This is a genomic window from Saccharothrix algeriensis, assembly GCF_016907655.1.
Taxonomy (GTDB): Bacteria; Actinomycetota; Actinomycetes; order Mycobacteriales; family Pseudonocardiaceae; genus Actinosynnema; species Actinosynnema algeriense.
The window spans coordinates 2,842,720-2,899,081 of sequence record NZ_JAFBCL010000001.1; the positions used below are offsets into that span (position 1 = coordinate 2,842,720).

Consider the following 56,362-nt stretch of genomic DNA (forward strand, 5'->3'; position numbering starts at 1 on the left):
CGTACTTGAGGTATTCCTCGCCGGCGCGCAGGAACCAGTCCCGGTGCTTCTTCCAGGCGAACCAGTACCCCACACCGGCAGGCAGGTGCTTGTGATCCACCTCCCCGTTGCTCGCTTTCTTGCGCGTGGAGGAGAGGTCCTTGTAGACGAAGAACAAGGCTTTCGGGTTGGCTTCCCTCAGATCCTTCACCAGTTTGTGCTCCATGGCGTTCAGCACGATGTACCGGTGCCGCTTGGCCTCTTTCTTGAGGTCTTCCACGTTCTTGCCGTGCGGTTGCAGGCAGAGCCAGAACGAGTGCGCTTTGCCAACACCTGCCGCTTTGTTCCCAGCATCGGTCATGCACCTTGTCCTACCGCACCCGCGCGCGCCCGGCGCGTGGTCGGTGCGGCCGTCACCCCAACGGGACCGTCACGGGCCGTCGAGACCTTCGACGCCGAGGCTGCGGACCACGCCGGTGGTCCGGTTCAGCGCCTCGGTGCGGCGCGGGGTGGCCGGGGAGCGGGTCAGGTCGACCACCCGGATCGGCGGGCCGAACTCGATCATCGTCGGGACGTGCTCGGCGTGCTCCACCGCCCAGCCGCCGGGCCCCTTGACGAACCTGAAGCGCGTCACGACGCCCTCCTCGGTGATGCCGCGCGGCTCGGAGTGGCGGGCCACCTCGTTGCCCATGCCGTACACGACCCACTTGCCGCCGACCCGGTCGATCGGCTGCACGGCGTGCACGTGCGTCCCGATGATCAGGTCCACCGCCGGGTCGGCCAGGACCGCCGCCGCCACCTCGCGCTGCTCCGGGGTCGGCTCGTGCTGGTACTCCGCGCCCCAGTGCAGGCTGGCCACGACGACCTCCGCCCCGGCCGCCCGCGCCGCGCGGGCCGCTTCGAGCACACCCTCGGCGGAGAGCCGGTTGGCCATCCACGGCTGCGGCAGCGGGATGCCGTTGAACCCGTAGGTGAACGCGACGTGTCCGACCCGCACGCCCTTCACGTCCAGCAGCAGCGGCGTCGCGGACTCCTCCGGCGTGCGGAACGAGCCGGTGTGCCGCAGGCCGACCGCGTCCAGCGCGTCCAGGGTCGTCCCGATCGCGCCGGGGCCGCGGTCGAGCGTGTGGTTGGACGCCGTGGAGCAGCTGTCGTAGCCGAGGCCCTTCAGCGCCGCGGCCACCTCGGGCGGCGCGCTGAACGCCGGGTAGCCGTAGGTGGGCGCGCCCGGCGCGGACAGCGGCGTCTCCAGGTGGCAGATCGACAGGTCCGCGTCGACCGCCGCCCGCAGGCCCTCCAGCAGCGGCCCGAAGTCGCGGTCGCCGTCCCGGTCGGCCTGCTCGGTCAGCAGCGGGTGGACCAGGATGTCGCCGCCCGCCGCCAGCGTGAACGACGGCGGCGGTGGCGGCGCGGAGGAGGCTGGCGGCGGTGGCAGCCGGGACGACGTGGCCACCACCGGCGACCCGGTGCACGCCGCGGCGAGGCAGGCGACCAGCGCGAGGAGCGCCGGCCGCCTGCCGCGGGTGTTCAGCGGTGCCGCCTGCGGCGCAGCACCAGCAGCAGCACGAGCAGGGCCGCCGCGAACGGCAGCACCCGCTTGAGCACCGGCCCGCCCGCCTTGGCCAGCAGGTCGACCGGCTCGTCGGGCACGGCCCGCAAGCGCGGTCGGGCCGAGGGCTCGGAAGAGGTCACCTCCTCAGCCTCCCCCGCCGCGAGCGCGGTCGCCAGGCATTCGGCGAACTCGGCGGCGATCCGCCCGCCGACCTCGTCGAGCAGACCCCGGCCGAGCTGCGCGGGACGCCCGGTGACGGTGAGGTCCGTGACGACCGACACGGCGGTGCCGCCGCGGGCGTCGGCCGACAGGGCCACCGTCACGGTCGCCGACGCGGTGCCGTTGCCCCTGGTGTCCTTGCCGGTCGCCTTGAGCACCGTCGCGTGCGCCTCCTCGGACACCGACGTGAACTGCCCGCTCCCCTGGTAGAGCAGGCTCACCGGCCCGAGCTTGACCTGCACGGTCCCGGTGAACTTCGGCCCGTCCACGCCGGTGAGGGTCGCGCCGGGCAGGCAGGCCGCGACCCGCTCGGGGTCCAGCAGGGCCGCCCACACCCGCGGCACGGGCGCGGGGACGGTGAACCGGTGTTCGAGTTTCATGCGCTCACCGCGGTGGTCAGGGCCCGCTCGGTCAGCACGCGGGCCAGGTGGGTGCGGTACTCGGCGTCGGCGCCGGCGTCCTCGCCGGGCGCGGTGCCCTCGGCGGCGCGGGCCGCCGCCGCGGCGAAGGTCCCGGCCGTGGCCGGTCGCCCGACCAGCGCCTGCTCCACGCCGCGCGCCCGCACGGGCGTCGGCCCCATGTTGGTCAGGCCGACCCGCGCCCCCTCGACGACGCCGGCGGAGACCTCCAGCGCGACCGCCACCGCCACGATCGACCAGGATTGCGCGACCCGGTTGAACTTCTCGTAGTGCGCGCCCCAGCCGGTCAGCTTGGGCACGCGCACGTGGGTGAGCAGCTCGTCGGGCGCCAGGGCGGTGGTGAAGTGGCCGAGGAAGAAGTCCGCCGCCGGCACCTCCCGCACGCCGCCCGGCCCCCGGCACACCAGCACCGCGTCCAGCGCCAGCGCGGGCGCGAGCAGGTCGCCCGCCGGGTCGGCGTGGGCCAGCGCGCCGCCGAAGGTGCCCCGGTGCCGGATCTGCGGGTCGGCGACGGTGTCCGCGGCCAGGCGCAGCAGCGGGGCGTGCTCGCGGACCAGGCGGTCGCGCTGCACCTCGTAGTGCGTGGTCATCGCGCCGATGAGCAGCGAGTCGCCCTCGTCGTGGACGCCGGTCAGCTCGGTGAGGCCGGTCAGGTCCACCACGAGGGCGGGCGCGGCCAGTCTCAGCCGCAGCACCGGCAGCAGGCTCTGGCCGCCGGCGAGCACCTTGGCGTCCTCACCGCCCGCCGCCAGCGCGCGCACCGCTTCATCCACTGTGGACGGTGCCAGGTAGTCGAACGCGGCCGGGATCACTGCGCGCCTCCTCGGGTGTCGGTCGAACCGAGCCCGCCGCCCGCGCCGGGCGTGGTGGGGACGTCGGCTCTCCTGCCCTGCAACGCCTTCCACACGCGCATGGGCGTGCACGGCATCTCGACGTCGGTGACGCCCAGGTGCCGCACGGCGTCCACGACCGCGTTCACCACCGCCGGCGTGGACGCGATGGCGCCCGCCTCGCCGACGCCCTTGACGCCCAGCGGGTTGGAGACCGCGGGCGTCTCGGTGCGGTCGGTGGTGAACGCGGGCAGGTCCGCCGCCGAGGGCAGCAGGTAGTCGGCGAACGTGGCGGTGGTCAGCGTGCCGTTCTCGTCGTGCAGGGCCTCCTCGTACAGCGCCTGCGCGATGCCCTGGGCCAGGCCGCCGTGCACCTGGCCCTCCACGATCACCGGGTTCACCACCTTGCCGACGTCGTCCACGCACACGTACGACCGGATGCGCACGCGGCCGGTCCGCGTGTCGACCTCCACCGCGCACAGGTGCGTCCCGTGCGGGTAGGAGAAGTCCGACGGGTCGAACGTGGCCTCGGCGTCCAGGCCCGGCTCCACCCCGTCCGGCAGGTCGTGCGCGACGTGCGCGGCGACCACGACCTCGGCCAGGGTCATCGTGGTCGACGTGCCGCGCACCGAGAACGTGCCGGCGGCGAACTCCACGTCGTCCGCGGAGCACTCCATCAGGTGCGCGGCCACGGTGCGGGCCTTGGCGACCACCTTGTCGGCGGCCAGCACCACGGCCGTGCCGCCGACGGCGAGCGACCGCGACCCGTAGCTGTCCATGCCGCGGTGGGCGACCCGCGTGTCGCCGTGCAGCACCGCCACGTCCTCGAACGGCACGCCGAGCCGGTCGGCCACGATCTGGCTCCACGCCGTCTCGTGCCCCTGCCCGTGCGGCGAGGTGCCGGTGACCACCTCGACCTTGCCGGTGGGCAGCAGCCGGATCGCCGCGTGCTCCCAGCCGCCCGCCCCGAAGCGCAGGGCGCCCAGCACCCGCGACGGCGCGAGGCCGCACATCTCGGTGTAGGTGGAGATCCCGATGCCGAGCTGCACCTCGTCGCCGCCCGCCCGCCGCCGGCGCTGCTCGGCGCGCAGCGCGTCGTAGCCGAACAGCTCCACGGCCCGCGCGGTCGCCGCCTCGTAGTCGCCGCTGTCGTAGGTGAGGCCCGAGACGGTGGTGAACGGGAACTCGTCGTGCCCGATCCAGTTGCGCCGCCGCAGCTCCAGCGGGTCCACGCCCAGCTCGGCGGCCAGCTCGTCCATCATCCGCTCGATGGCGAACGTCGCCTCGGGCCGCCCGGCCCCGCGGTAGGCGTCGGTGGGCGTCTTGTTCGTGAACACCGTCGTGCAGGTGAACCGGTAGGCGGGGAACTTGTAGATGGCGTTGAACATGAACGCGCCCAGGATCGGCACGCCCGGCGACAGCAGCCGCAGGTACGCGCCCATGTCGGCGAGCAGCTCGACCTTCAGCCCGGTGACGGTGCCGTCCCGCCGCGCCGCCAGGGTGACCCGCTGGAGCTGGTCGCGGCCGTGGTGCGCGCTGAGCATCGACTCGGTGCGCGACTCGGTCCACTTCACCGGTTTGCCCAGCCGGCGCGCGACCAGCAGCGCCAGCACCTCCTCCGGCGTGACCTGGAGCTTGCCGCCGAACCCGCCGCCGACGTCCGGGGCGACGACCCGCAGCTCGTGCTCGGGGATGCCCAGCACGGCCGACAGCATCCACCGCAGGACGTGCGGGACCTGCGTCGCCGACCACAGGGTGACCGAACCCGGGGTCGGGTCGACCACCACCGAGCGGGGCTCCAGGAACGCCGGGATGAGCCGCTGCTGCCGGAAGGACCGCTCGACCACCACCTCGGCGTCGGCGAGGGCCCGGTCCACGTCGGAGCCGGTGCCCGCCTCGGCCGAGTCGAACGCCCACGTGGCGCTGGCGTTCGTGCCCAGGTCGGGGTGCACGAGGTCGGCGCCCGGCTCCACCGCCGCCGCCGGGTCCAGCACCACCGGCAGGTCCTCGTAGTCCACGTCGATCGCGGCCAGCGCGTCGTGCGCCTCGTGCGGGGTGCGCGCGACCACCAGCGCCACGGCCTCGCCCGCGAAGTTCACCTCGTCCACCGCGATGGACGGCGCGGGCGGGGCGAGCATGTCCTCGGTGATCGGCCACGCGCACGGCAGGCTGCCCTGCTCGGCGGCCAGGTCGGCACCGGTCAGCACGGCCAGGACGCCCGGCATCCGGGTGGCCCCGGCGACGTCGACGGAGGTGATGCGCGCGTGCGCGACCGGGCTGCGCAGCACGGCCATGTGCACCATGCCGGTGAGCCGGAGGTTGTCGGTCCACCTGGTCGCGCCGGTGAGCAGCCGCGCGTCCTCCTTGCGCCGCCTGCCCCGGCCGACCTCGGGTTCGGCCGCGGTGGTCACTCCCCACCGCCGGCGTGCAGGGGCGCGCGCCCCAGGACGGCCTGCTCGTCGACGCGCTCGGCGTCCGGGCCCGCGCCGGGGCTCATCCGCCGCGCCGCGTCGCGCACCGCGCGCACGATGTTCTGGTAGCCGGTGCAGCGGCAGAGGTTGCCCTCCAGGCCGCGCCGGACGGCGTCCTCGTCCGGGTCGGGGTCGTCCGCGAGCAGGTCGACGGCCTGCATGACCATGCCCGGGGTGCAGAACCCGCACTGGAGCGCGTGGTTGTCGTGGAACGCCTGCTGCACCGGGTGCAGCCGCCCGTCCCGGGCCAGCCCCTCGACCGTGGTGACCTCGCGGCCGTCGGCCTGCACGGCGAGCACGGAGCAGGACTTCACGCTGTGGCCGTCGAGGTGGACGGTGCACGCCCCGCAGTTGCTGGTGTCGCAGCCCACGACGGTGCCGGTCTTGCCGAGTCGTTCGCGGAGGTGGTGGACCAGCAGCGTGCGGGGTTCGACCTCGTCGCTGTAGCTCACCCCGTCCACGGTGACGGTGATCCGCATGAACCCTCCAAGCCTGTGGTGATGGGGGTCACGTCGAGCCTGCTACCGGTGGCCGCGATCGACAACCCCCGGCGCTCCGGCCGGTCCGCGGGTCATCCATCGCGGTGAATGGCCCCGTCCGTCCGGGTGAGGCGCTCACCTCCCCCGCCCCAGCGCAGCGCGATGATCTCGGCGGCGATCGACACGGCGGTCTCCTCGGGCGTGCGCGCGCCCAGGTCCAGGCCGATGGGCGAGGCCAGGCGGGCCAGCTCGTCCCCGGTCAGCCCCGCCTCCCGCAGCCGGCGCACCCGGTCGTCGTGCGTGCGGCGCGACCCCATCGCGCCCACGTAGCCCAGCCCGAGCCGGAGCGCGACCTCCAGCAGCGGCACGTCGAACTTCGGGTCGTGGGTCAGCACGGTGACGACCGTGCGCCCGTCCACCTCCCCCGCGTCGGCCTGCGCCCGGAGGTACCGGTGCGGCCAGTCCACGACCACCTCGGCCGCGTCCGGGAAGCGGCTGCGCGTCGCGAACACCGGCCGCGCGTCGCACACCGTGACCCGGTAGCCCAGGAACGCGCCCAGCCGCGCCACCGCGGCGGCGAAGTCGATCGCGCCGAACACCAGCAGCCGGGGCGGCGGCTCGAACGAGTTGACGAACACGGCCAGGCCCTCGCCGCGGCGCTGCCCGTCCGGGCCGTAGCGCAGCGTCCCGCTCCGGCCGGCGGCCAGCAGGCCGCGCGCGTCGTCGGCGATCGCGTCCCGGGCCCGCGCCGACGGCACGTCGCCCGCGGTCCGGTCCGGCCACACCACCAGCCGCCGGCCCACCCACCGGGTGTGCTCGACGACGGTGGCGACGGCGACCGGCCGGTGCGCGCGGACCTCGGCCAGCACCTCGGGCAGCTGCGGGAACGAGGCCCGGTCGACCGCCTCCACGTAGACGTCGATGATCCCGCCGCAGGTCAGGCCCACCGCGAACGCGTCGTCGTCGGTCACGCCGTAGCGCTGGAGCACCGGCCGGCCCGACGCCACGACCTCGCGCGCCAGCTCGTAGACCGCGCCCTCCACGCAGCCGCCGGAGACCGAGCCCACCACCGCGCCGTCGGCGCCGACCAGCATCGCCGCGCCCGGTGGCCGCGGCGCCGAGCTGAACGTCGCGACGACCGTGCCGACGCCGACCGCCTCGCCGCCCTCGACGCGCCGGGCCAGCTCGTCGAGGACGTCACGCACGGGCGACCTCCCGCAGCAGGTGGCGCAGGGTGTCCAGGCTGTGCCCGGCGAGCAGCCGGTCCAGGTGCGGCGCCGCGGCGGCGATCCCGGACTGCACCGGCTCGTACCCGTCCTTGCCGGCGTGCGGGTTGACCCAGAAGAGCTTGTGCGCCAACCGCTTGAGCCGCGCGAGCTGCTCGCCGAGCAGCACCGGGTCACCCCGCTCCCACCCGTCGGAGAACACCACCACCACGGCGCCGCGGGCCGTGCCGCGCTGCCCCCAGCGGTCCAGGAACGCCCGCAGCGACTCCCCCAGCCGCGTGCCGCCCTCGAAGTCGGGCACCGCCCGCGCGGCGGCGGCCAGCGCCCGCTCCGGGTCGCGGACCCGCAGCTGCCGGGTGACCCGGGTCAGCCGCGTGCCGAGCGTGAACACCTCCACCGGGAGCCGCCGGGCGACGACGTGCGCGAACCGCAGCAGCGCGTCCGCGTAGGGCTTCATCGACCCGGAGACGTCCACCAGCAGCACGACCCGCCGCGCCCGCACGACCCGCCGCCGGTGGAGCGGCCGGACCGGCTCGCCGGAGGACACCATCGCCCGCAACGTCCGCCGGGCGTCCAGCGCGCCCCGGCGGGCGGGCCGCCGCCGCAACCCCCGGCGCACCGGCGGCACGGGCCGCAACGCCGCCAGCAGCTCCCGCAGGTGCTCCCGCTCGCCGGGGGTCAGCGAGGCGATGTCCTTGCGCCGCAGCACTTCCACCTCGGAGGCCGCCACCGCCAACCGCCGCGCGCGCCCCTCGCCCGCCGCGCCACCGCCCAACGGGGCCGCCACCGACCGGCGCACCCCGGCCGCGGGCCGGGGTGCCCGCACGTCGACCCCGCCGAACCAGGCGACGAAGGCGGCGTCGTACCGCGGCAGGTCGTCGACCTCACCGCACAACGCCACCCGCCCGGCCCAGTACACCCCGGAAGCCCCGGAAACCCCCAACACCTCGACCGCGCGCAGGAACGCACCCACCCGCTCCACCCCGCACCCCACACCGGCCCGCCGCAGCACGCGGGCGAACCCCACGAGCCCCACGAGCGACCCGGTGTCGGTCATCCTGCGATTGTGCCCTCGGGGGACCCGGCCAGCACACCGGCGGACAGGGCGCGTCGGGCGTCTTCCCGGTACTTCAGGACCGCGCCGAGCGTGACGGCGGCGGTCTCCGCGTCCAGCTCGGTCCGGCCCAGGGTGAGCAGGGCCTCGGCCCAGTCCACGGTCTCCGCGACGCCGGGCGGCTTGAGCAGGTCCAGCTCGCGCAGCCGCCGCACGGCCGACGCGACCTGCGTCGCCAGCCGCTCGGCGATGCCGGGCAGCCGCCGGCGCAGGATGGCCACCTCGCGGGACAGGTCGGGGTGGTCCAGCCAGTGGTAGAGGCAGCGGCGCTTCAGGGCGTCGTGGACCTCGCGGGTGCGGTTGGAGGTGAGCACGACCAGCGGCGGCGTGGTGGCGCGCACCTCGCCCAGCTCGGGGACGGTCACCGCGTTCTCGCCCAGGACCTCCAGCAGGAACGCCTCGAACTCGTCGTCGGCCCGGTCCACCTCGTCGACCAGCAGCACGCAGGGCGCTTCCTCCAGCGCGCGCAGCAGCGGCCGGGCGAGCAGGAAGCGGCGGGTGTAGAGGGAGGCTTCCGCCAGGTCCGGGTCGACCGGCCCGGCGGCCTCCAGCGCGCGCAGGTGCAGCAGCTGGCGCGGGAAGTCCCAGTCGTACAGGGCCTGCGTCGCGTCGATGCCCTCGTGGCACTGCAACCGGATCAGCGGCAGCTCCAGCGCGCGGGCGAGCGCCAGGGCCAGGGCCGTCTTCCCGGTGCCCGGCTCGCCCTCGCAGAACAGCGGCCGGTGCATCCGCCAGGCCAGGAACGCGGCCGTGGCGACGCCCGCGTCGGGCAGGTAGCCGACGCGGTCCAGCGCCGTGGCCAGGTCCTCGGGCGTCACGCCCCGAACATAGCGCGGCGGGGACGTCGGGGACGGACCCCGAGAGGGGTTTCAGGGTCCGTCCCCGATGTGCCGCACGGCCGCGACCAGCACCATCGAGTCATGACGAACGACGTGCTCGGCCAGGCCACCGACAAGGTCAAGAAGCTCCGCCGCAGCCGGGACGACCGGATGGTCGCCGGTGTGTGCGGCGGCGTCGCCCGGCTCCTGGGCGTGGACGCCGCGCTGCTGCGCATCCTGCTGGTCGCCGCGACCCTGGTCGGGTTCGGCGCCGGCGCGGTGCTCTACCTCGCGGCGTGGTTCCTCGTGCCCGAGGAGGGCTGAGCGCGGGGGTCGCTCACCGGGGGAAGCCGGGCACGCCGGGGAGCTGCTGCCAGGGCAGGGGACCGGACAGGGGCCGGTACTCGACGCCCAGGGCGGCCAGCCTCGGCAGGTGGTGCTCGACCAGCCGGGTCCGGAACTCCGCGACGTCCCGGGGCCCGGCGGGGCTCCAGACCACTTCGGCGAAGGCGCTCAGCCGGGGGAAGGCGGCGTAGTCCAGCCGCCGCGGCGAGTCGAGGTGCTCGGTCCACAGGTTCGCCTGCGCGCCGAGCACCCGCCCGGCCGCCGCCGGCTCGTAGGAGTAGACGTCCTCCCAGGTCAGCACGGTCCCGACCGGGATGGGCTCGGCCGGGTCGCCGGACTGGCGGTAGTCCAGGTAGACGTGCGCCTCGGGGCACATGACCACGTCGTGCCCGCGGTCCAGCGCCGCCAGCCCGGCCTCCTCGCCGCGCCACGACGCGATGACCGTGGACTCCGGCAGCGGTCCCACGCCCAGCACCTCGTCCCAGCCGTACGGCCGCCGGCCGCGCTGCACCAGGTGCTGCGCGAGCCGCCGCACGACCCGGCCGTCGCCGGCCTCCGCCTCGTCGCCGCCGAGCCCGACGACCTCCGACGGGAAGACGTCGAGCAGTTCGTCGAACACGTCCCGGTAGAAGTCCACGGTGGACTCGTCGGACTTGAGCACGTTCGGGTTGACGCCCCAGTCGGTCCACACGCCACCGCCGGACACGCCCAGTTCCGGGTACGCCGCGATGGCCGCCTGGCTGTGCCCCGGCACGTCGATCTCCGGCACCACCGTGATGTGCCGCCGCGCCGCGTAGGCCACGACCTCGCGCAGGTCGTCCTGCGTGTAGTAGCCGCCGTGCGGTCGCCCGGTCTGCCCGCCGCTGCGCCGGTCGCCGTGGCGCGACGACGGGCGCCACCCGCCGACCTCGTGCAGCTTCGGGTGCTTGCGGCACTCGAACCGCCAGCCCTGGTCGTCGGTCAGGTGCAGGTGCAGGACGTTCAGCTTGTGCACGGCCAGCAGGTCGACGTAGCGCAGCAGGTCGTGCTTGGGCAGGAAGTGCCGCGCCACGTCGAGCATCACGCCGCGCCACGCGAACCGCGGCGCGTCCTCCACGACGCACACCGGCAGCCTGACCGGTCCACTGCGGATGGGCGCGGCGCGGAAGGAGTCCGGGCCCGCCAGCTGCTTCACCGTCTGCCGGGCGTGGGAGCAGCCCGCGTCGTCGGCCGCCACCACCCGCACGACCGGCCCGCCGGGCTCGTCCGGCGGACCGATCACCAGGCGGTAGGACCCCGCGGGCCCCTCCCCCGTGACCCGCTCGTCCACCGCGCCGTCCCACTCGACTTCCCCGTCACCGCGGGTGAAGGACACCGGCCTGGGAAGAATCACGATTTCACCGCTCCCGCCAGTCCTGCGACCAGACGTCGCTGCACCAGGATGAAGAACACCAGCACCGGGATCGTCATCAGCGTCGACCCCGCCATGATCGCGCCCCAGTCGTTCTGGTCCGGTTTGACGAACACCTGCAGCGCCAGCGGCAGCGTCTGGTTCTCCGCCGCCGAGATGATGAAGGTCTTGGCGAACAGGAAGTCGTTCCACGCGTGGATGAACGACAGCACGCTGGTCGCCACCAGCCCGGGCGCCACCAGCGGGAACAGCACCTGCCACAGGAACCGGAACCGGGACGCGCCGTCGAGGGTCGCGGCCTCCTCCAGCTCCACCGGCACGGCCGCGACGAACCCGCGCAGCATCCAGATCGCGAACGGCAGGCTGAACGCCAGGTGCACCAGCACCAGCGAGCCCAGGTGGTTCAGGCCGAACACCGGCACCACGTCCCGCACCGACTTCATCATGAAGAACAGCGGGATCGTCAGCGCCTCCACCGGCACCATCTGCACCACCAGCAGCATGACCAGCAGCGTCGTCCGGCTGCGGAACCGGAAGCGGGTCAGCGCCGTGGCCGCGAGGAACGAGATCAGCAGGCTCAGCAGCACCACCGCGACGGCCACCACGAGGCTGTTGACCAGGTAGCGGCCGAAGCTCTGCACGGTCAGCGCGCGCACGAAGCTGTCGAACGTCGGCGCCAGCGTCCACGGCCGGGGCTCGGCGGAGATGACCTCGGACTCCGGCTTCAGCGCCGTGAGCACCATCCAGTACAGCGGGAACGCCACCACGCCGGCGATCAGCACGGTGACGACCTCGGCGATGCGCCGCTTCACAGCACCTCCCCCGACTTCTTCAGCGCCCGCAGGTACCCGAGCGTGACCAGCAGCAGCAACGCGGTCGTGACCACGCCGATGCTCGCGCCCAGCCCGTACTCCGACGCGGCGAACGCCTGCTGGTAGGCGTAGACGTTGAGCACGAGGTTGCGCCCGGCGATGCCGCCGCCGTTGGTCATGATGTAGACCTGGGTGAACACCTTGAAGTCCCAGATGATCGACTGGATGGTCACGACGATCAGCAGCGGGCGCAGCAGCGGCAGCATCACCGACCGCGCGGTGCGCAGCGCCGACGCGCCGTCCAGCGCGGCGGCCTCCAGCACCTCGCCCGGGATCGCCTTGATGCCCGCGTACAGCGTCACCATGACGAACGGGAACGAGCACCAGATCACCTGGCCCGCCACCAGCCCGAACGCCAGCCACCGGTCGTAGGTCCAGGAGAACCCGGTGGTGCCCAGCAGCTCGTTGACGAACCCGAAGTTCGCGTCGAACAGGAACAGCCAGATCGTCGACCCGGCGACGGCCGGCGTGGCCCACGCGCCGAGCGCGGCCAGGAACAGCACCGTCCGCGCCCAGGTGCGGACCCTGGTGGCCAGCACGGCGAGCGCCGCGCCGACCACCAGGGTCCCGATCACGCACACCGCCGCGAACCCGACCGTCTGCCCGAGCACCGACCAGAACTTGGCGTCGGACAGCAGGGTCGCGTAGTTCCCCAGGCCGAGGAAGTCCAGCGCGGCGCCGCCGCTGACCTGCTCCTGGCCGTAGTCGAACAGCGAGATCAGCACGAGCTGGTAGATCGGGTAGCCCATCAGCCCGATCAGCACCAGCAGCGCCGGGGCGAGGTAGGCGAACGCGATCCGCCCGTCGCCCCTGGTGGAACGCATCATGAACTGAACGCCGCGTTCATCGCGTCGGCCGCCTTCTTGGCCGCGGCGTCCAGGTCGTTGCCCGCCGCCGCGACCTCCTGCAGCAGGTTGGGCAGCACGGCCTGGGCGTCGATCTTGGCCCAGTTCGGCGTCACCGGCACGAACCTGGTGCCGGCTTCGAGCGTCTTGATGAACGGCTCCACGGCCGGGTTCGCCTTGGCCACGTCCGCCTGCACGTCGCCGAAGGTCGGCATGTTGCCCATGGCGTCGAACATCTTGCGCTGGTACTGCTTGCCGCCCAGCAGCTGGACGAACTGGTTGGCCAGCGTCTTGCGCTCCGAGCCCTTCATGACGCCGAGCAGGTTGCCGCCCGCGAACGCCGGCGCGATCGAGCCCTCGGTCTTGCCCGGCAGCGGCACGACGGCGTACTTGCCCGCCACGCTGGACGCGTCGACCGACTTGCGGTTGAAGTCGCCGCCGACGACCATCGCCGCCTTGCCCGCGCGGAACGCCTCGACGCTCGCGTCGCCGCCGTTGCCGGCGCACTGGGCGGGCGGGCAGATGTCGTCGGCGATCAGCTCGGTGTACTGGCGCAGGCCGGTCTTGGCCTCGGCGCTGTCGATGGCCGCGACGAACTTGTCGCCCTCCTTGCGCGCGATGTCGCCGCCGTTGGCCCACACGAACGGCATCGCGGCGTAGGTGTACTTGCCGCCGGCCGAGATGCCGAGCAGGTCGGGCTTGGCCGCGCGGATCTGCCTGGCCAGCGGCGCGATCTCCGCCAGCTCCGCCGGCGGCTTCAGGCCCAGCTCGGAGAACACGTCCGTGCGGTAGTACAGGGCGCGGATGCCCACGTACCACGGCACGCCGTAGACCTTGCCGTCCACCTTGCCGGTGTCCAGCACCGTCGGCAGCAGGTCCTTCGCCTCGTCCCACGACCCCAGGTCCAGCTCGGCGAAGCCGCCGCCCGCCACGTAGCCCGCGAGGTCGGTGTTGCCGAACTCGGCGACGTCCGGCGCGCTCTTCGGGTCGCTGAACGCCGCCTTGAACCGCTCGGCGCGCGACTGCACCTGGATGTACTGCACGTCCACCGTCACGCCCTGGTGGGCGTTCTGGAACTCGGTCACCGCCTCCTTCACGACGGCCTCCTTGGGCCCCCGGTTGACCTCGTCGAACAGCCAGACGCGGAGCTGACCGGTCTCCTGGTCGGTTCCGGTCGCCGCCGGACCGGACTGGACCGGGGCGCACCCGGAAAGCCCGGCCGCGGCGAGCACTGCGACGGCGAGCCCCGCCGCCGCCGTGGCCACCCTCTTGGCTACCAGCACCATCCGAACCCCCTCCAGTACGTGTTGCGTTATGTGCAACGGCTATTTCATGGGAAGCAACGGGGATGCTAGTGTCCGAATCGGCAAGCGGTCTAGACCAGATCCGCCCAGGTCCGGACGGCGTCGGCGGAGAGCGGCGCGTCCCACCCGCCGGGTCGCACCGCGCTCCCGACGTGGAAGCCGGCCGCCCCGACCGCCTTCAGCGGGGCCACCTGCCCGGCCTGGAGGCCACCGCCGACCAGCAGCGCCACCTCGTCCTGCCGGGCGGCCAGCCGCTCCAGGACGGCGAACCCGTCCGCGACGCCGCGCGGCGAGCCGGCCGCGAGCACCGCGTCGCAGCCCAGCGCGGCCACCGCGCCCCACGCCGCCTCGGGGTCGGCGGAGTGGTCCAGCGCCCGGTGGAAGGTCCAGCGGCAGCCGTCCAGCTCGGCGAGCACGGCCCGGCAGGCGTCCTCGTCCACCCGGCCGTCGGGGCGCAGGAAGCCGAGCACGAACTCCGTCGCGCCCGCCTCGCGCAGGGCCGCCGCCTCCCGGCGCAGCCCGTCGACCGAGCCGGGCGCGAAGCCCGGCGCGTCGCGCAGCATGACCCGCACCGGCAGGTCGGTGGCGGCCAGCACGCTGCGCACCAGCGCGGGGGACGGCGACAGGCCGTCGGCGGCCATGTCGGTGACGAGTTCGAGCCGGTGCGCTCCACCGGCCTGGGCGGCGACGGCGTCGGCCGCGTCGAGAGCGATGACCTCAAGCATGGTCTGGACCATAACGGCCCGAGCGCGCCGCCGGGCGCGGCCCGCCCCCGGGCCGCGCGGTCGGGGGGCGGGCCGAGCGGCATCACCCGGGCGGGGGAGGTTCGGCCGGGCGCACACTGTGGAAGCGCCGCGGGCGGTGCCGTTGAGCTGGGGCGATGCCGGCTTTTCTCGCCGACCGTGAACTGTTAACGACGGGCTGTGTATCCACCGTAGAACTACTCACTCCTTATCCATGACCGGACCTCGACCCACCAGGAGGCACCTCGTGAGAGCCGACCCGGGCGCTCCGACACCCGCCGGGGGTCGTCGCCCCACCGACCACTAGGGGGAGGGGGCGGCTCCCGGTCGGCTTCGAGGGGTGTCGACCGGTGGTCGCCAGTGGTGAGTGGCGGTCCGCGGTGCGAGGGGGGCATCGCGGACCGCCGCCGCGGTTTGGCGGCGGGTGTGTGACGATCAGCTGCGGCTGGGGGATGTCGAGGAGGAGGTGACGACGTGGGAGATCTGCGCACGGCCGGTGAGCGCCCACCGTGGGAGGGCCTGGACGGGACGGATCGGCACGCGGCCTGCGTCGTCGCCGCCCGCAACGGCGACCGCAGGGCGCTGGACGTGCTGGTGGCGGATCTGACGCCCCTGGTGTGGCACGTGGCGAGGGGGAACGGGCTGGACCGCAGCACCGCGGAGGACGTGGTGCAGACGGTCTGGCTCGCGCTGCTGCGCCACCTGGACCGGTTGAACGAACCCCGGGCGCTGGCGGGGTGGCTCGTCGTGGCGACGCGCCGCGAGGCCCAGCGCACCTGGACGCCGGCACGTCGGGAAGCGGCGCTGTCCGACGAGCTGGCGGAGCAGCTGGAGAGCGAGTACGGGTTGCCCGAGGACGCCGCCCTGGTCGACGACCGGGACCACCGGTTGTGGCGGGCCTTCGGCCGCCTGTCGCAGAAGTGCCAGGAACTCCTGCGGCTCACCGTGCTGGCCGGGCGGGCGGAGTACCGCGCGGTCGCCGAAGCACTGTCCATGCCGCGCGGCAGCATCGGCCCGACCAGGGGCCGGTGCCTGACGACGCTGCGCACACATCTCGACGCGGAAGGAGGATCGCGGTGAACGACATCGACCCGCGCGATGACCGCAGAGGCCAAGAGGACACCGCTGTCCTCACCGAGCTCAACCGGTTGGTGCACGAACTCGACGCACCGCCGGCGGGCCTGGTCGAACGGATCCAGTTCGCGGTGGCCCTGGAAGACCTCGACGTGGAGGTCGCGCGCTGGGAACGGGCGGGCTCGTTCGCCGGCGTGCGCGGCGGCAACCCCGGCACCATCACGTTCACGGTGGACAACCTGACCCTCATGGTCAACTTCACACCCAGCGGGGCGCGGCACCGCATCGACGGCTGGCTGGTGCCCGCGGGCGAGCACACCGTCGAGGTGCGGGTGGCCGAGCACGAGTCGAGCACCACCAAGGCCGACGACGGCGGCCGGTTCGTGCTGGCGGACGTGCCCACGGGCACGACGCAGATCGTGGTGCACCTGGTGGACTCGCGCGGAGAACGCGGTCGCACAGTGGTGACACCGACGATCATGCTGTAGGCGCGCGCCGACGCCTCGGCAGGCGTTTCGGCAGGCGTTCGGCAGGCGTCTCGGCCGGTGCACGACGGCGTTGAGAACACAGCGCCGACAGCACGGCGCCCAGGACATCGCACCGACGACACAGCACCGACGACACAGCGCCCGACCGCGCTGATCCCGGCTCATCCGCATCGCAGGCAGTCCGCCCTCTGCCGCAGCACGACCCCGGCCTCGTGCCCGCCCCGTCCCGGTCACTCCGCAGGACCGGACGGGGAGCGCACGGGGCGTCGTGCTGTTCGGCTCGGGATGAGCGGTGACCCACTCGTAGGCGAGCTTGCGGCGCAATGCACAACTCCAGCACATGAGCCGCGCTCCGCGCGGCGGCGCTTCAGCGCAGCCGTGTGCCTCGTGTTCTCCCCGTACGGCCTGGGCGCAGCCCAATCATCTTTGTCGGGGGGTGTCAAGCACGCTCTTCGCTTGACACCCCCCGACAAAGATGATTGCCTCCGGCAGGCCGTACGGGGAGAACACGACGCACTTCCCTCCTCCTTGGGGGCCTCCCGGCCGCTCTTCATACTTGTGTCGCGCACCGATCCAGGAAATATTTGGTGCGGTACCGCCCGAGGCTGAAGAGCTTTAAAGAGTCCTCGCCGGACAGGCAGGCCGCCAAGGAGAATGAAAAGAAACAGCGGTCGTGTTCTCCCCGCATGGCCTGTCAAAGACAACCATGCTTTCTTGGGGGGTGCAAGCGAAAAGCGTGCTTGCACCCCCCAGAAAAGCATGGTAGCCCTCCGGGCAGGCCATACTGATCTTCAATTGTTGGGGTCTGTGGTGGCTTGTGTCGGTGGGTGGGGCTGTCCCGGGGGTACCCGTGGGGTATGCGCTATCCCGATGGTGGTGGCCTGACCGGACGGGAACGGGCCCGACGTGAGGCGGTGCGGATGCAGGCCGCCGACTGGTTCGAGCGTGGTGTGGGCGCCTGCGAGGTCGCTCGTGGTCTGCGGGTGTCGACCAAGTCCGCCTATGCCTGGCGGCGTTTGTGGCGTGCCGGGGGCCGGCAGGCCCTGCGCTCCAGGGGGCCGGGCGGGCCGGACTGCCGTCTGGACCGGGCCCGGCTCGACCGGCTGGTCCAGGCCCTGGAGCAGGGGCCGGCCGCCCACGGGTACACCGAGGATCGACGCTGGACCCTGGCCAGGGTCGCGGAGCTGGTCGCGCGGTTGTTCGCGGTGCGCTACACCCCGGCCGGGATGTCGCTGGTGCTGCACCGCATCGGTTACAGCCCCCAGGTGCCGGCCCGGCGGGCCGACCGCCGTGACGAGGCCGCGGTCACCGCCTGGCGGCGGGAGTCGTGGGCGCGGGGAAAACCCTAGCCGCGGACCTGGGCGCCTGGTTGTGCTTCGAGGACGAGACCGGCTGCAACACCCGCCCGCACAAGGCCCGCACCTGGGCAAGGCGCGGCCACACCCCGGTCCTGCCCTACTGGGCCGGTTCCCAGGGTCGGATCTCGGTGGCCGGCCTGCTCTGCGTCAAACCCGGCGAACGCACCCGGCTGCTGCACCGGGTGCTCGTGCACCACCGCCGCCGCAGCCCGCCGGCCCCGCGCAGCTTCCTCGAGCGGCACTACCTCGCGCTGCTGGACGACGCCCACCGTCGCCTGGGCGGCCCGATCGTGCTGATCTGGGACAACCTCGACCGGCACATCAGCGCCCGGATACGGCCCGCCCTCGCCGCCCGGGACTGGCTGCACGTGATCCGACTACCCGCCTACGCCCCGGAACTCAACCCGGTGGAAGGGGTGTGGTCACACCTCAAACGCGGTCTGGCCAACCTCGCCCCCGTCGGTCTGAACGACCTGGTCCCGATCGTGCGCCGCCGACTCCGCCTCATCCGGAACCGGCCCGACCTGCTCGACGGATTCCTCGCCCACACCGGCCTGACCCTCACCCCCGAACCAACCTGACCCCAACAATTGAAGATCAGTACGGGGAGAACACGAGGCCACCGGACTGCACGGGGCGTGCAGGGAGCCTGAAGAGCAAAAGTGGTAAGTGCCCTGAAAAACCGGAAGGCCCGGTCCTGGTGGACCGGGCCTCGCGGAGTGGTGCGACTCAGAAGTCCATGCCACCGGCGTCCGGGACGGCAGGCGCGGCGCCGGCCTTCTCGGGCTTGTCGGCCACGACGGCCTCGGTGGTCAGGAACAGGGCCGCGATCGACGCGGCGTTCTGGAGCGCCGACCGGGTCACCTTGGTCGGGTCCGGCACGCCGGCGGCGAGCAGGTCCTCGTAGACACCGGTCGCGGCGTTGAGGCCGTGGCCGACGGGCAGGCCCTTGACCTTCTCCACCACGACGCCGCCCTCGAGGCCGGCGTTGACGGCGATCTGCTTCAGGGGGGCCTCGACGGCGACCTTGACGATGTTGGCGCCGGTCGCCTCGTCGCCCTCCAGCTTCAGGCCCGCGAAGGCGGCCTCGGCGGCCTGGAGCAGGGCCACGCCGCCACCGGCGACGATGCCCTCTTCCACGGCGGCCTTGGCGTTGCGCACCGCGTCCTCGATGCGGTGCTTGCGCTCCTTCAGCTCGACCTCGGTGGCCGCGCCGGCCTTGATGACCGCGACGCCGCCGGCGAGCTTGGCCAGGCGCTCCTGGAGCTTCTCGCGGTCGTAGTCGGAGTCGGACTTCTCGATCTCGGCCCGGATCTGGTTGACGCGGCCCTGGATCTGCTCCGCGTCGCCCGCGCCCTCGACGACCGTGGTCTCGTCCTTGGTGACGACGATCTTGCGCGCCTTGCCCAGCAGCGACAGGTCGGCGTTCTCCAGCTTGAGGCCGACGTCCTCGGTGATGACCTGGCCACCGGTCAGGATCGCGATGTCCTGCAGGATCGCCTTGCGGCGGTCGCCGAAGCCGGGGGCCTTGACCGCGACGGACTTGAAGGTGCCGCGGATCTTGTTGACCACCAGGGTCGCCAGGGCCTCGCCCTCGACGTCCTCGGAGATGATCAGCAGCGGCTTGCCGCCCTGCATGACCTTCTCCAGCAGCGGGAGCAGGTCCTTGACCGAGGAGATCTTGGAGCCGTAGAGCAGGATGTACGGGTCCTCCAGGACCGTCTCCTGGCGCTCCGGGTCGGTCACGAAGTAAGCCGAGATGTAGCCCTTGTCGAAGCGCATACCCTCGGTCAGCTCCAGCTCGAGGCCGAGCGCGTTGCTCTCCTCGACGGTGATGACGCCTTCCTTGCCGACCTTGTCCATGGCCTCGGCGATCAGCTCGCCGATGGTCGAGTCGCCCGCGGAGATGGACGCCGTGGCGGCGATCTGCTCCTTGGTCTCGACCTCCTTGGCGGTCTTGAGCAGCTGCTCGGTCACGGCCTCGACGGCCTTCTCGATGCCGCGCTTGAGGCCCAGCGGGTTCGCGCCGGCGGCCACGTTGCGCAGGCCCTCGCGGACCAGGGCCTGGGCGAGCACGGTGGCGGTCGTCGTGCCGTCACCGGCGACGTCGTCGGTCTTCTTCGCCACTTCCTTGACGAGCTCGGCCCCGATCTTCTCCCACGGGTCCTCGAGCTCGATCTCCTTGGCGATGGAGACGCCGTCGTTGGTGATGGTCGGCGCGCCCCACTTCTTCTCGAGCACGACGTTGCGGCCCTTGGGGCCGAGCGTCACCTTGACGGCATCCGCGAGGGTGTTCATGCCGCGCTCAAGACCACGGCGGGCGTCCTCGTCGAACGCGATCATCTTGGCCATTGCGGTGTGTTCCTCCGCCTGTGAACGACTTATGGGGCCACTGCGGACGCGGTCCGCAGCGGAACACGGTGCTTGGCCAGGCTCGGTGCCCGCGACGGACGACCTGCCCCGACGAACCGGGGCCTGCCTCACCGTCCCAGCCTGCGTGCTGGCACTCAGGGGGTCCGAGTGCCAGGTCCGTGTTTAGCACTCAACCCGGGCGAGTGCAAGAACCGCAGGTCAGCGTGGCGTCTTCACGGGCACACTGTTGGGTAGCGGCCGGTTGCTCCCGGTGCCGTCGCCGACGTCGATGGACTGGTTCGTGCCGGTGAGCGCCGGCACGCGGGGCTCCTCGGACTTGGGCATGAGGATGATCACCAGGACGACGACGGCGATGATCGCCACCACGCCGACGACGACCGGCGCGACCCACGCGGGCCGGGACCTGGCGGTCGTGGTGAACGCGGACGCGCTGCCGACCTGGGTCGGCGGGCGCAGCCGCACCGGCTCGGCCAGGAAGCCGGGCTGCTGGGTGAACCCGCCCGACGGCGTCCCGGCCGGCGGCTGCCCCTGCGCGGGCTGCTGGTAGCGCTGCTGCTGCGGCTGCGCGGGTTGCTGCTGCTGCGCCTGCTGCGGGCCGGGCACGGGCGTCGGCCCGGACACCGGGGCGTCGGTCCGGCGCGGCGGCGTGGTCACGGTGGCCGCGCCGCCCAGCGCGGCGCGGGCGGCCGAGATCAGCTCCTGGCACGTCCCGTACCGCTGGTTGGGGTCCTTGGCGGTGCCCTTGCGCAGCACGTCGTCGATGCCCGGCGGCAGCGCCACCAGCGAGGTCAGGGCGGGCACCTCGGCGCCCAGGTGGCCCTGGATGACGTCCTGCACGCCGCCCTGGAACGGCGGGCGGCCGGACAGGCACGCGAACACCATGCAGGCCAGCGCGTACTGGTCGGTGCGGCCGTCCAGCGGCTCGCCGCGCAGGTGCTCGGGCGCGGCGTAGGTGGGCGAGCCGAGGAAGTCCCCGGTCCGGGTGCGGTGGCCGGTCGCGCCGCGCCGGGTCAGGCCGAAGTCCGCGAGGTAGACGTGCTCGCGGGCCGCCTCCTTGGTGGTGACCAGCACGTTCGCCGGCTTCACGTCCAGGTGCACGAGGCCCTTGCCGTGCAGCATGTCCAGCGCCTCGGCGACCTGGCCGAGCAGCGTGAGGGTGCGCGCGGGCGAGATCGGGCCGTCCTTGATGTGGCTGGCCAGGTCCTGCCCGTCGACCAGCCGCATGGCGATGTAGAGCAGGCCGTCGACCTCGTCGAAGTCGTACAGCGGCACGATGTTCGCGTGGTCGATCGCCGAGGTGTTGCGCGCCTCGTCGACGAACCGCTCGCGGAACTCGGCGTCCGCGGTGAGGTGCTCGCCGATGACCTTCAGCGCCACCTTGCGGCCGAGCCTGACGTCCGTGGCCCGGTAGGTCACGCTCATGCCACCGCGGCCGAGCACCCCGTCGATCCGGTAGTGGCCCAGCCGTCGCCCGCTCAGGTCCTCCGACACGCGGGTCAGCCTAACGTCCGGGTGAACCGGCGTGCGCCGGGTTCCGGGTAAGACCACCCGGGCCGGGACCGCCCGGCGCGGGGCCGATCGGCCGCGAGCCGTTCGGGGCACGCCCGCCCGCGGACCGGGCGGCGCGGGGGTCGCGGGCCGGGCGGGACCGGCCTCACCGGCCCGGCCGCGCCGGTGCGCGCAGGTTCGGCCCGCTCCGGGCCCCGCTGCCCCGGGCCGGGCGCGGGGCGGGGCCCGACGGGTGGGGCGGCCCGACCCGCCGCGCGGCGGGCCGGGCGGGTGTCACGACGCCTTCCGGACGTCCGATGCCTGGCTGCGGCCGTCGCGGCCGGCCTGGATCTCGAACTCCACGCGGTCGCCCTCGGCCAGCGTGCGGAAGCCCTCCATCTGGATCGCCGAGTAGTGCACGAAGACATCGGGCCCGCCGTCGGCGGCGATGAAGCCGTACCCCTTCTCCGAGTTGAACCACTTGACCGTGCCGACAGCCAAGACGTCCTCCTTTGAGAAATACCTGAGCAAACCGCCACGCTAGAGGCACGAGGGGGTTCGCCGATACCTCCTTATGGAGTCATGCGCGCACGCTGAATCCGTTGTCGCGCAACCAACTGACGAGACCCCGCGGGCTGCGGGTCCGGGTCAGCACGAGGCCGGGGCCCGCGAAGTCGAGGACCAGGCCGTCGCCATTGCGCACGGATTGGGGCGTATCGGGGGAAACGGCGCGCAACCGGCACTGGAGGGTGTCGGCGAATCCGACGACGTGACCGCTGTGCAGGGTGACCAGCTCACCCGCGTCCAGGGTCACGACGTCCAGGGTGCCGTAGCAGGCCAGCACGACCGAGCCGGCGCCGTAGACGTAGGTGAGGAACCCGCTGTCGCCGCCGTGCAGCGCCCGCAGCGGCGGCGCGGACGGGTCCATGGCGACCGAGCCGGACGCGGCGAGCCAGCCGTTGCGGGCGACGCACCAGCCGGTCTTGCCGTCCAGCTCCAGCACGTGCAGGTCGCCGGGCAGCGGCGGGGCGACGTCCACCCAGCCGCCCTCCGGGCCCGCCGTGCACAGCGCGGCCTTGACGCCGGGCGCCTTGCCCCTGGTGTCGTGGCTGACGCCGTAGCTGGTCGCGAACAGCGAGGAGCGTTCGACGAGGACCGGTTCGGCGGGCGCGAGGACCAGCCTGGCCACTCCGAAGGTCGGCGTGTGTCGCGTGCGGACCTGCACCGGACGTTCCCCTCCCGCGGTTGCTCGGCGGCCGGTCGGGGCAGTCTCGCACGAGGGCGGCAGGATGGTGCCCGTGTCGAACTCCTTGACCCGGGTGGCGGACCACCGGGAGCGGGTCGCCGGCCTGCTCGGGCCGATGCCGGCGGGCCCGCTGCCGATCGCGGACTGCCTCGGCCTGGCGCTGGCCGAGGACCTGGTCGCGCCGGTGGCGCTGCCGCCGTTCGACAACTCGGCGATGGACGGCTACGCCGTGCGGGCGGCGGACGTGGCGGCGACCCCGGTGGTGCTGCCGGTGACCGACGACATCCCGGCGGGGCGCACGGCGCTGACGCCGCTGGGCCCGGGCACCGCGCAGCGCATCATGACCGGCGCTCCGCTGCCCGCCGGCGCGGACGCCGTCGTGCAGGTCGAGTGGACCGACGGCGGCACCGGGTCGGTGCGGGTGGACCGGGGCGTCGCGGAGGGCGCGAACGTGCGGCGCGCCGCGGACGACGTGGCCGCGGGCACGACCGTGCTGCGCGCGGGCACGCCGCTGGGGCCCGCGCAGCTGGGGCTGGCGGCGGCGCTGGGGTTCGGCGCGCTGCCGGTGCGCAGGCGGCCGAGGGTGCTCGTGCTGTCGACCGGTTCGGAGCTGGTCGCGCCGGGCGTGCCGCTGGAGCCGGGGCAGATCTACGAGTCGAACGGCGTGATGCTGGCGGCGGCCGTGCGCGAGGCCGGTGGCGAGGCGGAGCTGCTGCGGTTCGTGCCGGACGACGTGGCGGTCTTCCACGAGGCCGTGGGGGCGCGGCTGGCGGGTTTCGACCTGCTGCTGACCTCGGGCGGGGTGAGCGCGGGCGCGTACGAGGTGGTCAAGGACGCGTTCACCGGGCGGGGCGTGGAGTTCACCAAGGTCGCCATGCAGCCCGGGGGTCCGCAGGGCGCCGGGCGGTACCTCGGCGTGGCGGTGGCGACGCTGCCGGGGAACCCGGTGAGCGCGCAGGTGTCGTTCGAGGTGTTCATCCGACCGGCGCTGCGCGCTTCGATGGGCCTGCCGGACGCGGAGCGGCCGGTCGTGCGGGCCCGGCTGAGCGCTCCCCTGACGTCCCCGGCGGGCCGCACCCAGTTCCGGCGCGGGAAGTACGACCCGGTGTCGGGGCGGGTGGTGACGCCGGTCGGCGGGCCCGGGTCGCACCTGCTGTCGGCGCTGGCCTTGAGCGACTGCCTGATCGAGGTGCCCGAGGACGTCACGGAGCTGGCGGCGGGGGCGGACGTGGCCGTGCGACTGCTGCGCTGAGGCTCCCGGCGGGGCTCCCGGCGGGGCTCCCGGCGGGGCTTTTGGTGGGGCTTTTGGTGGGCTTCCGGCGGGGCCGGGGTCGTGGCGGGAACGCGGGACGGCCGGCTCCGAGTCAAGCCGCGCTCGGCGCGGCCCTGACGCACGGGCCGCGCCCCGCGCGGCGGCGCTTCAGCTCTCGCCTCAAGCCGCGCCCCGCGCGGCGGCGCTGTTCAGCGCAGCCGTGTGCCTCGTGTTCTCCCCGTACGGCCTGGGCGCAGCCCGATCATGTTTTCCGGGGGGCGTCAAGCACGCTCTTCGCTTGACGCCCCCCGGAAAACATGATTGCCTCCGGCAGGCCGTGCGGGGAGAACACGACGCACTTCCCTTCTCCTTGGGGGCCTCTCGGCCGCTCTTCATACTTGGGTCGCGCACCGATCCAGGAAATATTTGGTGCTGTACCGCCCGAGGCTGAAGGGATTAAAAGAGTCCTCGCCGGACAGGCAGGCCGCCAAGGAGAATGAAAAGAAACAGCGGTCGTGTTCCCCCCGCATGACCTGTCAAAGACAACCATGCTTTCTTGGGGGGTGCAAGCGAAAAGCGTGCTTGCACCCCCCAAGAAAGCATGGTAGCCCTCCGGGCAGGCCATACGGGGAGAACACGAGAGCACCGGACTGCACGGGGCGTGCTGAGAGCCGAAAGCAAAAGTTGGGCGGGGCTGGAGGTGGTCGGCTGGGGGACGGTGTGACTGGGGGTCGGTTCGGTTTTTGCGCGAGTGTCGTTGGGGTGCGACTGTGCGGGGCTCTCCTCGGCTCCGCAAACCGCGTCGGCCGGGTCGAGCGGGTCTTCGACGGGGGCTCGTGAACCGTGTCGGCCGGTGCCGCCGAGAGCGCGGCCCGCGTCGAGCGACCCGGTCCGAGCCCGGGGCCATCACTGGGGAGATCGACCGAACCGAATCGTTCGAGTACAGTGAGTCATCCGGCCTTCACTCAATGCCATTGATTACGCCATGTGACCCGGATTACACTCTCGGCACGCCCGCCCGGTGGGCGCGTGCGTTCGTCGGGGGACGCACGGGCACACCGGGCGGGATCCGGCGTACCGCCGGCGTAGCGTGGGGCCGGCCGGAAGCACTGCCCCGACACGGAAGAGCCATGAGCGTCGATCGCGACAAGCACAGCGGTGCCGTATCCCACCTCCTCGACCTCGCGCGGGGGATCGTCCCCCCGATGCACCCCGCCGGCCGCCCGTTCGTGGCGGTCGCGGCGGTCGTCGCCCTCCTGCTGCGCCGGTTCTCGCGGCGCGCCGGTGTGGCCGGCGGCCTGCTGACCGCGTGGGTGGCCTGGTTCTTCCGGGAACCCGCGCGCACCACCCCGGTCCGCCCCAACATCGCCGTGGCGCCCGCCGACGGCACCGTCTCGCACGTGGTAGAAGCCGTGCCGCCGGCCGAACTCGGCCTCGGCGACGTGCCGATGACCCGCGTCAGCGTCTTCCTGTCGGTGTTCGACGTGCACGTCCAGCGCGTGCCGGTGTCCGGCGAGGTCCGCCGCGTGGCCTACCGGCCGGGCAAGTTCCTGTCCGCCGACCTGGACAAGGCCAGCGACGACAACGAGCGCAACGCGGTGCTGCTGACTTCCACCGAGGGCCACGACATCGTCGTGGTGCAGATCGCCGGCCTGGTGGCGCGGCGGATCGTGTGCGACGCGGCCGAGGGCGACCGGCTCACCGTCGGCCGGACCTACGGCCTGATCCGGTTCGGCTCGCGGGTCGACCTGTACGTGCCGCGGGGCAGCCGGGTGCTGGTCGAGCCGGGCCAGCGCACCATCGGCGCGGAGACCGTGCTCGCCGAACTGCCGGAGCTCTGATCCGATGGCGCCCAGCGGCCCGGGCGTCCGGCTGCTGCCCAACGCGATCACGGTCCTGGCGATGTGCGCCGGGCTGTCGACCGTGTACTTCGCCATCAACGGCTTCTACGGCGCCGCCATCGCGTCCCTCGCGGTGGCGGCGGTGTTCGACGGGCTGGACGGCCGCATCGCGCGGCTGCTCGACGCCACCAGCAAGATGGGCGCGGAGCTGGACTCGCTGGCCGACGCGGTGTCGTTCGGCGTCGCGCCGGCCCTGGTCGTCTACGTGTGGAAGTTCGAGCCCCACCGCGAGGGCTGGGTGGTGGCGCTGATCTTCGCGGTCTGCATGGTGCTGCGGCTGGCCCGGTTCAACACGCTGCTGGAGACCGAGCAGCCGCCGTTCGCCAAGGAGTTCTTCGTCGGGGTGCCCGCCCCGGCCGGCGGCATGCTGCTGCTGCTGCCGCTGATCCTGGACGAGCAGGTGGGCCGCCCCGGCTGGTGGTCGCAGCCGTGGGTGGTGGCCCTCTGGACGGTGGCCATCGCGCTGCTGCTGGTCAGCCGCATCCCGACGCTGTCGGTGAAGACGATCAAGGTCCAGCCGCGGGCCGTCGCGCCGCTGCTGGTGCTGGTCGGGCTGCTGGCGGCGGCCGTGATCACGTTCCCGCTGGCGGCGCTGGGCGCGGCGATGCTGCTCTACCTGGCCCACCTGCCGTACTCGGTGCGCCGGTACCGCTGGCTGGCCAGGCACCCGGAGGCGTGGTCGGTGCCGGCCGCCGACCGCCGGGCCATCAAGCGCGCGCACGGCGTGGCCGCGCGGAGGCTGGGCCTGCGGAGGCCCTTGGGCGGCCGGGTGGCGGGCGCGGCGATGCGCGCCGTGCGCCGGCCGCGCCGCGCCGTGGACCCGACGCAGGTGGCCGCCGAGGCGGCCGGGCAGCCGAGGCCGGACAAGCGCCGCGGCTGGCGGCAGATCGGGCTGCGCCGGCACCACCGGCCCTGACGCCGCGGCGTCAGGCGGGGCGTCCGGCGGGGCGTCCGGGCCGGCCGCCGGTTACCCCGGCGTCCGGCTCCGGCGGAGCGGTCGGGCGGGCCGGTGACGCCGCGCCCACCCGCCCGGACGTCGGAGGACGGGCCCGGTGGGCCGGTCCGGGCCGGGGCGGTGGCCTAGGCTCGCCGGTGTGATCACGCTGACCGCCCGCCTCTCCCCCTCCGCCCTCGACACCCGGCGCGGGGTCGTCCGGCTGCACCCCGAGGTGCTGGACGCGCTGGGGCTGCGCGCGTGGGACGCGGTGCGGCTGACCGGCGCGCGGGTCAGCTCCGCGCTGGCCGCCGCCGGCGACGGCGCGCCCGGCGTGGTCTTCGTGGATGACGTGACGCTGTCCAACATCGGCGTCACCGAGGGGGCGGAGGTCGTGGTCGCCCCGGTCGAGGTGTCGGGCGCGCGGTCGGTCACCGTCGCCGGCTCCCGGCTGGCCAGCACGTCGCTGACACCCGAGACGCTGCGCATGGCGCTGACCGGCAAGGTGCTCACCGTCGGCGACGCGGTGTCCCTGCTCCCGCAGGACCTCGCGCCGCCGCCGGGCGCGGACGTCAGCGCCACGCGCCGGAAGCTGTCCAACGCCATCGGCATGACGTGGACCAACGAGCTGCTGACCGTCACCCACGTGGAACCCGCCGGCGGTCCGGTCGCGGTGCAGCCGTCCACGGTCGTCGGCTGGCGGGACGGCGCGCGCACCGGTGACGCCGCGCCCGCTGCGCCGCCGGCGACCGGGGCCGCCGACGCGCCCGCCGCGGTCGACGCGCCGGAGCCCGAGCCGGTCCCGATCGCCGACCTGGTCGGCCGCAAGGAGGCGGCCCGCCGCCTCGGCGAGTGGCTCGACCTGACCTTCAGCCACCCCGAGCTGCTGACCCGCCTCGGCGCGGCGCCCCGGCTGGCCGCGCTGGTCAGCGGGCCCGAGGGGGTCGGCAAGGCGACGCTGGTGCGGGCCGTCGCGCACAGCGTCGGCGCGCGGGTCGTCGAACTCGCCGCGCCGAGCGTCGCGGTGCTGGAGGCCAACGCGGCGGCCCGGCGGCTGGCCGACGCCATCGCCTCCGCCGCGTCGCCCGCCGTGCTGCTGCTGACCGACGTGGAGGCGCTGCTGCCGGCGAGCGACCCGCCGCCGGTCGCCACGGTGGTGCTGGACGCGTTGCGCGCGGCGGCGCGGCAGGCGGGTTTCGCGCTCGTCGTGACCAGCGCGCACCCGGAGGCGATCGACCCCCGGCTGCGCGTGCCCGAGCTGGTGGACCGGGAGCTGGTGCTGCCGCTGCCCGACGGCGCGGCGCGGACCGACCTGCTGCGCGTGCTGCTGCGGGACGTGCCGCTGGAGCCGGACGTCGACCTGGGCGCGGTCGCCGACCGGACGCCGGGGTTCGTCGCGGCCGACCTGGTGGCGCTGCGCCGCGAGGCGGCCGTGCGGTCGGCGCTGCGCCAGCGCGACGCCACCGAGCCGCGCGTGGCGCAGCAGGACCTGCTGGGCGCGCTGGACACGGTCCGGCCGATCTCGATGTCGACCTCGGACACCCTGCGCACCGGCGGGCTGACGCTGGCCGACGTGGGCGACATGGTCGAGGTGAAGCAGGCGCTCACCGAGGCCGCGCTGTGGCCGCTGCAGTACCCGGACTCGTTCGCCCGGCTCGGCGTGGCCCCGCCGCGCGGCCTGCTGCTGTACGGCCCGCCGGGGTGCGGCAAGACGTTCCTGGTGCGGGCGCTGGCGGGCACCGGGCGGCTGAACGTGCTGTCGGTCAAGGGCGCGGAGCTGATGGACAAGTTCGTCGGCGAGTCCGAGCGCGCGGTGCGCGAGCTGTTCCGGCGGGCCGCCGAGGCGTCACCCGCGCTGGTCTTCCTCGACGAGGTGGACGCGCTCGCGCCCCGCCGCGGCCAGTCCGCCGACTCGGGCGTGGCCGACCGCGTGGTGGCGGCGCTGCTGACCGAGCTGGACGGCGTCGAGCCGCTGCGGGACGTGGTCGTGCTGGGCGCGACCAACCGGCCGGAGCTGATCGACCCGGCGCTGCTGCGGCCGGGCCGCCTGGAGCGCCTGGTCTACGTGCCGCCGCCGGACACCGAGGCGCGGGCGGAGATCCTGCGGGCCTCGTCGCGCAACACGCCGCTGGCGGCGGACGTGGACCTGGCGGCGCTGGCCGAGGAGCTGGAGGGGTACTCGGCGGCGGACTGCGCGGCGCTGGTCCGCGAGGCGGCGCTGACCGCGATGCGGGAGTCGCTGGCGGCGGCCGAGGTGACGAAGGCCCACCTGGCGGCGGCGCGCTCGGCGGTGCGGCCCTCGCTGGACCCGGCGCAGCTGGCCGCCCTGGCGGCCTACGCGGAGTCCCGCGGCGGCTGAGCGCCCCGCGCCCGGCCGGGCGCGCCGTACCGGCCGGGCCCCCGCTGATCGGGCTCTCCCGGCCGGGCTCCTCCCGGCCGGCCCCTTCGGACCGGCCCGGAGCCGCGCGCTGCCCGCTCCCCGCGAACCCCGCCCGAACGGCGGTCGCGGGCGGTCAGACCTTGCCGTGCCGGCTCTGGTAGGAGTCGGTCACGATCACGATGATGCCCGCGTGTGCCTGTTCGATGCCGTCGAAGCGGGGCTTGACCTCCACCCCGAGCGCCTCGCCGAGCTGCCGCGCGGACGCCTCCTCGTCGGTGCCCGGCCGGTAGTAGACCGTGGTCGTCGGGATCAGGCCCTGCGAGTAGTTGGCGACGTCGGCGACCTCCCAGCCGGCGCGGCGGACGTCCTCCGCCGCGGTGGCCGCCAACCCGCCGATGGTGCCGTTGTTGTAGACCCGCACCGGGGGCTTGCCCTGGCCCTGCACCGGCGGCGGGGGGACCGCGGTGGTGCCGGCCGCCGGGGTGGTGGTGGCGCCGGGCGCGGTCGTGCCGCCGGGTGCGGTCGTGGCCGGCGGTGGCGTCGTCTGCTCGGGGCCCGGGGTCGGGCTCTGCCCGGCGTCCGAGGTGGGGCCCGGCGACTCGGACGGCGTCCCGGCCGCCTGGCTGGACGACGGCGCGTCGGTGGGCTGCGCGCCCGCCTCGCCGTCGTCGCCGCCGGTGAACAGGCTGACCACGCCGACGACGAGGGCGACGGCCGCCACCGCGATCAGCGCGAGGCCGGCGGCGCGGGCGGGGTGCGCGGGGCCGGTCGACTCGGGGTTGCTCATCGGCCCTCGACACCGAGCTGCTTGGCCGCCCTGGCCCTCGCCCTGCCCGAACGCGACCGCCTCAGCCGCTTGACCAGCATCGGATCCGCCGCCAAAGCCTCTTCCTTCTCCAGCAACGCGTTGAGCAATTGGTAGTACCTGGTGGGCGAGAGGTCGAACAGCTCCCGGATCGCCCGCTCCTTGGCGCCCGCGTACTTCCACCACTGGCGTTCGAAGGCCAGGATCTCGCGCTCCCGGTCGTCCAAACCGTCGGCCGGCTCCTCCGCCGGCGCCAGTGCCTCTGCGGCGTCCACTCTGGCTCCTCAGCCGTGTGCCTCGTGCGTGGGTGCCATTACACCACGTGATCTTGGTCCGGGTGGGTTCATCGGTCGGCGCGTCACCGCCGGCTCGTGGATAGGCTTGGGGTCATGGCAGTTCACCCCATCGTCATCGCCGGCGAGCCCGTGCTCCACCACCCGACCCGCCCGGTCGAGGTGTACGACGAAGCCCTGCGCACGCTGATCGACGACATGTTCGAGACCATGGCGGCGGCGCGCGGGGTCGGCCTCGCGGCCAACCAGATCGGCGTCGACCTGCGGGTGTTCGTCTACGACTGCCCCGACGACGAGGGCAACCGGTTCCGCGGGGTGGTGGCGAACCCCGTGCTGGAGACCTCGGAGATCCCGCTCGGGATGCCCGACCCGGACGACGACTTCGAGGGCTGCCTGTCCGCGCCCGGCGAGTCCTACCCGACGGGCCGCGCCTCCTGGGCGAAGGTGACCGGCTTCGACGGCGACGGCAAGCCGGTCGAGGTCGAGGGCACGGGCTTCTTCGCGCGCTGCCTCCAGCACGAGACCGACCACCTCGACGGGGTCATCTACCTGGACCGGCTGGTGGGGCGGCACAAGCGCGCGTCGAAGAAGATGCTGCGGGCCCACGGCTGGGGCGTGCCCGGCCTGACCTGGGACCCGGCGAACTCGGCCGACCCGTTCGCCGACCCGGACGACGAGTAGCAGGCCGCGGGCGCGCCGCCGGGCCGCACCCGCCCCGGCGGCGCGCGGGCAGGACGGCGCGCCCGCGGCCGGTGCCGCCCCGCGGCCGGTGCTGCCCGGCGGCCGGTGCCGCCCCGCAGCGGGTGCCGCCCCGCAGCGGGCACTGCCCGGGGCGAGCGCCGCCCGGCGGCGGGCGGACGGGCGAAAACCGCTGGACGCGCCGGTCACGATGGGCTCGTGTGGAGCAGCCTCGCCGCTCTCGTCGCGGCGTCCTTCCTGATCGCGCTGTCGCCCGGACCCGGCACGGCGCTGGTCCTGCGGCAGTCGATCCGGGGCCGTCGCGGCGCGCTGGCCACGGTGTTCGGCATGGAGGTCGGGGTCGCCGCGTGGGCGGTGTCGGCCGCCCTCGGGCTGTCGGTGCTGCTCACCGCGTCCGAGGTGGCCTACCACGTGCTGCGCGTCGCGGGCGCGCTGTTCCTCGTCCACCTGGGGGTGCGGGCGTTCCGGTCGGCCGGGGCGCCGCTGCCCGGAGCGCCCCCGGCGGGCCGGGCGTTCCGCGCGGGCCTGCTGGTGAACCTGGCCAACCCGAAGCTCGGCGTGTTCGCGGTCTCGTTCCTGCCGCAGTTCCTGCCCGCGGGCGCCGGCCGGGGCGCCCTGCTGCTGTTCGCGCTGGTCTGGGTGGCCGTCGACGCGCTGTGGTACCTGGCCGTGGTGGGCGTCCTAGACCGGGTCCGCGGCCGGCTGTCCCGGTCGGGGGTGCGCCGGGCGCTGGAGCGCGTGTCCGGCGGCGTCCTGGTCGCGCTGGGCCTCCGGCTGGTGCTCGACCCGGGCTGAGCGCCGCCACGGCAGCTCGGGGAAGCCGGCCAGCTCGACGTGCGAGGTGCAGCCGGCCAGGTCGGCGTAGCCGCCCGCGATGACGTGGGCGCGGATGCGCCGCACCTGGCCCACCGTGGGCAGCTCCCCGACCAGCAGGAACGGCAGCAGCAGCCGCCACGCGCGCACGACGGCGGGCCGCCGCCGGTGGGGTGCGCGCAGCACCGCCCGCGCGACCCGCAGGGCGTGCTCGCCGGCCGTCATGGCGGTCGGGTAGCCGGCGTGGTCCCACGACCACCGCAGCCCGTCGGCCATCGCGCAGCGCAGGCAGTCGTCCGGCCCCGCGCCCAGCTCGGCGCCGCACTGGGAGCACGAGACGAGCGTCATGGCCCAGTCGGTGCAGGTCCACGGGTGCCTGCCGACCTCGTCGGCGAGGACCAGCTCGGCCAGCTCGCGCTCGCCCGCGCCGCCCTCGGCGAGCTTCTCGGCGGCCAGCAGCTCCTGCCAGTCCAGCAGCCAGTACTGGTCGACCAGCTCGGCGCAGAAGCGGCAGCCGGGGTAGCCGCGGCCCGCCAGGTCGCCGCACGACGGGCACGGCGAGACCGCCGCGGGGCGGGCCACGCGGCGGGCGCCGGGCGGGAAGGGCTGGTGATCAGCCACGCGGAGAAAGGTACGCGCAAACCGGTCCCCTTGGCATCCGCACCGCGGCCTGGCTATGGTCGGGCGGACAACTCAACACCGCGGGAGCTCGCACCTGAAGCGGGCTGAGAGGGCGGCTGGAGCGATCCGGCGCCGCCGACCGCCTGAACCTGACCGGGTAATGCCGGCGTAGGGAGGAATGTCGTGACGGCACTAGACGACCGTTCGGTGAAGCCCAGCGTCACCACCGGGCCGATCTCCGGCTCGCGCAAGGTCTACCGCGAGGTGGCCGACGGGGTGCGGGTCCCGTTCCGCAGGGTGGGGCTGACCAACGGCGAGCACGTCGACCTCTACGACACTTCCGGTCCGTATACCGACTCCGAAGCGACCATCGACGTCCACAGTGGACTGCCCGCGCTGCGCGCGGGCTGGGTCGCCGCGCGCGAGCCGATCGGCGGGGCGGTGACCCAGTTGGCCTACGCCAAGGCGGGTGTCGTCACGCCGGAGATGGCGTTCATCGCGGCGCGCGAGAACATGAGCCCCGAGTTCGTGCGCGACGAGGTGGCCGCCGGCCGCGCCGTCATCCCGCTCAACCGGCGGCACCCCGAGGCCGAGCCGATGGTCATCGGCAAGAAGTTCCTGGTGAAGGTCAACGCCAACATCGGCAACTCGGCGGTCTCCTCCTCGATCGAGGAGGAGGTGGAGAAGATGGTGTGGGCGGCCCGCTGGGGCGCCGACACGATCATGGACCTGTCGACCGGCAAGCGGATCCACGAGACGCGCGAGTGGATCATGCGCAACTCGCCGGTCCCGGTCGGGACGGTGCCGATCTACCAGGCGCTGGAGAAGGTCGACGGCGACCCGGCGAAGCTGTCCTGGGAGGTCTACCGGGACACCGTGGTCGAGCAGGCCGAGCAGGGCGTCGACTACATGACCGTGCACGCGGGCGTGCTGCTGCGCTACGTGCCGCTGACGGCCCGCCGGGTGACCGGCATCGTCTCGCGCGGCGGGTCGATCATGGCGGCGTGGTGCCTGGCGCACCACCGGGAGAGCTTCCTCTACACGCACTTCGAGGAGCTGTGCGAGATCCTGCGCACCTACGACGTGACGTTCTCGCTGGGCGACGGCCTGCGGCCGGGTTCCATCGCGGACGCCAACGACGAGGCCCAGTTCGCCGAGCTGAGGACGCTGGGCGAGCTGACGCACGTCGCGCGGTCGCACGACGTGCAGGTGATGATCGAGGGCCCCGGCCACGTGCCGCTGCACAAGATCGCGGAGAACGTGCGGCTGGAGGAGGAGTGGTGCGGCGAGGCGCCGTTCTACACCCTCGGGCCGCTGGCGACGGACATCGCGCCCGCCTACGACCACATCACCTCGGCGATCGGCGCGGCGCAGATCGGCTGGCTGGGCACGGCGATGCTCTGCTACGTGACGCCGAAGGAGCACCTGGGCCTGCCCAACCGGGACGACGTGAAGACCGGCGTGATCACCTACAAGATCGCGGCGCACTCGGCGGACCTCGCCAAGGGCCACCCCGGCGCGCAGGACTGGGACGACGCGCTGTCCAAGGCGCGCTTCGAGTTCCGCTGGGAGGACCAGTTCAACCTGTCGCTGGACCCGGACACGGCGCGCTCGTTCCACGATGAGACGCTGCCCGCGGCGCCGGCCAAGACGGCGCACTTCTGCTCGATGTGCGGGCCGAAGTTCTGCTCGATGAAGATCACCCAGGACGTCCGGCGGTACGCGGAGGAGCGCGGTTTGTCCACAGTGGAAGCGATCGAGGCGGGGATGGCGGAGAAGTCCGACGAGTTCTCCGGCCGGGGCAACAAGGTCTACCTCCCGGTGGTCGACTGATGGCGGTCGCACCGCCCACGGTCCTCACCATCGCCGGTTCCGACTCCGGCGGTGGTGCGGGCCTGCAGGCGGACCTGCGGACGCTGTTCGCGTGCGGGGTGCACGGGCTGGTGGCGGTGACCGCGGTGACCGTGCAGAACACGCTCGGCGTCACCGGGTACACCGAGATCCCGGCGGAGGTGGTGGCCGCCCAGGTCGAGGCGGTGGCGACCGACATCGGCGTGGGCGCGGCGAAGACCGGGATGCTGGCGTCGGCCGCGATCATCGAGGCGGTGGCGGGGGCGTGCGACCGCACCGGGATCGGGCGCGCGATCCCGTTCGTGGTCGACCCGGTGGCGGCGTCCATGCACGGCCAGCAGCTGCTGGCCGACTCGGCGCTGGACGCCCTGCGCGGCAGCCTCTTCCCGCGCGCGACGCTGATCACGCCGAACCTGGACGAGGTGCGGCTGCTGACCGGCATCGAGGTGCGCGACCACGCGGGCCAGCGCAAGGCCGCCGAGGCGCTGTCGGAGTTCGGGTCGCAGTGGGTGCTGGTGAAGGGCGGGCACCTGTGGGACGACCCGGGCTGCCTCGACGTCCTCTACGACGGCTCGTCGTTCATCGAGCTGCCGGGGCCGCGGTACGACGTGAAGCACACCCACGGCAGCGGCGACACGCTCGCCTCGGCCATCGCCTCGCGGCTGGCGCGGGGCGAGGACGTGCCCACGGCGGTGCGGTTCGGCAAGGAGTTCGTCGTGCGGTCGGTGGCCTCGGCCTACCCGCTGGGCGCCGGGGTCGGCCCGGTCTCCCCGCTGTGGCGGCTGGGGTTCGGGTCGTTGGAGGACATGGGGCCCGACAACCGGATCGAGCCCTGAAGAACGAGCCCTGAACGACGAACCGCGAAGACCCGGGCCCGCGGATCGGGCCCGGGGCGGTCCGCCGGACGACCGGTCGAACCGCGGTGGGCCAACCGGATCAGCGCTCGTGCGTCTTGTAAGGCATGAGCGCGCAACAGGACGCGTACATCGCGGAGTTGGTGTTGAGCCGACCCGCGGTGGTCGCGGCGGTCTTTCTGGGCTGCGTGGTGTTCGGGACGTCGGCGCTGGCGGTCGCGCGGTGGCGCGGGTGGCGGCCGGCGCCCTCGGTGCTGGCCGGGTGCGGCCTGGCGCTGGCGCTGGCGGTGACCCTGGCCAGGCCGGGGGTGCTGGACGTGGCCGTGCTGACCGCCGACCCGGTCGGCACGTGCCTCGACAACGACTTCTCGCTCACCGGGTCGCTGGAGCGGCTGAACCTGGTGATGCTCGTGCCGTTCGCGTTCTTCGCGACCCTGGCGACGCGCCGCCCGCTGGTGGTGGCGCTGCTGTCGGCGGGGTTCAGCGGTGCGGTGGAGGTCGTGCAGTCCGCCACCGGTGTGGGCGTGTGCGAAGCGCAGGACTTCTACAACAACACCGTCGGCGCGGTCGCGGGTGTGCTGGCGGGGTGGCTGGTCGCGGTCGTGGCGGGCGGTTCGCGCGGGGACCGCGGGCGCGGCGGGCCGACCGCCCCTGATCGGACCGCCCCTGGCCGGACCGCCCCTGATCGGACCGCCGAGGACGGGGCGGTGGAGGGCCGGGCGGTCGCGGGGGCGGGCTCGTCCGGGCGCGGCCCGCGGGGCTGAGCGCACAGCCGGGCACGGCACCGGAGCGCGGCGCCCCGGAGCGGGCTTCGAGGCGCGGCCTCGGCGCGCGGCACCCGAGCACGGTCCCGGGGCACGGCACCGGAGCACGGTCCCGGGGCACGGCACCGGAGCACGGTCCCGGGGCACGGCCCGGAGCGCAGCACCCGAGCACGGTCCCGGGGCACGGGGCCGGAGCGCCGCACCGGGCGGGCGCGCGGACCGGGGTCCGCGCCGGGCCGGCGGGCTCAGCCGGCCTCGCCCACCAGCTCCTCCAGGGCGCCCAGGGCGTTGACCAGGGCCGCCCGGTGCTCCGGCGAGAGGTCCTCGATCCGGCGCTGCAGCTCCCGGACCCGGGCCGAGCGGACGCCCGAGACCATGGTCTCGCCCTCCGGGGTCGGGGTCGCCAGCCAGGCGCGGCCGTCCTGCGGGTCCGGCTCCCGGCGCACGTAGCCGGCCTCCACCAGCGCCGCCACGATCCGGGACAGCGTGGGCGGCGCCACGCCCTCCTTCGCGGCCAGGTCGCCCAGCCGCATCGGGCCGCAGCGCGCCAGCGTGGCCAGCGCGGACACCGCACCGGGGCCCAGCCCGGGCGAACCGGTGCGGCGCAGCAGGCGGGACAGCCTGCCGATCGCCAGGTACAGCCGGGCGGTGGCGTCCTCCACTTGCTCGGCAGCCACGGCACCTCCTACGGGCGCGAGGACGGATCAGGGGCGTCCATCATGCCCTGTGCCCCGACCGCCGCCCGTCGGGTCGTCGTGAATCAGACGTCCGGCGCGGGGCTGGAGGCGTGCGCCCAGAAGCGCTGCGGGATCCGGCCCGCGAGCCGGGCCAGCCGGCCCGCCTCCACGGCCGAGCGCATCGCCGCGGCCATGCGCATCGGGTCCTGCGCCCGGGTCACGGCGGTGGCCAGCAGCACCGCGGAGCAGCCCAGCTCCATCGCCAGCGCCGCGTCCGACGCCGTGCCGATGCCGGCGTCGAGCACGACCGGGACGCCGGCCCGCGCCACGATCAGCTCGACGTTGTGCGGGTTTCGGATGCCCAGGCCGGTGCCGATGGGCGAGCCCAGGGGCATCACGGCGGCGCAGCCGACGTCCTCCAGGCGGCGGGCCAGCACCGGGTCGTCGTTGGTGTAGGGCAGGACGACGAAGCCGTCGGCCACCAGCTGCTCGGCGGCGTCGAGCAGCTCCACCGGGTCGGGCAGCAGGGTCTGCTCGTCGGCGACGACCTCCAGCTTGACCCAGTCGGTCTCCAGCGCCTCGCGGGCCAGCCGCGCCGTGAGCACGGCCTCGGCCGCGCCGCGGCAGCCGGCCGTGTTGGGCAGCACCGCGATCCCCAGCCGCCGCAGCAGCTCCAGCACTCCCCCGCCGGACGGGTCCAGGCGGCGCATCGCGACCGTCGTCAGCTCCGTCCCGGACGCCACCAGCGCCCGCTCCAGCACCGACAGGTTCGCCGCGCCGCCGGTGCCCATGACGAGGCGGGAGCCGAACTCGCGGCCCGCGATGACCAGCGCGTCGTCCACGTCAACCCCCCTGCACCGCGGTGAGCACCTCGACGGCGGCCCCGTCGGGCACCGGTGTGGACGACCAGGCCGCCCGGGGCACCACCTCGCCGTCCAGCGCGACGGCGACCCCGGACGCGGGGGCGCCCAGCAGGTCGAGGACGGTCGCGACGGTGGAACCGTCGGCCAGTTCCCGCACCTCGCCGTTGACCCGAGCCTTCAACTGCGTCCTCCTTCGCGGAGCAGGGTGAGCACGCGGTGTGCCGTCACCGGTGCCAGTAGCAGGCCGTTGCGGTGGTGGCCGGTCGCCGCGAGCACGCCGGGTTCCAGCCACTCGACGACCGGCGCGTTGTCGGGGCTGCCCGCCCGGAACCCGGCGGCGCACTCCGCCAGCGCGTACTCGGCGACGGCCGGCCAGACCGCCTCCGCGTCGTGCAGCAGGTCCCGCACGCCGCCGACGGTGACGCCCGGGTCGAAGCCCGCCTCGTACTGGGTCGCGCCGAGCACCAGGCCGTCGGCGCGGGGCACCAGGTAGACCGGCCGGCCGCGGACGTGGCCGCGCAGGGTGTGGCGGGGCGGCGGCAGGGCGCCGGGGCGGGTGGCCAGGCGCAGGATCTCGCCCTTGACCGGCCGGATCACCTCGCGCAGCTTCGGGTGCAGGTCGCGGCTCCACGCGCCGGCGGCGATCACCGTGACGTCCCGGTCCACTGCGGACCGGTCGGTGAACCGCACGCCGTGCTCGGCGCACGCCGCGCGCAGGGCCGCCAGCAGCGCCCGGTTGTCCACGGAGAGGTCGCCGGGCACCGACAGTCCACTCCGGACCGACGGGCTCAGCCCCGGTTCCAGGGCGCGCAGCTCCCGCCTGGTCAGCCGGGCCGCCGAGCGGCCCATCCGGACCAGGTAGGCGGCGAGCTGGTCGAGGACCTCCGCGTCGGCCGCGTCGGTCGCCACGGCCAGGGTGCCCACCGGGCTCAGCGGCACGCCCAGGTCGGCCGCGAACCGCGGCCACCGCCGCAGGGACTCCACGCCCAGCTCCAGGACGTCCTCGTCGCCCGGCCACGCCTCGGTGACCGGCGCGAGCATCCCGCCCGCGACCCAGGAGCCGCCGTGCGGCGAGGGTCGGTCGACCACCGCGACGGGGTGGCCCGCCCGCGCGGCGAACCACGCGACGGACAGGCCGATGACACCGCCGCCCAGGACGGCCACCCGACTCGCACTTGCCAAGGCACTCACGCTCCCTGCGCCGGCATGACCCGGATCAGGTTCGACGGTCGGAGCGAACCACGCTCCCTCTCAGCCCGGTGTCCTCCGGGCTCCCGTGCGGACCGCCTCCACCGTAGCGCACGCCTCCGCCCGGCGGTTACGGTGCGGCCGTGCCAGGACTCGACGGACACCGGATCAGGCGGCGGCTCGCCGACGCGCGGCTCTACCTCTGCACGCCCACCCGCCCCGACCTCGCGGAGTTCGCCGACGCCGCGCTCGCCGGCGGGGTGGACGTCGTGCAGTTGCGGGACAAGGGGTTGGAGGCGAAGCAGGAGATCGCCGCGCTGGAGGTGCTGGCCGAAGCCTGCGCCCGGCACGGCGCGCTGCTGGCCGTGAACGACCGGGCCGACGTGGCGCTGGCCGTGGACGCCGACGTGCTGCACCTCGGGCAGGACGACCTGCCGGTGGCGCTCGCGCGCCGGGTCGTCGGCGAGGAGGTCGCCGTGGGGCGGTCGACGCACGACGTGGCGCAGGCGCGGGCGGCGGCCGGCGAACCGGGGGTGGACTACTTCTGCACGGGCCCGTGCTGGCCGACGCCGACCAAGCCGGGCCGCCCCGCGCCGGGGCTGGACCTGGTGCGCGCCACCGCCGGGACGACCGGGCGGCCGTGGTTCGCGATCGGGGGCATCGACCGGGCGCGGCTGCCGGAGGTCCTGGCCGCCGGCGCGGAGCGGGTGGTGGTCGTGCGGGCGATCACCGAGGCGGAGGACCCGCGGGCCGCCGCTTCGTGGTTGAAAATTCAACTAGAGGGCGTACAGTCGTCGGCGTGATGCCTGTGCTGTACCTGGGCCACGGGGCGCCCCCGCTGGCCGACGACGAGCGGTGGACCGCCGAGCTGCGGTCGTGGTCCGCGTCGCTCCCGCGCCCGGAGTCGATCCTCATCGTGTCCGCGCACTGGGAGGAGGGCCCGCTCACGCTGGGCGCGACGACGACCGCGCCGCTGACCTACGACTTCCGGGGCTTCCCCCGGCGGTACTACGAGGTCACCTACGAGGCGCCCGGCGCGCCGGAGCTGGCCCGGGCGGTCGAGGGCCTGGTCGGCGAGCCGGTGGCGCACGACCCCGGCCGCGGCCTGGACCACGGCGCCTACGTGCCGCTGAAGGAGATGTTCCCCGAGGCGGACGTCCCGGTGCTCCAGGTGTCCATGCCGACCCTCGACCCGCGCCGGCTGTTCGACGTGGGCCGCGGGCTCGCCCCGCTGCGCGACCAGGGCGTGCTGATCATCGGCAGCGGCTTCATGACGCACAACCTGAGCTGCGTGGACATGCGCACCGGGCCGGACTACCAGCCGCCGCGGTGGTCGGCCGAGTTCGACGACTGGGCCGGGCGCGCGCTGGCGGGCAAGGACGTGGACGAGCTGCTGGACTTCCGGCGCAAGGCGCCCGCCGCCGAGGTGGCGCACCCGCGCACCGAGCACTTCGCGCCGCTGTTCGTGTCGCTGGGCGCGAGCGCCGACCAGGACGCCAGGACCACCGTCGACGGCTTCTGGTACGGGTTGTCGAAGCGCTCCGTGCAGTTCAGCTGAAGCCGGGCCGGCCCGCTCGGGCCGGGAACGGGAACACCCCCCGGGCCAGGGGGACGGGTGCGGCCCGAGGGGTGTTCACCAACCAGAGCGCGGTCCGCAGGGGAGGTCGACCGCGCGCCGCACAGCGGCTCAGCCCGTGGTCAACCGCAGGCCGTAGACGCTCAGGATCTCGTTGACCGGCTGGAAGTAGGTCGTGCCGCCGGACGAGCAGTTGCCCGACCCGCCCGAGGTCACGCCCTGGGCCTGGCCGAAGCCCGTGCCCGCGACCCACGAGCCGCCCGAGTCACCGGGCTCCGCGCACGCGGTGGTGCGGGTCAGGCCGCCCACCGAGCCCTGCGGGTAGTTGACCGTCTGGTTCTTGCCCTGGATGGTGCCGCAGCGCCACTGGGTCGTGGAGCCGGAGCGGCAGACCGACGCGCCGACCGCCGCCTCGCTGCTGCCCTTCACGACGACGTTGCTGCCGTTGTAGCGGTTGACCCACGGCCGCGAGGTCCAGTTCGAGTTCGTCGCGACCCACCCGTAGTCGTTGCCGGGGAACGACGAGCCGCGGAACGTGCCCTGGGACACGCGGTTGTAGCCCGTGGTGGTGGCGCCGGTGCGACCGCAGTGGCCGGCCGTCACGAAGCCGCCGGTGACCGCGAAGCCGACCGAGCAGCGGCTGCCGCTGCCGATGTAGTAGGCGTCGCCGCCGCGCGTGTCGTACAGCGGGGTCGGCGCGTGGTCGACCTCGACCGCGCGGACGGCCGGGCTGATCGACTTCGCCGCGGCGACGAACCGGTCGGCCGCCGCGTCGCGGGTGTGCCGGTTGACCTCCACCACGACGGTGTTGCTCGCGTCGTCCACCCGCCAGCCGGTCACCGACAGCGGCGCGGAGAGGGTGTCCAGCGCGGTCTTGGCCCCGGTCAGCTGGCGCTGCGAGTAGGTGACGACCTTGGCGTCCGCGCCCACGGCGCGCACGGCGTCGGCCTTGGCACCGTCCGTGACGGCGACCGTCATCCGGCCCGTCGACCCGTCGATCCACGCGCCGGCGAACGTGTCTCCGAGCACATTTCGCGCCTGCGCCTCGACTTCACCCGACCTGGCGTCATTCGCCAGTCGGACGCGCGCTTGCTCGGCGTTCAGGCCCAAATCGCGTTCCACCGCGTGGAGCAACCCGGCGGGGTAGCTCTCCGTGTCCGACGACGTTGCCCCGTAGGGGGCCGCGGGGTCCGCGATCGCCGGTACGCTGAGAGCCGTAGCCGCGCCGGTGGCGAGCAAGGCAGCCGCGGCAAGGCGAGCCGCACTCGTGCGGTTCATGTGGACGTCTCCCTCATCTTCGGGTGCAGGGAACCCGAGAGCCTGGTTGCAGGGACCGCTCTCGGGGGCTCTAGGGGGACGGGTGGTGGGGCGGCGGCAGGGGTCGCCCCACCCCTTTTCGCTCCGCCCCCGGATCTCTTCTCTCCGCCCTCGTGTCCGTCTCGGCACGGGCGAGTGGCGCGTGCAGCTCCCGCACCGGCGCCTCCTTCCCCGGTCCTACTGACCGGTACTCACCCGTTCGAGCGACGTTATGACCCTGTTATCTATGACGACCCGGGCCATCCGTGGGCGAAGTGTGTCACAGCTCACGACCTTTTGACTGCGCTGTGTAGCGTTTGACAGTTAACTCTCACTCAAGGTAGTGAGACGATCACCGATTTGGGCTGATTTGCCAGAAGTAAGGTTTTGCCCCCTCCCTGGACTCGAAGTGTGAACGCTGTTACTCCGAACGAGTGATACCGAAGAACTTTGCGTAACACTCCCGGTGATTGCCGACCGCGACCGCGCGACGGTCGGAGCAACCGCAGAAGCCGTGGTCAGCGTGGTGTCGATCGTGGTTGGCGTGGTGTTTTCCCCGGGACGTGGGCCGGGGGGCGGCACCGCGCCGGCGCTTCGACCGTTGGAGAGGCCCGCCGGGGGCCGGACAGGCGTTCCCCGGCCGTTAATGTGACGTTTCCCACAGCGGCAGACGGGCGTCGACGGGCCTTCGGGAGCGCGCGCCCGCGGTGGCGGAGCGGCCGGCGCGGGCGGCCCGACCGCGGACAGGATCGTCGGCATGGGACTCGTGACGATCTCCGACATCCGCACCGCCGCCGCGCTGATCGAGCCGGTGGTCGTGCGCACCCCGCTGCTGCGCTTCGACGACCGGCTGGCGGTCAAGCCGGAGAACCTGCAGCCGGTGGGCGCGTTCAAGCTCCGCGGCGCCTACCACGCGCTGGCCCGGTTGTCGGACGAGGCGCGGGCGCGCGGGGTGGTGGCGTACTCGAGCGGGAACCACGCCCAGGCGGTCGCCTTCGCGGCGCGGGCGTTCGGGGTGCCGGCGGTGATCGTCGTGCCGGACAACGCGCCGGCGGTGAAGGTCGAGGCGACCCGGGCCTGGGGCGCCACCGTGGAGCAGGTGCCGATGGCGCGGCGGGAGTCGCGGGCCCACGAGCTGGTCGCCGAGCGCGGGGCGACGCTCATCCCGCCGTTCGACCACCCCCACGTGATCGCCGGGCAGGGCACGGTGGGGCTGGAGGTCGTCGCCGACCAGCCCGAGGTGGAGGTCGTGCTGGTGCCGGTGAGCGGCGGCGGGCTGATCTCCGGGGTGGCGGCGGCGGTGAAGGCGCTGCGGCCCTCGGCGCGCGTCGTCGGGGTGGAGCCGGAGCTGGCGGCGGACGCGGCGGCCTCGCTGCGGGCGGGCGAGCTGGTGCGCTGGCCCGCCGCCGACCGGGAGCGGACCCTGGCCGACGGGCTGCGGGCGGAGCCCTCGGAGCTGACCTTCGCGCACATGCGCGCCCTCGTGGACGACGTCGTGGCGGTGTCGGAGGACATGATCGTCGAGGCGGTCCGCCGGTTGGCGCACCGGACCCGGCTGGTCGTGGAGCCGAGCGGGGCGGTCGCGGTGGCGGCGTACCTGGCGGGCGCGGGCGAGTGGCCCGAGCGCACGGTGGCGGTGGTCTCGGGCGGCAACGTCGACCGGGAGGTCTTCGCCCGGATGATCTAGCGGGCGGGCCGGGACCGCCCGGCGGCCCGCGCCGGGTTCGGCTCCCCGAAGCGACGGCGTCCCGGCGGCCGGCGGCAGAGGTCCGATGACTGCCGCGGCCGGACCGCTCCGCGGCGCCGGCCGGGCCGGCCGGCGCGCACCGCCGCGGTGACCGGCGGACCCACCGGCCCGATCGGCGCCGGGAGCGCCCGGGACCGGCGGGCCACCGGTGCCGCGACTCCGGGCACCAGGGCTTTGGCCAGCGGGAATGTTGTATCGCCGAACAATCGGAGCGGCCCGGCGCGAGCGTCGGAGCCGGGCGGGCGCGGCCCGTCCGAGGTCACCGGCGACACCCCCCGCGCCGGCCCGCGCACCCGCGCTGCGGGCCGGCGGCCCGGCGGGGCCGGCCGATCCAGAGGTCCGACTACTGGCGCCGACCGCCGGTGACCGCCCCCTCGCCCGGGGCGCCGGGCTCGGCGCCGCTCAGTCGGAGGGGCGGTTCAGGGTCGCCACGAACTTGTACCGGTCGCCGCGGTAGACCGAGCGGACCCATTCGACCGGATTGCCCTCGGTGTCGAACGAGTGGCGGGACAGCAGCAGCATCGGCAGGCCGATGTCCGCGCCCAGCAGCTCGGCCTCCTCGGGCGAGGCCAGAGCGGTCTCAATAGTCTCCTCGGCGTGACCCATCTCGACCCCGAACCGCTCGCGCAGCACCTGGTACAGCGAGGCGCCCGGCGCCAGGTAGCGGCGCAGGCCCCGGAACCTGCCCAGGGCCAGGTGCGTGGTCTCGATGGCCATCGGCTCGCCGTCGGCCAGCCGCAGGCGGTGCAGGCGGAGCACCTTCGCCCCGGCGCGCACCCCCAGCAACCTGGCCAGTTCCGCTTCGGCGGGCATCTCCGACGCCTCGATCAGGCGCGACGAGGGCTGCCTGCCCTGCGCCTTCATGTCCTCTGTGTACGACGACAGCTGGAGCCGTTGCGCCACCTTGGGTTCGGCCGCGAACGTGCCCTTGCCCTGCACGCGCAGCAACCGACCCTCGACGGTCAGCTCCGCGAGCGCCTGCCGCACGGTGGTCCGCGACACGTCGAACTCCGCCGCCAGCGACCTCTCGGTCGGGATCGGCGACCCCGGTGGCAGCGCGCGCAGCAGATCGAGCAGGTGCCGCTTGAGTCCCCAGTACTTCGGCTCGCGCTGCGCGCGAGACCTGGCGTCGACACCTGTTGCCGGGCTCGTCTCCAGCATTGCCTTCCTCCTCGACCTTGCCAGCGCTCCCAGCACAGGATGCCCTGTCCACGTCGGATCGTGGGCTCGAACCCCCGACAAGGGCCGGGAAAATGATCCGATGACTTTGCAACGTCTCGGCAACGTCCTTGACATGCCCTGTGGCGAGGCACACTCTAGGCCGCATTGGTCTACACCACTTGAACGTTCCGGTCGCTGGGACCGGGCATTGGGAAAGGGCGCACACGTGAAGGGCTGGAGAGGACTGGCCGTAGGTGCCGCCGCACTCGCGGTGGCCGTGGCCGGATGTGGCACGAGCACCAACGAGGGCAGCGGCAACTCCGGTGAACCGAAGACGCTGACGGTCTGGTTGATGGACGGCTCCGCGCCGACCACCCTGACCGACGCGCTGCACAAGGAGTTCCAGGACTCGCACTCCGGCGTCACCGTCAAGTACGAAATCCAGAAGTGGCCCGGCATCCAGGAGAAGCTGACCACCGCTCTGAGCAGCAACAACCCGCCGGACGTCATCGAGCTGGGCAACACCCAGACGGCGAAGTTCGCGGCCGAGGAGACCCTGCTCGACCTCAGCGGTGACGCGGCCGACCTCAACGGCGACCAGTGGCTCGGCGGTCTCAAGGACTCGCTGACCTGGGACGGCAAGCAGTACGGGATGCCCTTCTACGCCGCCAACCGCACGGTGGTCTACCGCACCGACCTGTTCCAGGCCGCGGGCATCCAGGACACCCCGAAGTCGCGCGACGAGTGGATCGCCGCGATCGAGAAGCTCAAGACCGCCAACGCGGCGGACCCGGAGTTCCAGTCGCTGTACCTGCCGGGCCAGTCCTGGTACAGCCTGCTCTCGTTCATCTGGGACGAGGGCGGCGACGTCGCCAAGGCGCAGGGCTCCGCGTGGGCGGGCGCGCTGAACACCCCCGAGGCGAAGGCCGGCCTGGACTTCTACAAGAAGCTCGTCGACACCTCCGCCACCAAGGCGCCCAAGGACACCGACGAGGCCACGCCGCAGCAGTACGAGATCTTCGCCAAGGGCAAGGTCGGCATGATGATCGCCCTGCCGTGGGAGCTGGCCAGCGCGATCAAGGCCGACCCGACGCTGGAGAGCAAGACCGCCGCGTTCCCCATCCCGTCCAAGACCGCGGGCAAGACCGCTCCGGTCTTCCTCGGCGGCTCGAACGTCGCGGTGCCGGCCGGCAGCAAGAACCAGGACCTCGCCAAGGAGTACCTGAAGCTGCTCAGCTCGAAGAAGTACCAGGACCAGCTGGCCGAGGGCGGCGCCGTCCCGGGCACCTCCACCGACACCGCGAAGCTGGCCACCAGCCCGCTGGGCAAGGCCCTGGCCGAGTCCGCCCCGAACGGCAAGGTCACCCCGACCGTGCCCTCGTGGGCTGCCGTCGAGGCGGGTCAGAACCCGCTCAAGGACATGCTGACCGCGTACCTGACCGGTGCGAAGTCGCTGGACCAGGCCACGTCCGACGCCAACTCCGCCCTGTCCGAGACCCTGGGCGGATGACGCGAGCATGACGGCGGTTCACACCACCGACGCCGCGGTGCCGACGAACTCGTCGGCACCGCGGCGTGCCGCACGGGGCGGCGCACCGCGCCGCCGGGGCAGCTCCTTCGACCGCTTGCTGCCCTACCTGCTGCTGGCCCCCGCGCTGATCGGCATCCTGTGGCTGATCGGGTGGCCGGTGCTGTCCCTGCTGGTGACCAGCTTCCGCAGGCTGAACCTCAGAGAGCTGACCCGCGGCGAGGTCGTCTGGGTCGGCCTGGACAACTACGCGGAGATCCTCGGCAACCCGGACTTCTGGACCATCACCGCGCGCACCATCGCGTTCACCGTGGCCGTCGTGGGTGTCTCGGTGCTGGCGGGGCTGCTGATCGCGCTGCTGATGCGGCAGGTCTCCCCGGTGGTGCGGATCCTGCTCCAGGTCGCCATGCTGCTGGCGTGGGCCATGCCGCTGCTCGCGGCGACCACGGTCTACCAGTGGATCTTCGACCAGCAGTACGGCATCCTCAACAAGACCCTGGTCAAGCTGGGCTTCGAGTCGTTCGCCGGGTTCTCCTGGTTCACCACCGGCACGTCCACGCTGTCCGTGATCGGGCTGCTGATCGTGTGGCAGGCCATCCCGTTCCTGGCGTTCTCGCTGTACGCGGGCGCCATCGGCATCCCGCGCGACCAGTACGAGGCGGCGTCGCTGGACGGCGCGACGTCGTGGCAGACGTTCCGCAACGTCACGTGGCCGGAACTGCGCCCGCTGCTGCTGATGGTGACGTTCCTGTCCCTGCTGTGGGACTTCAAGGTCTTCGCCCAGATCTGGGCGTTCAAGAAGGGCGGCCCGGACGGGGCCAGCACGACGCTGCCCGTCTACCAGTACCTGGAAGGCATCTCCAAGAGCCACTTCGGCGTGGCCGCCGCCGTGTCCGTCGTGATGATGGTGCTGCTGGGCCTGCTGACCTTCCAGTACCTGCGCCGGCTGCTCCGACAGGAGGGCACGCTGTGACCGGCAAGAAGGTGGCGGGGAACGTCGTCGCGATCGCCATCGCGCTGTTCTTCGCCTTCCCGACCTACTGGATGGTGACCTCGGCGTTCAAGCCGACCCTGGACCTGCGGTCCACCTCCTACGACCTCATCCCGCTCTCGGTGACCGCGACGAACTTCGCGACCGCGTGGACCAAGCCCGGCTTCCTCGACTCGCTGGGCAACAGCCTGCTGGTCACGCTGTCCGCCGTGTTCGGGGCCATCGTCGTCGGCCTGCTGGCGGCGCTCGCCATGGCGCGCATGAGGTTCCGGGGGCGCAAGGGCTTCGTGCTGCTGATGCTGGTGGCGCAGATGGCGCCGTTCGAGGCGCTGCTGATCCCGATGTTCCTGATGATGCGCGACCTGGACCTGCTGGACCGGCTGCCGTCGCTGGCGCTGATCTACTTCGCGGTCACGCTGCCGTTCTGCGCGTGGACGCTGCGCGGGTTCGTCAACGGCATCCCGCTGGAGCTGGAGGAGGCCGCGATGGTGGACGGCTGCGGCCGGTGGGGCGCGTTCCGCCGCGTCACGCTGCCGCTGCTGGGCCCCGGCCTGGTGGCCACGTCGGTGTTCGCGTTCGTCACCGCCTGGAACGAGTTCCTGTTCGCGCTGTCGCTGATCAAGGACCAGGGCAAGGAGACGCTGCCGGTCTGGCTGGCCGGCTTCCAGTCCAACTTCGGCGTCGACTGGGGTGGCGCGATGGCCGCGTCGGTGCTGTTCACCCTGCCGGTGCTGGTGTTCTTCCTGGTCGTGCAGCGCAAGATGGTCACCGGCGTCACCGCCGGCGCCGTGAAGGGGTAGGCCCAGATGTCCTTGCACCGGCTCGCCGCCGCCGTGCTGCTGCCCGGCTTCCACGGGACCACGGCTCCGGACTGGTTGCTCCGGCTGTTGTCCGAGGGGCTCGGCGGTGTCGTGTACTTCGGCCGCAACGTCGTGGACGACGCCCAGGTCACCGAGCTGTCGGCCGCGCTGCGCGCGGCGCGGCCGGACGTCGTGATCGGCATCGACGAGGAGGGCGGCGACGTCACCCGCCTCGACTACGGGCGCGGGTCGGAGGTGCCGGGCAACCACGCCCTGGGCGCCGCCGACGACGTGGACCTGACCCGGGCCGTGGCCGCGTCGATGGCCGCGCGCCTCGCGGCCTGCGGCGTGAACCTCGACCTCGCCCCCTCCGCGGACCTGGCGCTGACGCTGGACGACCCGGTGATCGGCGTGCGGGCCTTCGGGTCCGACCCGGTGGCCGCGGGTCGGCACGTGGCGGCGTACGTGGAGGGGATGCAGGCCGTGGGCGTCGCGGCGTGCGCCAAGCACTTCCCCGGCCACGGCGCGTCCACGGTGGACTCCCACGTGGCGCTGCCGGTCCTGCCCCGGACGGAGCAGGAGCTGCGCGACGTCGAGCTGGTGCCGTTCCGCTCGGCGGTGCGGGCCGGGGTGCGGTCGGTCATGACCGGGCACCTGGTCGTCCCGGCGTGGGGCCCGCTGCCCGCGACGCTGAACCCCAGGGCCGTCGAGGTCCTGCGGGACGAGCTGGGCTTCACCGGCGCGATCATCACCGACGCCCTGGACATGAAGGCCGTGGGCGGCGACCTCGCGCAGGGCTCCGTGCAGTCCCTCGCGGCCGGCGTCGACGCCCTGTGCCTGGGCGGCGAGCCGCTGGACGAGAAGACGCTGCGGGACCTGGTCGACCGGATCGTGGCGGCCGTGGAGCGGGGCGAGCTGTCCCGCGAGCGGCTGGAGGAGGCCGCCCGGCGCACCGCCGCCCTGGGCACGCCGCCCACCTCGGTCGACGGGCACGACCCGGAGATCGGGCTGCGGGCCGCCCGGCGGGCGCTGGAGGTCCGCGGGACGCTGGCGCTATCCGGCCCGCCGGTGGTGCTGGACCTGGCGGTCGAGCCGTCCATCGCCGTCGGCGAGGTCCCGTGGGGCCTCGGGCCGTACCTGGCGGAGCTGCTGCCCGGCACGACGGTGCTGGAGGCCCGCTCGGCCGACGAGGTCGAGGCGGCGGCCGGCGGGCGGACCGTCGTGGTCGTCACGAGAGAGGCACATCGCCACGCGTGGGCTCGCGAGCTGATCCGCGCGCTGGGTAGTATTGGTCTAGACCTTGTGCACGTCGAGACCGGCGTGCCGGGTCCGGACCTGGGCACCGCTGCCCGCGTGAACACCCATGGCGGTTCACGGGTGTGCCTGCGAGCCGCGGCAGAGCGCATCGCCGCCAGCACCTGAGAAGGGCACCTTGATGACCGACCACCAGCCCGGCAGGCACATGGCGGCCGAGATCGACCAGCAACCCGCGATCTTCGCGGACCTGGTGTCCCGGCGCGCCGCGTTCGCCGAGGTCGCCGACGCGATCCGCGCCCGGCAGCCCCGCTTCGTCCTGCTGGCCGCGCGCGGGTCGTCCGACCACGCGGCGATCTACGCGAAGTACCTGACCGAGGTGCTGCTCCAGCTGCCCGCCGGTCTGGTGTCCCCGTCCACCACGACGCTCTACGGCGCGCGGCCCGACCTCCGGGACGTGCTCGTCGTGTCGGTCAGCCAGAGCGGCGGGTCGCCCGACCTGCTGGAGGTCACCGAGGCGGCCCGGGCGCGCGGCGCGCTCACCGTGGCCGTCACCAACACCTCCGGCTCGCCGCTCGACGGCGCGGCCGAGCTGTCGGTCGACGTCGGCGCGGGCGTCGAGCAGGCCGTCGCGGCGACCAAGACCTACTCCGCCACGCTGCTCGCGCTCTACCTGCTCGTCGACGCCATCCGGGGCGGCGACGGCGCGGCCGTCGAGGGGCTGGGCGACCTGGCCCGGTCCACCCTGGACGGATCGGCCGACGCCGTGGCGGAGGCCGTCCAGCGGTACCGGTTCGTGGACCGGGTGCTCACCACCGCGCGCGGCTACTCGCTGCCCTCGGCGCTGGAGTCGGCCCTGAAGCTGGCCGAGACCAGCTACCTGGCGGCCCGCGCGTACTCCGGCGCGGACCTGCTGCACGGCCCGGTCGCGGCGGTCGACGGCGAGACGGCCGTGCTCGCCGTGACCAGCGCGGGCAGGGGCGGCGAGGCGATGCGCGACGTGCTGGACGTGGTGCAGGGGCGCGGCGCGGACGTGCTGGCCGTGGGCTCGGCGGCGGACCGGGCGCCGGCGGCGCTGCGCATCCCGATCGCCGAGACGGCCGAGGAGGTCGCGCCGATCCTGGAGATCCTGCCCGTCCAGCGGCTGGCCCACGGGCTGGCGCTGGCCCGCGGCGGCGACCCGGACAGCCCGCGCGGGCTGAACAAGGTCACCCGCACGCGGTAGCGGACCGCACGGAGCCGGGGAGGGCGCACGCCTTCCCCGGCTCCGTCGTTCCCGGCTCCGTCGTTCGTTCCCGGGCGCCCGCCCGCGGCGAGCGGCCCGGCCCGCGCCGGACGGCCCGGCGCCCCCCTCGGGCGTCGGGCCGTCCGGGCGTCGGGCTAGAGCGCGGTCGCCAGCTCGGGGCTCAGCTCGACCTGCGCGTCGAAGACGACCTCGCCGTCCACCCACACCTTGCGCGGGCGCAGGTCGTCGTCCCACCAGACCAGGTCGGCCACCGCGCCGGGCGCGAGCCGGCCCAGGGTGGGCTCCCCGATGGCGTCGGCCGGGGTGATCGTGGCCGCCGCCAGGGCGTCCGCGACGTCCACGCCGACCGACACGATGTTGCGCACGGCCCGGTCCAGGGTGAGCGCGCTGCCGGCGATGGTGCCCTCCGGGGAGCGCGGCACGCCGTCCTCGGCGAGCACCACGTCCGCGCCGCCGAGCTGGTAGCGGCCCGGCGGCATCCCGGCGGCGGCCACCGCGTCGGTGACCAGCGCCACCCGGTGGCCGGCGGCGTTGAACACCAGCCGGCACACGTCCGGGCCCACGTGGGCCAGGTCGGCGATCAGGCCGAGGGTGAACCGGTCGTCCACCAGGGCCACGCCGGGCACGCCGGGTTCGCGGTGGCCGAGCGGGCGCTGGGCGTTGAACAGGTGCGTCACCATCCGCGCGCCCGCCTCGGCGGCGGCCCTGGTCTGCTCGCCGGTCGCGTCGCTGTGGCCGACGGCGACCAGCACGCCCGCCGCGGACAGCCGCCGCACGGCCGCCAGGCCGCCGGGCCGCTCGGGGGCCAGCGTCACCAGGCGCAGCGCGGGCCGCAGGTCGTCGGCCAGCAGCAGGTCGATCTCGGCCGGTCCCGGTTCCACCATCAGCGCGGGGTCGTGCACGCCCGGGCGCTGCGGCGACAGGAACGGCCCCTCCAGGTGCACCCCGAGCGGCCGGGCGCCGGGGTTGTCGGGCAGCGCGGCCGACGCGGCCAGCACGGCGCGGGCCTGGCGCAGCGCGACCGGCACCGGCGCGGTGATCAGGGTCGGCAGGAAGCGGGTCACCCCGGTCTTCGGGAGGGACCTGGCGACGAAGCGCATCCCCTCGTCGTCCACCTCGGCGAAGTCGACCCCGACCGCCCCGTTGACCTGCACGTCCACCAGGCCCGGGGTGAGCAGCCCGTCGGTCAGCACCTCGGCGTCCTCGGGCGGTGCGCCCGTGACGACCTCGACGATCCGGCCGGCCCGCACGCGCACGCTCGCCGGACCGGTGATGGTGCGGCCGAGCAGCGCTCGTGGAGCCGCGACAACCGTGTCCAAGGTCCCTCCTCAAATGGTCCAGACCATTATGGCGGTAAACAGTGGGTGTCGTCACGTTTGGTCGGGAGATCACCGAATCTATTTGCAAACAGCAAATGTCCTCCGGAACGGGCGTGAGCACCACCCGGACCGCGTTGGTGGCCCATACTTGCCACCAGACATCCGAGGTCTGTGGAGGTTGGGCGTGGCGGTCACCGACGACGCGATCCTGCGCGTGAAGGAAATGATCACGTCCGGTGAGCTGAAGCCGGGCGACCGGCTGCCGCGCGAAGCCGACCTCGCCGACCGCCTCGGGTTGTCGCGCAACTCCCTGCGCGAGGCGGTCAAGGCGTTGTCCCTGGTCAGGGTGCTGGACGTGCGGCAGGGCGACGGCACCTACGTGTCCAGCCTGCGCGCCGACGACCTGCTGGGCGCGCTGTCGTTCGTGCTCGACCTGCACCGCGGCGAGGAGTCGGTGCTGGAGGTGCTGCAGGTGCGGCGCATCCTGGAGCCGGCCGCCGCGGCGATGGCCGCCCAGCGCGTCGAGCCGGACGAGGTGGCCGCGCTGCGGGCGCTGTGCGACGCGGGCGAGCGCGCGAAGTCGGTGGACGACCTGGTGGAGCACGACCTGGCGTTCCACCGCGCGATCGCGCGGTGCTCGGGCAACGCCTACCTGGCCCGGCTGCTCGACACCCTGGCCGGCCCGACGGCGCGGGGCCGCATCTGGCGCGGCATCACCGGGGGCGGGGCGGTGGACCGGGCGGTCGCCGAGCACCGCGCGATCGTGGACGCCCTGGCCGCGCGCGAACCGGAGCTGGCCCGCTCGTGGTCGACGGTGCACGTGGCCGGCGTCGAGCGGTGGCTGTCCGACCCGGCCTGAGGCGCGGCGCCCCGGCCCGGCGGCCGACCGGTCAGGCTTGCCCGATCCGCTGCCGCTGGCGGCCCAGCCCGTCGATCTCCAGCTCCACCACGTCGCCCGCCCGCAGGAACGGCTTCGGGTCGGGCCTGCCCTGGGCGACGCCGGCGGGCGTGCCGGTGTTGACGAGGTCGCCGGGCCGCAGGACGAGGAACCGGCTCAGGTAGCGGACCAGCCCGGCCACCGGGAAGATCATGTTCGCGGTGGAGGAGCGCTGGCGCTCCACCCCGTTGACCGACAGCCGCAGCTCCAGCGCCTGCGGGTCCGGCACGTCGGCGGCCGGCACGAAGAACGGCCCCAGCGGGTTGAACGTCTCGCAGTTCTTGCCCTTGTCCCACTGCCCGCCGCGGTCGAACTGGAACTCGCGCTCGCTCACGTCGTGGGACAGCACGTACCCGGCGACGCAGGCCAGCGCGTCGGCCTCGGTCTCCAGGTAGCGGGCGGTGCGCCCGATGACCACGCCCAGTTCCACCTCCCAGTCGGTCCTGGTCGACCCGCGCGGCACCAGCACCTCGTCGTCCGGCCCGACGACGGTGTCCGGGGCCTTGAGGAACACCACCGGCTCGGCGGGGACCGGGTGGCCGGTCTCCTCGGCGTGGTCGCGGTAGTTGAGGCCGATGCAGACGATCTTGCCGATGCCGGCCAGCGGCGGCCCGGTGCGCAGGCCCGCGGTGTCGACCGGGGCGAGGTCGCCCGCGGCGAGCGCGGCGCGGGTCCGGGCGACGCCGTCGGCGGCGAGGAACGCGCCGTCGATGTCGGCGGTCACCGGGCCCAGGTCGTACGTGGTCCCGTCGTCGGCGCGGACGGCGGGGCGTTCGGCACCCGGTGCCCCGAGGCGCAGGAACTGCACGGTGGTCCTCCTCGATCGCGGCTGGACGTCGTGGGTGACTATCGCGCACCGCGCCGGGCTCCGGGAGCGGGCCCGGTGATTCATCCGATGACTCAGCGCGTCGCCACGTGCTGTGATCAACCAAGTGCTTAAAGTGGCAGTCCCGGCGTTGCGCCGAACGGACGCAGCGCGCGCACCGACCCCGGCCGACGAGAGGTTCCGATGACACGCCACCGCGCGGTGTGGGCGGCCACCACCGCCGCCGCCGCACTGATCGCCTCGCTCGCCACGGCCGTGGCCGACGAGCGGTTCGCCGAGCCGCCGGCGCCGGGGACCGCGTGGACCGCGCGCCCGCCCCTCGCGGGGGCGACCGGCGCGGTCACCGCGTTCGTGGAGCTGGCCGGGACCCCCGCCGCCGAGGCGTTCGACGGCGAGAAGGCGCGCGGCGCGGGCGACGACCAGGCCGCGCGGGCGGCGCGGGCCGCCCGGCAGCGCACCGACGGCACGGCCGCCCGCGTCCTGGGCGCGCTGCGCGGCAGGGACCCGGACAGCCGGGAGGTGGCCCGGACGACCAACGCCGTGCCCGGCGTGCTGGTCACCGCCGACGCGGCCGACGTGCGCGCGCTGGCCGCGCTGCCCGAGGTGCGCGCCGTGCGGCCGGCCGTGCCGAAGGTCGTGCAGAACGCCGGCGCGGTGCGGCTGACCGGGGCCGCGCGGGTGTGGCAGCGGGCCGGCCGCTACGGCGACGGGATGCGCGTCGGCATCATCGACACGGGGATCGACTACACGCACGCCGACTTCGGCGGCCCCGGCACGTCCGCCGCGTACGACGCGGTCGACCGCACCGCGCCCTGGACGCCGACCGCGAAGGTCGTCGGCGGCCACGACTTCGCGGGCGACGACTACGACGCCGACGACCCGGACCGGTCCACGCCCGCGCCCGACCCGAACCCGCTGGACTGCCAGGGCCACGGCACGCACGTCGCCGGCACCGCCGCCGGGTACGGCGTCGACCGCGACGGCGCCCCGTTCACCGGGGACTACCGGGAGCTGACCGACGCGCGGCTGGACGAGCTGCGGATCGGTCCCGGCGCCGCGCCGAAGGCGTCGCTGTACGCGTTGAAGGTGTTCGGCTGCGAGGGGTCGACCAGCCTCACCGCGCAGGCGCTGGACTGGGCGCTCGACCCGAACGGCGACGGCGACTTCGCCGACCACCTCGACGTGGTCAACCTGTCCCTCGGCTCCGACTTCGCGGCCCAGGACGACCCGGACGCCCTGTTCGTGCGCAAGGCCGTGGAGCACGGCGTGCTGGTCGTGGCGTCGGCGGGCAACGGCGGCGACTTCTACGACGTGGGCGGCTCGCCCGCGAACACGCCGGAAGCGCTGGCGGTGGCCAACACGCGCGACGCGTTCGCGCTGCGCGACGGCGTCACCGTGCCCGGCGTGGGCGACCGGCCCGGCCAGTACAGCCGGGACTACACCGGGTACGGGTCGCTGGACCTCACCGCCCCGGTGGCGGCCGTCGCCGACCCGGCGAACGCGGACGGCTGCGACCCGATCGCCCAGGACCTCGCGGGCCGGGTCGTCTGGTTGGAGTGGGACGACGTCGACGCGACCCGCCGGTGCGGCTCGGGCGCCCGGGCCGACCACGCGCAGGCCGCCGGCGCGGTCGCCGCGCTGCTGTCGTCCACCAGGGACCACTTCACGGCCGGCATCGCGGGCAACGCGGGCATCCCGGTCTTCCAGTTCACCGGCACGGCGACCCGCGAGGTCCGCCCGGCGCTGGCCGCGGGCTCCCTGCGGGTGCGGATGACCGGCGCGCTGCGCGACGCGCTGCCCACCACGACACCGGGGCTGGCCGACACCGTCACGCCGTCCTCGTCGCGGGGCGCGCGCGGCCCGGTCGCGGCGAAACCGGACGTGGCGGCCCCCGGCGACACGATCACGTCGGCCGACGTGGGCACCGGCGACCGCGGCGTCGGCAAGGGCGGCACGTCGATGGCCGCGCCGCACGTGGCCGGCATCGGCGCGCTGGTCCGCGAGGCGCACCCGGACTGGACGGTCGAGGAGGTCAAGGCGGCGGTGGTGAACACCGCGGGCGGCGAGGTGCGCTCCGGCGACGACCACGCGACCGGCCTGCCCGTGGCGCCCATGAGGGTCGGCGCGGGCCGGGTCGACGCCGCCTCCGCCGTCGGCGCGGACCTGCTGGCCATGGTGGTGGAGCACCCCGGGTCGGTCGGCGTGTCCTTCGGGCCGGTCGCGGTCCCCGGCCCGGTGCGGGAGGTGCGGACGGTCCGGGTGGTCAACAAGAGCGCGGCCGTGCGGCGCGTCGACCTGTCCTACCGGGCCGCGACCGCGGTGCCCGGCACGCGGGTCGACGTGTGGCCCTCGACGCTGGTGATCGAGCCCGGCGGGACCGGGGAGGTGGACGTGGTGCTGCGCGCGTCGCCGTCGGAGCTGCGCAAGGTCGCCGACCCGACGGTGGTGAAGCGGCAGGCGGGCGCGGCCCGGCAGTTCCTCGCCGAGACCTCCGGCCGCGTGCTGCTGGAGTCGGGCGGGACGACGCTGCGGGTGCCGGTGTACGCGGCGCCGGAGCCGGTGGCCGACGTCCGGGCCGAACCGGTCCCGCCCGGCGGCGGCCCGGTGGCGGAGCTGCGCCTGCGCGGGCGCTTCCTGGACCAGGGCGACGGCGACGAGACCTACCGGTCGCGCGTCGGCGCGTTCCAGCTCCAGGGCACGTCCGACCCGCTGCCCGACTGCGGGGACGGGGTGCGGACCGGCTGCGCGGTGAACGACTCGGCCAAGGGCGGCGACCTGCGCTACGTGGGCGTGGCCTCCACCGCGCCGGTCGACCGGTCGGACGGCGCGCTGCTCGCGTTCGGCGTGGTCACCTGGCACGACTGGGTGACCCTCGGCGCCGGCAACACCCCGGAGGTCCGCCTGGACACCACCGGCGACGGCGAGGACGACTACCGCGTCCTGGTCGCCAAACCGCAGGACGCGACCGGCGCGGTGGTGGCCGACGTCTGGCTCGCGCGGACCGTGCGGCTGTCCGACGGCGAGGTGGTGGACGAGCAGCCGGTCAACGGCGCGCACGGCGACGTGGACACCAACGTCATGGACAGCGACGTGGTCGTCCTGCCGGTGCGGCTGAAGGCGCTCGGGATCGACCCGGCGGCGTCGTCGGCCCGC

At 74.1% G+C, this 56,362-nt stretch carries 53 protein-coding genes and 2 riboswitches (2 of these 55 running past the window's edge); of the genes, 24 read left to right on the forward strand and 29 right to left on the reverse strand.

The features are described from left to right. The 9 genes from JOE68_RS12805 to JOE68_RS12845 all read right to left on the reverse strand — a co-directional run. Positions 1 to 190 carry the start of a putative glycoside hydrolase gene (locus tag JOE68_RS12805; RefSeq protein ID WP_204842580.1) on the reverse strand. 857 nt of this gene lie to the left of the window's left edge, so the window shows 190 of its 1,047 coding nt (coding positions 1–190); it begins with the start codon at positions 188 to 190; its stop codon lies beyond the left edge, outside the window. A gap of 219 nt (positions 191 to 409) precedes the next feature. Beyond that, complete coding sequence (locus JOE68_RS12810) at positions 410 to 1,510, reverse strand: CapA family protein (protein WP_204846070.1); 1,101 nt, start codon at positions 1,508 to 1,510, stop codon at positions 410 to 412. After that, positions 1,507 to 2,130, reverse strand: a complete 624-nt coding sequence (locus JOE68_RS12815; protein ID WP_204842581.1) for an SRPBCC family protein — start codon at positions 2,128 to 2,130, stop codon at positions 1,507 to 1,509. The genes JOE68_RS12810 and JOE68_RS12815 overlap by 4 nt, the downstream gene beginning before the upstream one ends. Then, positions 2,127 to 2,981 (reverse strand): FAD binding domain-containing protein, encoded by an 855-nt coding sequence (locus JOE68_RS12820; protein WP_204842582.1) that lies wholly within the window; start codon positions 2,979 to 2,981, stop codon positions 2,127 to 2,129. Before JOE68_RS12820 ends, JOE68_RS12815 begins: the two co-directional genes overlap by 4 nt. Continuing rightward, positions 2,978 to 5,410, reverse strand: coding sequence for a xanthine dehydrogenase family protein molybdopterin-binding subunit (locus JOE68_RS12825; protein WP_204842583.1), 2,433 nt, complete (start codon positions 5,408 to 5,410; stop codon positions 2,978 to 2,980). The genes JOE68_RS12820 and JOE68_RS12825 overlap by 4 nt, the downstream gene beginning before the upstream one ends. After that, entirely contained in the window at positions 5,407 to 5,949 is a 543-nt protein-coding gene (locus tag JOE68_RS12830) for a (2Fe-2S)-binding protein (RefSeq protein ID WP_204842584.1), read from the reverse strand. Before JOE68_RS12830 ends, JOE68_RS12825 begins: the two co-directional genes overlap by 4 nt. A 92-nt stretch (positions 5,950 to 6,041) precedes the next feature. Continuing rightward, complete coding sequence (locus JOE68_RS12835) at positions 6,042 to 7,154, reverse strand: XdhC family protein (protein WP_204842585.1); 1,113 nt, start codon at positions 7,152 to 7,154, stop codon at positions 6,042 to 6,044. Beyond that, positions 7,147 to 8,232: a vWA domain-containing protein gene (locus JOE68_RS12840; protein ID WP_204842586.1), complete on the reverse strand. Its 1,086-nt coding sequence runs from the start codon at positions 8,230 to 8,232 to the stop codon at positions 7,147 to 7,149. Before JOE68_RS12840 ends, JOE68_RS12835 begins: the two co-directional genes overlap by 8 nt. Continuing rightward, a complete protein-coding gene (locus tag JOE68_RS12845; RefSeq protein WP_204842587.1) occupies positions 8,229 to 9,107 on the reverse strand; it encodes an AAA family ATPase in 879 nt (292 codons plus the stop codon). Before JOE68_RS12845 ends, JOE68_RS12840 begins: the two co-directional genes overlap by 4 nt. A 102-nt stretch (positions 9,108 to 9,209) precedes the next feature. Here JOE68_RS12845 and JOE68_RS12850 point away from each other — a divergent pair, with 102 nt between their 5' ends. Further along, positions 9,210 to 9,431, forward strand: a complete 222-nt coding sequence (locus JOE68_RS12850; protein ID WP_204842588.1) for a PspC domain-containing protein — start codon at positions 9,210 to 9,212, stop codon at positions 9,429 to 9,431. Positions 9,432 to 9,444: 13 nt separating this feature from the next. On the opposite strand, the gene JOE68_RS12855 is transcribed toward JOE68_RS12850, so the two are convergent. The 5 genes from JOE68_RS12855 to JOE68_RS12875 all read right to left on the reverse strand — a co-directional run bounded on the left by JOE68_RS12855 (position 9,445) and on the right by JOE68_RS12875 (position 14,588). Further along, the gene (locus tag JOE68_RS12855) at positions 9,445 to 10,824 is read right to left on the reverse strand and encodes a beta-N-acetylhexosaminidase (protein WP_204842589.1); all 1,380 of its coding nucleotides are present in this window, start codon (positions 10,822 to 10,824) and stop codon (positions 9,445 to 9,447) included. Continuing rightward, positions 10,821 to 11,654 carry a carbohydrate ABC transporter permease gene (locus JOE68_RS12860; RefSeq protein ID WP_204842590.1) on the reverse strand — a complete coding sequence of 278 codons (834 nt, stop codon included), beginning with the start codon at positions 11,652 to 11,654 and terminating at the stop codon, positions 10,821 to 10,823. The genes JOE68_RS12855 and JOE68_RS12860 overlap by 4 nt, the downstream gene beginning before the upstream one ends. Next, positions 11,651 to 12,541: a carbohydrate ABC transporter permease gene (locus JOE68_RS12865; RefSeq protein WP_204842591.1), complete on the reverse strand. Its 891-nt coding sequence runs from the start codon at positions 12,539 to 12,541 to the stop codon at positions 11,651 to 11,653. The genes JOE68_RS12860 and JOE68_RS12865 overlap by 4 nt, the downstream gene beginning before the upstream one ends. Further along, complete coding sequence (locus tag JOE68_RS12870; RefSeq protein ID WP_204842592.1) at positions 12,538 to 13,845, reverse strand: extracellular solute-binding protein; 1,308 nt, start codon at positions 13,843 to 13,845, stop codon at positions 12,538 to 12,540. The genes JOE68_RS12865 and JOE68_RS12870 overlap by 4 nt, the downstream gene beginning before the upstream one ends. A gap of 89 nt (positions 13,846 to 13,934) precedes the next feature. Next, positions 13,935 to 14,588, reverse strand: coding sequence for a copper homeostasis protein CutC (locus JOE68_RS12875; protein ID WP_239562227.1), 654 nt, complete (start codon positions 14,586 to 14,588; stop codon positions 13,935 to 13,937). A gap of 492 nt (positions 14,589 to 15,080) precedes the next feature. Between JOE68_RS12875 and JOE68_RS12880 the strand changes: the two genes are divergently transcribed. The 4 genes from JOE68_RS12880 to JOE68_RS12895 all read left to right on the forward strand — a co-directional run bounded on the left by JOE68_RS12880 (position 15,081) and on the right by JOE68_RS12895 (position 18,107). Then, positions 15,081 to 15,686 carry an RNA polymerase sigma factor gene (locus JOE68_RS12880; RefSeq protein ID WP_204842594.1) on the forward strand — a complete coding sequence of 202 codons (606 nt, stop codon included), beginning with the start codon at positions 15,081 to 15,083 and terminating at the stop codon, positions 15,684 to 15,686. Further along, positions 15,683 to 16,168, forward strand: a complete 486-nt coding sequence (locus JOE68_RS12885) for a carboxypeptidase regulatory-like domain-containing protein (protein WP_204842595.1) — start codon at positions 15,683 to 15,685, stop codon at positions 16,166 to 16,168. Before JOE68_RS12880 ends, JOE68_RS12885 begins: the two co-directional genes overlap by 4 nt. 857 nt (positions 16,169 to 17,025) lie before the next feature. After that, a complete protein-coding gene (locus tag JOE68_RS12890; RefSeq protein ID WP_204840485.1) occupies positions 17,026 to 17,517 on the forward strand; it encodes a winged helix-turn-helix domain-containing protein in 492 nt (163 codons plus the stop codon). Beyond that, entirely contained in the window at positions 17,496 to 18,107 is a 612-nt protein-coding gene (locus tag JOE68_RS12895; RefSeq protein ID WP_307819415.1) for a transposase, read from the forward strand. The genes JOE68_RS12890 and JOE68_RS12895 overlap by 22 nt, the downstream gene beginning before the upstream one ends. A 148-nt stretch (positions 18,108 to 18,255) precedes the next feature. Here the strand turns inward: JOE68_RS12895 and groL are convergent, their stop codons facing one another. From groL to JOE68_RS12915, 4 genes are all read right to left on the reverse strand, one after another. After that, a complete protein-coding gene (gene groL / locus JOE68_RS12900) occupies positions 18,256 to 19,878 on the reverse strand; it encodes a chaperonin GroEL (RefSeq protein ID WP_204842596.1) in 1,623 nt (540 codons plus the stop codon). Positions 19,879 to 20,097: 219 nt separating this feature from the next. Then, the gene (locus JOE68_RS12905) at positions 20,098 to 21,390 is read right to left on the reverse strand and encodes a serine/threonine-protein kinase (protein WP_204842597.1); all 1,293 of its coding nucleotides are present in this window, start codon (positions 21,388 to 21,390) and stop codon (positions 20,098 to 20,100) included. A gap of 291 nt (positions 21,391 to 21,681) precedes the next feature. Then, positions 21,682 to 21,888, reverse strand: a complete 207-nt coding sequence (locus tag JOE68_RS12910) for a cold-shock protein (RefSeq protein WP_033432301.1) — start codon at positions 21,886 to 21,888, stop codon at positions 21,682 to 21,684. 79 nt (positions 21,889 to 21,967) lie between these two features. Continuing rightward, positions 21,968 to 22,612 (reverse strand): AIM24 family protein, encoded by a 645-nt coding sequence (locus tag JOE68_RS12915; RefSeq protein ID WP_204842598.1) that lies wholly within the window; start codon positions 22,610 to 22,612, stop codon positions 21,968 to 21,970. Between the two features lie 64 nt (positions 22,613 to 22,676). On the opposite strand from JOE68_RS12915, the gene moeA reads away from it, so the two are divergent. The 4 genes from moeA to JOE68_RS12935 all read left to right on the forward strand — a co-directional run bounded on the left by moeA (position 22,677) and on the right by JOE68_RS12935 (position 29,079). After that, positions 22,677 to 23,885, forward strand: coding sequence for a molybdopterin molybdotransferase MoeA (gene moeA / locus JOE68_RS12920; protein WP_204842599.1), 1,209 nt, complete (start codon positions 22,677 to 22,679; stop codon positions 23,883 to 23,885). A 1,130-nt stretch (positions 23,886 to 25,015) separates the two neighbouring features. After that, the gene (locus tag JOE68_RS12925; protein ID WP_204842600.1) at positions 25,016 to 25,726 is read left to right on the forward strand and encodes a phosphatidylserine decarboxylase; all 711 of its coding nucleotides are present in this window, start codon (positions 25,016 to 25,018) and stop codon (positions 25,724 to 25,726) included. Positions 25,727 to 25,730: 4 nt separating this feature from the next. Then, positions 25,731 to 26,702, forward strand: a complete 972-nt coding sequence (gene pssA / locus JOE68_RS12930; protein WP_204842601.1) for a CDP-diacylglycerol--serine O-phosphatidyltransferase — start codon at positions 25,731 to 25,733, stop codon at positions 26,700 to 26,702. 178 nt (positions 26,703 to 26,880) lie between these two features. Next, positions 26,881 to 29,079, forward strand: a complete 2,199-nt coding sequence (locus JOE68_RS12935; RefSeq protein ID WP_204842602.1) for an AAA family ATPase — start codon at positions 26,881 to 26,883, stop codon at positions 29,077 to 29,079. A 154-nt stretch (positions 29,080 to 29,233) separates the two neighbouring features. On the opposite strand, the gene JOE68_RS12940 is transcribed toward JOE68_RS12935, so the two are convergent. Beyond that, positions 29,234 to 29,887, reverse strand: coding sequence for a LytR C-terminal domain-containing protein (locus JOE68_RS12940; protein WP_204842603.1), 654 nt, complete (start codon positions 29,885 to 29,887; stop codon positions 29,234 to 29,236). Beyond that, the gene (locus tag JOE68_RS12945) at positions 29,884 to 30,180 is read right to left on the reverse strand and encodes a DUF3263 domain-containing protein (RefSeq protein WP_204842604.1); all 297 of its coding nucleotides are present in this window, start codon (positions 30,178 to 30,180) and stop codon (positions 29,884 to 29,886) included. Before JOE68_RS12945 ends, JOE68_RS12940 begins: the two co-directional genes overlap by 4 nt. Positions 30,181 to 30,294: 114 nt before the next feature. On the opposite strand from JOE68_RS12945, the gene JOE68_RS12950 reads away from it, so the two are divergent. Next, entirely contained in the window at positions 30,295 to 30,879 is a 585-nt protein-coding gene (locus JOE68_RS12950) for a peptide deformylase (protein WP_204842605.1), read from the forward strand. Positions 30,880 to 31,095: 216 nt separating this feature from the next. After that, positions 31,096 to 31,692, forward strand: coding sequence for a LysE family translocator (locus JOE68_RS12955; protein ID WP_204842606.1), 597 nt, complete (start codon positions 31,096 to 31,098; stop codon positions 31,690 to 31,692). On the opposite strand, the gene JOE68_RS12960 is transcribed toward JOE68_RS12955, so the two are convergent. Continuing rightward, positions 31,579 to 32,331 (reverse strand): hypothetical protein, encoded by a 753-nt coding sequence (locus JOE68_RS12960; protein WP_204842607.1) that lies wholly within the window; start codon positions 32,329 to 32,331, stop codon positions 31,579 to 31,581. The genes JOE68_RS12955 and JOE68_RS12960 overlap by 114 nt on opposite strands. A 70-nt stretch (positions 32,332 to 32,401) precedes the next feature. Then, positions 32,402 to 32,523: riboswitch (TPP riboswitch) on the forward strand. Between JOE68_RS12960 and thiC the strand changes: the two genes are divergently transcribed. The 3 genes from thiC to JOE68_RS31810 all read left to right on the forward strand — a co-directional run bounded on the left by thiC (position 32,515) and on the right by JOE68_RS31810 (position 35,800). Continuing rightward, positions 32,515 to 34,164: a phosphomethylpyrimidine synthase ThiC gene (gene thiC, locus JOE68_RS12965; RefSeq protein ID WP_204842608.1), complete on the forward strand. Its 1,650-nt coding sequence runs from the start codon at positions 32,515 to 32,517 to the stop codon at positions 34,162 to 34,164. Its footprint overlaps the riboswitch before it by 9 nt. Next, entirely contained in the window at positions 34,164 to 35,018 is an 855-nt protein-coding gene (gene thiD, locus JOE68_RS12970) for a bifunctional hydroxymethylpyrimidine kinase/phosphomethylpyrimidine kinase (RefSeq protein WP_204842609.1), read from the forward strand. The genes thiC and thiD overlap by 1 nt, the downstream gene beginning before the upstream one ends. 125 nt (positions 35,019 to 35,143) lie before the next feature. After that, on the forward strand, positions 35,144 to 35,800 hold the full coding sequence (locus JOE68_RS31810; protein ID WP_204842610.1) for a VanZ family protein: 657 nt from the start codon (positions 35,144 to 35,146) through the stop codon (positions 35,798 to 35,800). A 245-nt stretch (positions 35,801 to 36,045) separates the two neighbouring features. On the opposite strand, the gene JOE68_RS12980 is transcribed toward JOE68_RS31810, so the two are convergent. From JOE68_RS12980 to thiO, 4 genes are all read right to left on the reverse strand, one after another. After that, positions 36,046 to 36,477: a MarR family winged helix-turn-helix transcriptional regulator gene (locus JOE68_RS12980; RefSeq protein ID WP_204842611.1), complete on the reverse strand. Its 432-nt coding sequence runs from the start codon at positions 36,475 to 36,477 to the stop codon at positions 36,046 to 36,048. Between the two features lie 83 nt (positions 36,478 to 36,560). Further along, positions 36,561 to 37,319: a thiazole synthase gene (locus JOE68_RS12985; protein WP_204842612.1), complete on the reverse strand. Its 759-nt coding sequence runs from the start codon at positions 37,317 to 37,319 to the stop codon at positions 36,561 to 36,563. A 1-nt stretch (position 37,320) separates the two neighbouring features. Next, a complete protein-coding gene (gene thiS, locus JOE68_RS12990) occupies positions 37,321 to 37,521 on the reverse strand; it encodes a sulfur carrier protein ThiS (RefSeq protein WP_204842613.1) in 201 nt (66 codons plus the stop codon). After that, on the reverse strand, positions 37,518 to 38,522 hold the full coding sequence (thiO, locus tag JOE68_RS12995; RefSeq protein WP_204842614.1) for a glycine oxidase ThiO: 1,005 nt from the start codon (positions 38,520 to 38,522) through the stop codon (positions 37,518 to 37,520). Before thiO ends, thiS begins: the two co-directional genes overlap by 4 nt. After that, positions 38,517 to 38,628: riboswitch (TPP riboswitch) on the reverse strand. Its footprint overlaps the gene before it by 6 nt. Before the next feature lie 43 nt (positions 38,629 to 38,671). On the opposite strand from thiO, the gene thiE reads away from it, so the two are divergent. Together thiE and JOE68_RS13005 are read left to right on the forward strand one after the other, a co-directional pair. Continuing rightward, positions 38,672 to 39,331: a thiamine phosphate synthase gene (gene thiE, locus JOE68_RS13000; protein ID WP_204842615.1), complete on the forward strand. Its 660-nt coding sequence runs from the start codon at positions 38,672 to 38,674 to the stop codon at positions 39,329 to 39,331. Continuing rightward, positions 39,331 to 40,086: a dioxygenase family protein gene (locus tag JOE68_RS13005; RefSeq protein ID WP_204846071.1), complete on the forward strand. Its 756-nt coding sequence runs from the start codon at positions 39,331 to 39,333 to the stop codon at positions 40,084 to 40,086. Before thiE ends, JOE68_RS13005 begins: the two co-directional genes overlap by 1 nt. 129 nt (positions 40,087 to 40,215) lie before the next feature. Here JOE68_RS13005 and JOE68_RS13010 read toward each other — a convergent pair whose 3' ends face one another. Further along, the gene (locus JOE68_RS13010; RefSeq protein WP_204842616.1) at positions 40,216 to 41,382 is read right to left on the reverse strand and encodes a S1 family peptidase; all 1,167 of its coding nucleotides are present in this window, start codon (positions 41,380 to 41,382) and stop codon (positions 40,216 to 40,218) included. Between the two features lie 775 nt (positions 41,383 to 42,157). Here JOE68_RS13010 and JOE68_RS13015 point away from each other — a divergent pair. Next, positions 42,158 to 43,087, forward strand: a complete 930-nt coding sequence (locus JOE68_RS13015) for a threonine ammonia-lyase (RefSeq protein ID WP_204842617.1) — start codon at positions 42,158 to 42,160, stop codon at positions 43,085 to 43,087. A gap of 462 nt (positions 43,088 to 43,549) precedes the next feature. Here the strand turns inward: JOE68_RS13015 and JOE68_RS13020 are convergent, their stop codons facing one another. Beyond that, the gene (locus tag JOE68_RS13020; protein WP_204842618.1) at positions 43,550 to 44,308 is read right to left on the reverse strand and encodes a GntR family transcriptional regulator; all 759 of its coding nucleotides are present in this window, start codon (positions 44,306 to 44,308) and stop codon (positions 43,550 to 43,552) included. A gap of 226 nt (positions 44,309 to 44,534) precedes the next feature. Between JOE68_RS13020 and JOE68_RS13025 the strand changes: the two genes are divergently transcribed. From JOE68_RS13025 to JOE68_RS13045, 5 genes are read left to right on the forward strand one after another with little or no spacing between them, the layout of a single operon-like run. Beyond that, entirely contained in the window at positions 44,535 to 45,818 is a 1,284-nt protein-coding gene (locus tag JOE68_RS13025; protein ID WP_204842619.1) for a sugar ABC transporter substrate-binding protein, read from the forward strand. A 7-nt stretch (positions 45,819 to 45,825) separates the two neighbouring features. Next, positions 45,826 to 46,809 (forward strand): carbohydrate ABC transporter permease, encoded by a 984-nt coding sequence (locus tag JOE68_RS13030; RefSeq protein ID WP_204842620.1) that lies wholly within the window; start codon positions 45,826 to 45,828, stop codon positions 46,807 to 46,809. Then, the gene (locus tag JOE68_RS13035; RefSeq protein WP_204842621.1) at positions 46,806 to 47,627 is read left to right on the forward strand and encodes a carbohydrate ABC transporter permease; all 822 of its coding nucleotides are present in this window, start codon (positions 46,806 to 46,808) and stop codon (positions 47,625 to 47,627) included. Before JOE68_RS13030 ends, JOE68_RS13035 begins: the two co-directional genes overlap by 4 nt. Positions 47,628 to 47,633: 6 nt before the next feature. After that, the gene (locus tag JOE68_RS13040) at positions 47,634 to 49,049 is read left to right on the forward strand and encodes a glycoside hydrolase family 3 protein (RefSeq protein ID WP_204842622.1); all 1,416 of its coding nucleotides are present in this window, start codon (positions 47,634 to 47,636) and stop codon (positions 49,047 to 49,049) included. 13 nt (positions 49,050 to 49,062) lie between these two features. Further along, positions 49,063 to 50,106 carry an SIS domain-containing protein gene (locus tag JOE68_RS13045; RefSeq protein WP_204842623.1) on the forward strand — a complete coding sequence of 348 codons (1,044 nt, stop codon included), beginning with the start codon at positions 49,063 to 49,065 and terminating at the stop codon, positions 50,104 to 50,106. A gap of 155 nt (positions 50,107 to 50,261) precedes the next feature. On the opposite strand, the gene nagA is transcribed toward JOE68_RS13045, so the two are convergent. Continuing rightward, positions 50,262 to 51,446, reverse strand: coding sequence for an N-acetylglucosamine-6-phosphate deacetylase (gene nagA, locus JOE68_RS13050; RefSeq protein ID WP_204842624.1), 1,185 nt, complete (start codon positions 51,444 to 51,446; stop codon positions 50,262 to 50,264). Between the two features lie 184 nt (positions 51,447 to 51,630). Between nagA and JOE68_RS13055 the strand changes: the two genes are divergently transcribed. Then, complete coding sequence (locus tag JOE68_RS13055; protein WP_204842625.1) at positions 51,631 to 52,305, forward strand: FadR/GntR family transcriptional regulator; 675 nt, start codon at positions 51,631 to 51,633, stop codon at positions 52,303 to 52,305. Positions 52,306 to 52,336: 31 nt separating this feature from the next. Here the strand turns inward: JOE68_RS13055 and JOE68_RS13060 are convergent, their stop codons facing one another. After that, positions 52,337 to 53,191 carry a fumarylacetoacetate hydrolase family protein gene (locus JOE68_RS13060; protein WP_204842626.1) on the reverse strand — a complete coding sequence of 285 codons (855 nt, stop codon included), beginning with the start codon at positions 53,189 to 53,191 and terminating at the stop codon, positions 52,337 to 52,339. 201 nt (positions 53,192 to 53,392) lie between these two features. Between JOE68_RS13060 and JOE68_RS13065 the strand changes: the two genes are divergently transcribed. After that, positions 53,393 to 56,362 carry the 5' portion of a S8 family peptidase gene (locus JOE68_RS13065; protein ID WP_204842627.1) on the forward strand. Its footprint extends 285 nt past the window's final position, so the window shows 2,970 of its 3,255 coding nt (coding positions 1–2,970); the start codon lies at positions 53,393 to 53,395; its stop codon lies off the right edge, out of view.

What these genes read in the sequence shown, in the direction of transcription:
- JOE68_RS12815 (WP_204842581.1), bottom strand. Translation starts at nt 2,130, where the DNA reads ATGAAACTCGAACACCGGTTCACCGTCCCCGCGCCCGTGCCGCGGGTG.
- JOE68_RS12830 (WP_204842584.1), bottom strand. Translation starts at nt 5,949, where the DNA reads ATGCGGATCACCGTCACCGTGGACGGGGTGAGCTACAGCGACGAGGTC.
- JOE68_RS12840 (WP_204842586.1), bottom strand. Translation starts at nt 8,232, where the DNA reads ATGACCGACACCGGGTCGCTCGTGGGGCTCGTGGGGTTCGCCCGCGTG.
- JOE68_RS12850 (WP_204842588.1), top strand. Translation starts at nt 9,210, where the DNA reads ATGACGAACGACGTGCTCGGCCAGGCCACCGACAAGGTCAAGAAGCTC.
- JOE68_RS12865 (WP_204842591.1), bottom strand. Translation starts at nt 12,541, where the DNA reads ATGATGCGTTCCACCAGGGGCGACGGGCGGATCGCGTTCGCCTACCTC.
- JOE68_RS12870 (WP_204842592.1), bottom strand. Translation starts at nt 13,845, where the DNA reads ATGGTGCTGGTAGCCAAGAGGGTGGCCACGGCGGCGGCGGGGCTCGCC.
- JOE68_RS12875 (WP_239562227.1), bottom strand. Translation starts at nt 14,588, where the DNA reads ATGCTTGAGGTCATCGCTCTCGACGCGGCCGACGCCGTCGCCGCCCAG.
- JOE68_RS12890 (WP_204840485.1), top strand. Translation starts at nt 17,026, where the DNA reads ATGCGCTATCCCGATGGTGGTGGCCTGACCGGACGGGAACGGGCCCGA.
- groL (WP_204842596.1), bottom strand. Translation starts at nt 19,878, where the DNA reads ATGGCCAAGATGATCGCGTTCGACGAGGACGCCCGCCGTGGTCTTGAG.
- moeA (WP_204842599.1), top strand. Translation starts at nt 22,677, where the DNA reads ATGGTGCCCGTGTCGAACTCCTTGACCCGGGTGGCGGACCACCGGGAG.
- JOE68_RS12925 (WP_204842600.1), top strand. Translation starts at nt 25,016, where the DNA reads ATGAGCGTCGATCGCGACAAGCACAGCGGTGCCGTATCCCACCTCCTC.
- pssA (WP_204842601.1), top strand. Translation starts at nt 25,731, where the DNA reads ATGGCGCCCAGCGGCCCGGGCGTCCGGCTGCTGCCCAACGCGATCACG.
- JOE68_RS12940 (WP_204842603.1), bottom strand. Translation starts at nt 29,887, where the DNA reads ATGAGCAACCCCGAGTCGACCGGCCCCGCGCACCCCGCCCGCGCCGCC.
- JOE68_RS12950 (WP_204842605.1), top strand. Translation starts at nt 30,295, where the DNA reads ATGGCAGTTCACCCCATCGTCATCGCCGGCGAGCCCGTGCTCCACCAC.
- thiD (WP_204842609.1), top strand. Translation starts at nt 34,164, where the DNA reads ATGGCGGTCGCACCGCCCACGGTCCTCACCATCGCCGGTTCCGACTCC.
- JOE68_RS31810 (WP_204842610.1), top strand. Translation starts at nt 35,144, where the DNA reads ATGAGCGCGCAACAGGACGCGTACATCGCGGAGTTGGTGTTGAGCCGA.
- JOE68_RS13005 (WP_204846071.1), top strand. Translation starts at nt 39,331, where the DNA reads ATGCCTGTGCTGTACCTGGGCCACGGGGCGCCCCCGCTGGCCGACGAC.
- JOE68_RS13010 (WP_204842616.1), bottom strand. Translation starts at nt 41,382, where the DNA reads ATGAACCGCACGAGTGCGGCTCGCCTTGCCGCGGCTGCCTTGCTCGCC.
- JOE68_RS13015 (WP_204842617.1), top strand. Translation starts at nt 42,158, where the DNA reads ATGGGACTCGTGACGATCTCCGACATCCGCACCGCCGCCGCGCTGATC.
- JOE68_RS13020 (WP_204842618.1), bottom strand. Translation starts at nt 44,308, where the DNA reads ATGCTGGAGACGAGCCCGGCAACAGGTGTCGACGCCAGGTCTCGCGCG.
- JOE68_RS13030 (WP_204842620.1), top strand. Translation starts at nt 45,826, where the DNA reads ATGACGGCGGTTCACACCACCGACGCCGCGGTGCCGACGAACTCGTCG.
- JOE68_RS13040 (WP_204842622.1), top strand. Translation starts at nt 47,634, where the DNA reads ATGTCCTTGCACCGGCTCGCCGCCGCCGTGCTGCTGCCCGGCTTCCAC.
- JOE68_RS13045 (WP_204842623.1), top strand. Translation starts at nt 49,063, where the DNA reads ATGACCGACCACCAGCCCGGCAGGCACATGGCGGCCGAGATCGACCAG.